We start from the raw sequence: 55,781 nt of genomic DNA on the forward strand, positions 1-55,781 counted from the left end.
ACCGCCACCACCGCCGAGGAGGCCCGCGCGGTGGAACGGGCCGGGGCGGACGCGGTGATCGCGCAGGGCGTGGAGGCCGGCGGCCACCAGGGAACGCATCGGGACATCCGGGAGAACGACGGCTCCGGCATCGGACTGCTGTCGCTGATCGCGCAGATCCGCGAGGCCGTGAGCATCCCGATCGTCGCCGCCGGCGGCATCATGCGCGGCGCCCAGATCGCCGCCGTCCTCGCGGCGGGCGCGAGCGCGGCCCAGCTGGGCACCGCCTTCCTCGCCACCCCCGAGTCCGGCGCCCACGCCGTGCACAAGCAGGCGCTGACCAACCCCCTGTTCGCGCGCACCGAGTTGACCCGTGCCTTCTCCGGCCGCCCGGCGCGCGGACTGGTCAACCGCTTCCTGCGCGAGCACGGCCCGTACGCCCCCGCCGCCTACCCGGAGATCCACCACCTCACCGCCCCGCTGCGCAAGGCCGCCGCCAAGGCCGGGGACGCGCAGGCCATGGCGCTGTGGGCGGGCCAGGGCCACCGGCTGGCCCGGGAGCTGCCGGCCGGTCGGCTGGTGGAGGTGCTGGCGGCCGAACTCGCCGCGGCCCGGACAGCGTTGTCGGAACTCCCCGGGCCCGGAGGTGAGCGGCGATGACCGCGCCCGTCTTCGTCGTGGACCGACTCGACGCCGCCGGACCGGAGTTCGTGCTGGACGGCCCCGAGGGGCGGCACGCCGTGTCCGTGAAGCGGCTGCGGCCGGGCGAGGACGTGGTCCTCACCGACGGGCGCGGCCGCTGGGCCGAGGGCGTCGTCAAGGCGGCCGAGGGCAAGGACCGGCTGGTGATCACGGGCCTGGAGCCCGTCCACGAGGAGCCCCGGGCCACCCCGCGGATCACCGTCGTCCAGGCCCTGCCCAAGGGCGACCGCGGTGAACTGGCCGTGGAGACGATGACCGAGGTCGGCGTCGACGCCATCGTGCCCTGGCAGGCGTCCCGCTGTATCACCCAGTGGAAGGGCGACCGCGGGCTGAAGGCCCTCGGCAAGTGGCGGGCCACCGCCCGCGAGGCCGGCAAGCAGTCCCGCCGTGTCCGCTTCCCGGAGGTCGCGGACGCGGCCACGACCAAACAGGTCGGCGCACTTCTCGCCAAGGCGGACTTCGCCGCCGTCCTCCACGAGAGCGGCGAGGAGCGGCTCGCCACCGCCGCGCTGCCCGCCCACGGCGAGATCGTGCTGGTCGTCGGCCCCGAAGGCGGCGTCTCCCCGCAGGAGCTGGCGCTCTTCGCGGAGGCGGGTGCGAGGCCGTACGTCCTCGGGCCTACCGTGTTGCGCACATCCACCGCCGGCACCGCCGCCGCTGCGCTCCTGCTGGGCCGCACCGGCCGCTGGTCCTGACACCGCCTGGGGGACACCATGGAACTCGCCCAAGTACGGCTCCTGGTCACCGACTTCGCCGCCTGCTACCGCTTCTACGCCGACGTCCTCGGACTCAAGCCGCAGTCCGGCGCGACCGAGGGCCCGTACGAGAAGTTCAGCCCGCACGCGGGCTCCGCCGGGATCGCGCTGCAGGACCGCGTGATGATGGCCGAGGTCCTGGACGAGCTGGGTGAGACCGCCACCGGCCACCGCTCCCTGGTCGTGCTGCGCGTGGACGACCTCGACGCCTACTGCGCACAGATCACCTCCCGGGGCGCCACCCTGCTGCACGGACCGGACCTCATGACCGACCGCATGCGCGTGGCCCACCTCAAGGACCCCGAGGGCAACCTGGTCGAACTCCAGGAGTGGCTGCTGCTGCGCGGCTGACGGCACCGTCCGGCTGACGGCACCCCGGGAACCGGGGCCCACGTACGGGTGAGTGGCCGTATGCGGCCTTCCGCCCCGGCCGTGCCGGTGGCACGCTGCCCTTCATGGGGGCATCGAAACGGATGCGGCGCGGGCCGCACGGGACGCGGGCGGTGGCCGTCGCCGGCCTGGTCGTGCTGGCCGGCGGTGTCATGACGGCGTGCCGGCCGGGCGACCTCAGCACCGCGACCGCGGCCTACACCACCGACACGACCGCGACCGCCCGGCTCGAACGGCAGCACGTGGACGTCAGTTGGCTCACCTGCACCGGCAGCTACGGCAACGGCGGCGGAACGGCGGCCAGGACCCCCTCGCCGACCGAGTCCACCGTCGTCACCGTCGACTGCCGGGGCGAGACGAAGGACCGGCGGAAGATCACCGTCACCGGCAAGGTGACCAAGGCCGTCGACGGCGCCTGCGTGCGTGGGGACCTGACCGCCGAGGTCGGCGGCAGACAGGTGTTCCACGTGGCCGGGCTCGGCGACTGCGACGCCACGCCCGGGCCGACGTACCGGCCGCCCACCGGAGGGCAGCCGCGGCCGACCGTGACGGTCACCGTCACCCGGACCCTCTGGTGCAAGGGCGATCCCACCTGCTGGCCCGTCGAGGGCAAGTGATCGGAACCGGGAGCGGGGCACACCGGCCGCTGCGTACAGTGACGGGGTGACTCAGGGTGCTTCGACGGGAACCACGGAATCCTCCGCCTACCTCCGATTTCCGCATCTGCACGGCGACTTGGTGACGTTCGTCGCCGAGGACGACGTCTGGCTCGCGCCGCTCGACGGCGGCCGTGCCTGGCGGGTCAGCGCCGACAACATGCCGGTGACCCTGCCCCGGATCTCGCCGGACGGGCGGCATCTCGCCTGGACCTCCACCCGGGACGGCGCGCCCGAGGTGCATGTCGCCCCCGTCGACGGGGGCCCCGCCGAGCGGTTGACGTACTGGGGCAACAGCCGTACCGAGGTGCGTGGCTGGACCGCGGACGGGCGGGTGCTCGCGCTCGGCGCGCAGGGCCGGCCCAGCTTCCGCCACACCTGGGCGCACGCCGTCCCGCTGGACGGCGGACCGGCCGAGACCCTGCCGTACGGGCCGGTCGGCAATGTGGCGTCCGGGCCGGCCACCGTGCTGTTGTCCGCGCCGATGGGCCGCGAGGCCGCCTACTGGAAGCGCTACCGGGGCGGCACGGCGGGCAAGCTGTGGATCGACCGCGACGGCAGCGGCGAGTTCGTACGGCTGCACGAGGACATCGACGGGAACATCGAGTGCCCGGTGTGGGTGGGGGACCGGATCGCGTTCCTCTCCGACCACGAGGGCACGGGTGCCCTGTACTCCTCCCTCGCCGACGGCTCCGAGCTGCGCCGGCACACCCCGCTCGACCGGTTCTACGCCCGGCACGCCGCCGGAGACGGCAACCGGGTCGTCTACAGCTCCGCCGGTGAACTCTGGCTGCTGGACGACCTGGAGGGCGCCGAGCCGCGCCGGCTGGAGGTACGGCTCGGCGGCCCCCGCGTGGACCTGCGGCCGTATCCGGTGCACGCCTCCCACTGGTTCGGGAAAGGCTCCCCCGACCACACCGCCCGGGGCAGCGCCGTCTGCGTGCGCGGCGGCGTCCACTGGGTCACCCATCGCTCCGGTCCCGCCCGCGCCCTCGCCGCCACCCCCGGCGTCCGCGCCCGGATGCCCCGCACCTTCCGCGCCGACGGCGAGGAGTGGGTGGTGTGGGTGACGGACGCCGAGGGTGACGACGCCCTGGAGTTCGCCCCCGCGACCGGCACGGTGCCCGGCGCCCCGCCCCGCCGGCTCGCCGCCGGGCAGCTGGGCCGGGTCCTGGAGCTGGCCGTGTCCCCCGACGGCAGCCGGGCCGCCGTCGCCGCGCACGACGGGCGGCTGCTCCTCGTCGAGCGGGAGACCGGCGAGGTCCGAGAGGTGGACCGCAGCGACGACGGCGAGGTCTCCGGGCTCGCCTTCTCACCCGACTCCGCCTGGCTGGCCTGGGCCCACCCCGGCCCCCGCCCGCTGTCCCAGCTGCGGATCGCCCACACCACCGACCTGTCGGTCACCGAGGCCACCCCGCTGCGCTTCCAGGACTACGCGCCCGTCTTCACCCTCGACGGCAAACACCTCGCCTTCCTCTCCAACCGTGCCTTCGACCCGGTCTACGACGAGCACGTCTTCGACCTCGCCTTCGTGGTCGGCGCCCGACCGCACCTGATCACGCTGGCCGCCGTCACCCCGTCCCCGTTCGGCCCGCAGCGGCACGGCCGCCCCTTCGAGACCCCCGACAAGGACGAGACCCCCGACAGCGAGGGCACCCCCGCCACCCGCATCGACCTCGAAGGCCTCGCCGACCGGATCGTGCCCTTCCCGGTCGAGGCCGGCCGCTACTCCACCCTGCGCGCCGCCAAGGACGGCGTCCTCTGGCTGCGCCACCCCGTGCGGGGCGTCCTCGGCGCCTCCCGCGCCCACCCCGAGGACCCCGACCCGCACACCGAGCTGGAGCGCTACGACCTCGCCCAGCGCCGCCTGGAGCACCTGGCCTCCGACGCCGACCACTTCGAGGTCAGCGGCGACGGCAAACGCGTCCTGCTGTGGAGCGACGGCCGGCTCCGGGTCGTCCCCAGCGACCGCCGCACCGGCACCGACGACGACGGCGACACCAGCGTCACCGTCGACCTCGCCCGGGTCCGGCAGACCGTCGACCCGGCCGCCGAGTGGCGGCAGATGTACGACGAGACCGGCCGCCTCATGCGCGACCACTTCTGGCGGCCCGACCTCGGCGGCATCGACTGGGACGGCGTCCTCGACCGCTACCGGCCGCTGCTGGCCCGGCTCGCCACCCACAGCGACCTGGTCGACCTGCTGTGGGAGGTGCAGGGCGAACTCGGCACCTCGCACGCCTACGTCAGCCCGCGCGGCGGCCACGGCGGCGGCTCCCGGCACGGTCTGCTCGGCGCCGACATCTCCCGCCACGCGGACGGCAGTTGGCGCATCGACCGCATCCTGCCCGCGGAGACCTCCGACCCGGACGCCCGCTCCCCGCTCGCCGCACCCGGCGTCGCCGTACGCCCCGGCGACGCGATCATCGCCGTCGCCGGGCACCCCGTGGACCCGGTGACCGGGCCCGGCCCGCTCCTCGTCGGCACGGCCGGCCACCCTGTCGAGCTGACCGTCTCCCCGGCGGCCGGCGGCGAGCCCCGCCACCCGGTCGTCGTCCCCGTCGCCGACGAGGAACCACTGCGCTACCACGCCTGGGTCGCCGACCGCCGCGCCCATGTCCACGCGGCCTCCGAGGGCCGGCTCGGTTACCTCCACGTCCCCGACATGCAGGCTCCCGGCTGGGCGCAGATCCACCGCGACCTGCGGGTGGAAGTCACCCGGGAGGGGCTCGTGGTCGACGTCCGCGAGAACCGCGGCGGCCACACCTCCCAGCTCGTGGTCGAGAAGCTGGCCCGCCGGATCATCGGCTGGGACCTCGCACGCGGCATGCGCGCCACCAGCTACCCGCTCGACGCGCCCCGCGGACCCGTCGTCGCCGTCGCCAACGAGTTCTCCGGCTCCGACGGCGACATCGTCAACGCGGCCATCAAGGCCCTCGGTATCGGACCGGTCGTCGGCACCCGCACCTGGGGCGGTGTGGTCGGCATCGACAGCCGCTACCACCTGGTCGACGGCACGCTGGTCACCCAGCCCAAGTACGCGATCTGGCTGGACGGCCAGGGCTGGGACGTCGAGAACCACGGCGTGGACCCGGACGTCGAGGTCGTCCAGCGGCCACAGGACTGGGCGGAGGGCAGGGACGCCCAGCTGGACACGGCGATCAGGCTCGCACTGGAGGCACTGGAGAGCAGTCCGGCGAAAACACCGCCGGGCCTGCCGACCTGACGGAGCGCGGGGCCGCGTCGCCATGCGGCTCCGCCGCGGGGGTACGACCAGCCACCGTGCACCCGCACCCGACCGACTACGATGCCCACGGTATTGATCACCAGCGTGAGGAGCACACGCATGGCCGGCGAACCGCAGGACGACTGCCTGTTCTGCAAGATCGTCGCGGGCGAGATCCCGGCGACGATCGTCCGCGAGACCGACACGACTGTAGCCTTCCGGGACATAAACCCCCAGGCGCCCACCCACATCCTGGTGATCCCCAAGGCGCACTACGAGAACGCCGCCGCCCTGGCGGCCGGCGCACCGGACATCACCGCCGACGTCCTGCGGGAGACCGCCGAGGTTGCCGCGGGCGAGGGACTGGAGAGCTACCGCATCGTCTTCAACACCGGCAGCGGCGCCGGCCAGACCGTCTGGCACGCCCACGCGCACGTCCTCGGTGGCCGTGGCCTGGAATGGCCCCCCGGGTAAGTCGCCATGTCCGTCCGTGAACTGGTGGTCCTCGGCACCGCCAGCCAGGTCCCGACCCGGCACCGCAACCACAACGGCTACCTGCTGAGGTGGGACGGCGAAGGCATCCTGTTCGACCCCGGCGAGGGCACGCAGCGGCAGATGCTGCGCGCCGGGGTCGCCGCGCACGACCTGAACCGGCTCTGCGTCACGCACTTCCACGGCGACCACTCCCTCGGCCTCGCCGGGGTCATCCAGCGGATCAACCTCGACCAGGTCCCGCACGAGGTCACCGCGCACTACCCGCGCTCCGGGCAGCGCTTCTTCGACCGCCTGCGCTACGCCACGGCCTACCGGGAGACGGTCCCGCTCACCGAGGCCCCGGTCGCCGCCGACGGCCCACTCGCGGTGACCCCGTCGTACACCCTGGAAGCCCGCAAGCTGTCCCACCCGGTCGAGTCCTACGGCTACCGCCTGATCGAACCCGACGGTCGCCGTATGCTGCCCGGCCGCCTCGCCGCGCACGGGATCAAGGGCCCGGACGTGGGCCTGCTCCAGCGCGAGGGCCGGTTCGGGGACGTGACGCTGGAGGACGTCAGCGAGGTGCGGCGCGGGCAGCGGTTCGCGTTCGTCATGGACACCCGGCTGTGCGACGGGGTGCACGCGCTGGCCGAGGGCTGCGACCTGCTCGTCATCGAGTCGACCTTCCTCGACGAGGATATCGAACTGGCCGTCGACCACGGCCATCTGACGGCAGGCCAGGCTGCGGCCGTGGCACGGGACGCGGGGGTGCGGCACCTCGTCCTGACCCACTTCAGCCAGCGTTACCCCGACCCCGAGGAGTTCGAGCGGCAGGCGAGGGCGGCCGGGTTCGAGGGAGAGCTGACCGTGGCGTACGACCTGCTGCGGGTACCGGTTCCGAAACGTCGGTAAAACACCCGTACGATGCTTTGATGCCCCTCCCGAAAGCAGAACTGCACCTCCACATCGAAGGCACCCTGGAGCCGGAGCTGGCGTTCGAGCTGGCCGCCCGCAACGGCGTCGAGCTGCCCTACGCCGACACGGACGAGCTGCGCGAGGCGTACCGGTTCGAGGACCTCCAGTCCTTCCTGAACCTGTACTACGAGCTGATGGCCGTCCTGCGCACCGAGCAGGACTTCACGGACCTGGCCGACGCCTACCTCGCCCGGGCCGCCGCGCAGGGTGTCCGGCACGCGGAGATCTTCTTCGACCCGCAGGCCCACCTCGCCCGGGGCGTGTCCATGGGCACGGTCGTGGAGGGGCTGTGGCGGGCGCTCGGCCGCAGCGAGGAGAACCACGGGATCTCCACCAGGCTCATCCTCTGCTTTCTGCGCGACGAGTCCGCCGAGTCGGCCCTGGCGACCCTCGAGGCCGCCGGGCCGTACCTGGACCGGATCACCGGGGTGGGCCTGGACTCCGCCGAGGTCGGGCATCCGCCGGCGAAGTTCCGGGAGGTGTACGAGGCCGCCGCCGCGCTCGGGCTGCGCCGCGTCGCGCACGCCGGTGAGGAGGGGCCGCCGGAGTACATCACCGAGGCCCTGGACGTGCTCGGCATCGAGCGTGTCGACCACGGCCTGCGCTGCATGGAGGACCCGGCGCTGGTCGAGCGGCTGGTCCGGGACCGCGTCCCGCTCACCCTGTGTCCGCTGTCCAACGTCCGCCTGCGCACCGTGGACACCCTGGCCGACCACCCGCTGCCGGCCATGCTGGACGCCGGCCTGCTGTGCACGGTCAACTCCGACGACCCGGCGTACTTCGGCGGGTACGCCGGTGACAACTTCGCGGCCGTGCGGCAGTCTCTCGGGCTCACCGAGGACCGGCTGCGCGAGCTGGCCCGCAACTCCTTCCTCGCCTCCTTCCTGGAGGACGACGAGGAGCGCAGGGCGCGTTACCTCGCCGAGGTGGCGGCGTACGAGTTCGGGGACGCGGTGTCGTAGGCCCGTTGGGCCGGCACGGCGGGCGTCTCCAGCGGGAGTTCCACGACCGGCAGCGCCCGCCTGCCGGTCCGCAGCGCCACCGCCGTCATCGGTACGGCGACCACGAGCAGCCCGGCGCCGAGGACCAGGCCCATCGCCGGGAACCCGGCCCACGCCGCCAGCACGCTCCCGGTCAGCGGGCCCGCCGCCGTGCCCAGGGACGACGCCGAGCCGACCAGGACCGCCCAGCGGCCCCGCGGGTCCAGGGAGGCGGCCAGGCCGATGACGTACGACAGCACGACCGGGTAGAGCAGGTTCCAGGAGATCTCGCCCGCGGCGAACGCCGGCAGGTCCCGCGCCGACGCGCTGAGCGCGACGCAGCCGGCGATGAGCGCGGTACCGGCGCCGATGGGCACCGCCCGGCCCAGCCGCGGGCCGAGGGTGCCCGCGCCCAGCACCCCGAGCAGTCCGGCACCGAGCGCGACCGCGAAGACCGCGCCGACGGTGACCTCGCCGAGATGGGCCTGGGCGAGGCCGATGCGGCCGCTGACGCCCCAGAGGGAGTTCTGGGCGAGGGACCAGCAGGGCATGGCGGCGGCCAGCAGCAGACCGGCGCGCGGATGCGGCAGGCGGCCGCGTCCGGCGGACGCGCGGACCGCTGCCGTGCGGGGCGACAGGCGGTCGGTGAGGGGCCAGACGGCGAGCGCGGTCAGCGCGATGGCGGCCAGGGGGACGCCGTGGCCCGGGCCGAGGCGGGGGATCGTCAGGTAGAGGGCGCCGGCGAGGGCGGAGACGCCGAGCAGGCCCAGCGTGGTGACGCGGTGCGGGTCCCTCCCCCACGCTCCGGACTCCGTTCGAGCGGGGGATACCCCCAGGGCGGCGATGCCGCTCGCGGCGACCGCCGTGACCGTCCCGGATCCGAACCCGCCGACGAGGGCGCCCGCGACGACGGCCGGTACGCACCCGGTGAGGGCGGCACCGCCGTAGCCGAGGAAGGCGAGCGCGAGCCCCGCGCGGGCGAGCGTACGGGAGCCGATCCGGTCCACCCGGGACGCCAGCAGGAAGCCCGCCGTCGCCGAACTCAGCAGCAGGGCACTGCCGATGGCCCCGGCCTGGGTGGCGGTGAGCGGGAGCCCGCTGTCGAGTCGGCCGACGGTGGTGGGCAGCAGGTAGGGGGCGAGATACCCGGCCGTGAAAAGGGCGACGAGGGGCCAGGACAGGGTGCGGGGGGCGGACACGGGCGTTCCCAGGGCAGGCGGAAGGAGCCGAGCGGCTCGGAAGAGGGGGAGGGGCGACGGCCGTCGACGGACAGGGACGCGCGAGCAAGTTGTATCAAGCACGCGGTTCCAGAAGAAGATCGGGGACCGTGATCCGGATCACCTTCGGTTTACGGGTGACCGGCGGGGGTAGAAGCCGCCGCTCTCGCCTGCTGTCGGAGGGGGGCGCCCGGATGGGCTATGGTTGATCACGTCCTGGTCGCCGGAACTTCCGGTACCCGGCCGTGCGTTGGTGGTCCAAGGAAAGACGCCCCGCTTCCTGCGGGGAAATGCAGGTGCAAGGCCTGCCCGGCGCTCCGAGTGAGCCCCATTCCGCTGTGTGCGGGGTGGGGCTCTTCTGCGTGCCCCGCTCCCGCCCGGAGACGCTGCCCGAATGCCGGGATCCCATTGACGCCTCCGTGTCCCTGTATCTAGCCTCAATTCTCATACATGGACGACATTCACAAGAGGAGATGGTCAGGGTGGGCGGCGACCCGGCTCCGCGGAACGTGGCGCGGCGACTGCGGGAGGGGATGGCGCGGGGCGTGCTGTCCTTCCCGCTCACCGCCTTCCATGACGACGGCCCGCTCGATCCCGACGGCTTCCGCGCCCATGTGGCCGACCGGCTCGCCGCCGGTCCCGGTGCCGTCTTCCCGGCGTGCGGCACCGGCGAGTTCTTCTCCCTGGACGAGGACGAGTACCGGACGGTCGTCGGCATCACCGTCGAGGAGGCGGCCGGCCGGGTGCCCGTCGTGGCCGGTACCGGGTACGGCTGGGCGCAGGCCGCCCGCTTCGCGCGGATCGCCGAGGAGGCCGGCGCCGACGCCCTGCTGGTACTGCCGCACTACCTCGTCGACGCCCCGCAGGACGGCCTCGCCGCCCAGCTGGAGCAGCTCGCGGCCCGCACCCGGCTGCCGCTGATCGCCTACCAGCGCGGCCAAGTCGCCTACGGCGTGGATTCGTTGCGGCGCGTCGCACGCATCCCGAACGTCATCGGCCTCAAGGACGGCCACAGTGACCTCGACCGGCTCCAGCGCCTCACCCTCGCCGCCCCCGACGGCTTCCTCTTCTTCAACGGCGCCGCCACCGCCGAGATCCAGGCCCGCGCCTACGCCACCGTCGGCGTCCCCGCCTACTCCTCCGCCGTGCACGCCTTCGCCCCGGAGATCGCCGGCGCCTTCTTCACCGCGCTCCGGGACGACGACCACGGGACCCGCGACAAGCTGCTGCGCGCGTTCTACGTCCCCTTCGTCGAACTCCGGGACCGTGCGCCCGGCTACGCCGTGTCCCTGGTGAAGGCGGCGGCCTGGCTGCGGGGACAGCGGGTCGGCCCGGTACGCGCCCCGCTCACCGAGCCCTCGCCCGCCGACCTCGCCGATCTCAAGGCCCTCCTCACCGCCGGACTCGACCTCGTAGGAGCCTCCCTGTGACCCGTGACCTGACCGTCACCGAGGTGCGGCTGACGCCGATCCTGATCGCCGACCCGCCGCTGCTCAACACCCAGGGCGTGCACCAGCCGTACACCCCCCGGCTGATCGTGGAGATCGTCACGGCCGACGGCATCACCGGGCTCGGTGAGACGTACGGCGACACCAAGTACCTGGAGCTGGCCCGCCCGCTGGCCGCGCGACTCCCGGGCCGGTCGGTCATGGATGTGAACCCGCTGTTCGCGATCGATCTCGACGTGGACGAGTCGAGGGTCCGGGGCGCCGTGGACGCCGGCGGGCTGCGCGGGGTGCAGAGCGCCGACAAACTCCGGCTGTCCGTGCTGTCCGCCTTCGAGGTCGCCTGTCTGGACGCCCAGGGCAAGGCGCTCGGGCTGCCGGTGCACGCGCTGCTCGGCGGCAAGGTCCGCGACGCCGTCGAGTACAGCGCCTACCTCTTCTACAAGTGGGCGCGGCACCCGTCGGGCGTTCCGGCCGAGCCGGACGAATGGGGCGCCGCCCTCGACCCGGCGGGAGTGGTCGCGCAGGCGCGGGAGTTGCGGCGGCGGCACGGGTTCGGCTCTTTCAAGCTCAAGGGCGGTGTCTTCCCGCCCGACGAGGAGATCGCCGCCGTACGCGCCCTCGCCGAGGCCTTCCCCGGGCACCCGCTGCGGCTCGACCCCAACGGCGCCTGGTCCGTCCCGACCTCCCTGAAGGTCGCGAAGGAACTCGGGGACGTCCTGGAGTACCTGGAGGACCCGGCGCTGGGCACCCCCTCGATGGCCGCGGTGTCGGCGGGCACGGACGTCCCCCTCGCGACCAACATGTGCGTGACCACCTTCGGGGAGATCAGCGAGGCGTTCACGACGCACGCCGTCCAGGTGGTGCTCTCCGACCACCACTACTGGGGCGGGCTGCGCAACACCCAGCAGCTCGCCGCGATCTGCGCCGCCTTCGGCGTCGGGATCTCCATGCACTCCAACACCCACCTCGGCATCAGCCTCGCCGCCATGACCCACGTGGCGTCGACCGTGCCGAACCTCCACCACGCCTGCGACTCCCACTACCCCTGGCAGTCGGAGGACGTCCTCACCGAGCGGCTCACCTTCACCGAGGGCCGGGTCGCGGTGTCCGACAGTCCCGGCCTCGGCGTGGAACTCGACCGGGACGCACTGGCCCGGCTGCACCGGCGGTGGGCCGAGGACGACGGCTCACTGCGGGACCGGGACGACGCGGCCGCGATGCGGGCCGGCGAACCGGGGTGGCGGACACCGGTGATGCCCCGCTGGTGACGGGCGCCACGCGCGATTCCGGTGGGTGACCTGGTGCACACTGGCCAGAACCGCACCACGTCAGGGAGCGCACGTGACCCCGTCGCACACCATCGCCGGAGAGGAACCGGAACACCTCACACAGGCCGCGCGCTGTCAGGCCCAGGTCGACCCGCTCGCCGGGCTGCGCGCGCCCGGCGACCCGCCCTGGGACGTCTACCTCACCGGCCCGGTCTTCCTCGACATCATCTTCACCGGCCTGGACTCGGCGCCCGTACGCGGCACCGAGTCCTGGGCCCGGGGGATGGGCTCCAGCCCCGGCGGCGTCGCGAACATGGCCGCCGCCCTCGCCCGGCTCGGCCTGAGGACCTCGCTCGCCGCGGCCTTCGGCGACGACCACTACGGCGAGTACTGCTGGGACGCGCTCGCCCGGGGCGAGGGCATCGACCTGTCGCCCTCGCGGACCGTGCCCGGCTGGCACTCCCCGGTGACCGTCTCCATGGCGTACGAGGGCGAGCGCACGATGGTGTCCCACGGGCACGAGCCGCCCCCGGAGGAGCCGGCACCGGACTTCCCGCGCCGGGCGCGTGCCGCCGTCGCCTCCCTCACACCGGGGCGCAGGGCGCCGTGGATCGCGCAGGCCGCCCGCGCGGGCACCCGGATCTTCGCCGACGTCGGCTGGGACGAGACCGGCGCGTGGGATCTGTCCGGCCTCACCGACCTGCGGCACTGCGAGGCGTTCCTGCCCAACGCGGAGGAGGCCAAGCACTACACCGGCACCGACTGCCCGCGGGCGGCCGCGCACGCGTTGACCGAGCATGTGCCGGTGGCCGTGGTGACCCTGGGGGCGGAGGGGGCGTACGCGGTGGACCGGCGCACGGGTGAGACGGCGGAGGTGCCGGCGATCGCCGTGGAGGCGCTGGATCCGACGGGGGCGGGGGACGTGTTCGTCGCCGGGTTCGTGACCGGGTCGCTGGCGGGGTGGCCGCTCGCCGACCGGCTGGCCTTCGCCGGGCTCACGGCCGCTCTGTCGGTGCAGGAGTTCGGGGGGTCCCTGTCTGCGCCGGGCTGGTCGGAGATCGGGGCGTGGTGGCGTCGTGTGCAGTCCGTGCCGGGGCAGGAGCCGGCGGCGCTGCGGCGGTACGCGTTCCTGGAGCGGCTGGTCCCGGCGGAGCTGGACCGGCCGTGGCCGTTGCGGCGGGCCGTGCCGACCATCGGGTTCCGCAGGTCCGGCTGAACGACCGGGGCCCGGGAGAGGCGACCCGGCGAAAAGTCCTACAGGCTTGTCAGCCCCCCGTCGTACTCTGGAACCGCGAGGCCGCCCTCAGCTACGCGGCCGTGACGAGGAGGAAGCGCAGGCCTTAAGAGCCGGCCCATGACAGAGACACCCACAGCTCACACCGCCGCGCAGGAGCAGGCGAGAGCACAGTTCACCGTCCCCGCCCAGCACCCCATGGTGACCGTGCTGGGTTCCGGCGACACCCTCCTGCGCGTGATCGAGAGGGCCTTCCCGGCGGCCGACATCCATGTCCGGGGCAATGAGATCAGCGCGGTCGGCGACGCCATCGACGTCGCCCTCATCGCGCGCGTGTTCGACGAGATGATGCTGGTGCTCCGCACCGGACAGCCGATGACGGAGGACGCAGTGGAACGCTCGATCGCCATGCTGAAGGCGAGCGAGAACGGGACGAGCGACGGCCCGGAGACCCCGGCCGAGGTACTGACGCAGAACATCCTGTCCTCGCGTGGCCGCACGATCCGCCCCAAGACCCTCAACCAGAAGCGGTACGTCGACGCGATCGACCGGCACACGATCGTCTTCGGCATCGGCCCCGCCGGTACCGGCAAGACCTACCTGGCCATGGCCAAGGCCGTGCAGGCCCTGCAGTCCAAGCAGGTCAACCGGATCATCCTGACCCGTCCGGCGGTCGAGGCCGGCGAGCGGCTCGGCTTCCTGCCCGGCACGCTCTACGAGAAGATCGACCCCTATCTGCGCCCGCTGTACGACGCGCTGCACGACATGCTCGACCCGGACTCCATTCCGCGGCTGATGGCCGCCGGGACGATCGAGGTCGCGCCGCTCGCCTACATGCGTGGCCGTACCCTCAACGACGCCTTCATCATCCTGGACGAGGCCCAGAACACCAGCCCGGAACAGATGAAGATGTTCCTCACCCGCCTCGGCTTCGACTCGAAGATCGTGATCACGGGTGACGTGACCCAGGTCGACCTGCCGAACGGGACCAAGAGCGGTCTGCGGCAGGTGCAGGAGATCCTGGAGGGCGTCGAGGACGTCCACTTCTCCCGGCTGTCGTCCCAGGATGTCGTACGGCACAAGCTGGTGGGCCGTATCGTCGACGCGTACGAGAAGTACGACAGCCAGTACGGCACCGAGAACGGCGCTCCCAAGGGCGGCCGTGGCACGTCCGGCGCCAAGCGCATCAAGGGGAAGTAGAACAGCGCGACCATGTCGATCGACGTCAACAACGAGTCAGGCACCGAGGTGGACGAGCAGGCGATCCTCGACATCGCCCGCTACGCGCTCGCCCGGATGCGTATCCACCCGCTCTCCGAGCTCTCGGTGATCGTCGTGGACGCCGACGCCATGGAGCAGTTGCACATCCAGTGGATGGACCTGCCCGGGCCGACCGATGTCATGTCGTTCCCTATGGACGAGCTGCGGCCGCCCACGAAGGACGACGACGAGCCGCCACAGGGGCTGCTCGGTGACATCGTGCTGTGCCCGGAGGTCGCCGCCAAGCAGGGGACCGAGGCGCCCACGCAGCACTCCATGGACGAGGAGCTCCAGCTGCTCACCGTCCACGGGGTGCTGCACCTGCTCGGGTACGACCACGAGGAGCCCGACGAGAAGGCCGAGATGTTCGGGCTTCAGGCCGCCATCGTGGACGGATGGCGGGCCGAGCGCGGCCTGACCGGGCCGTCCCCGGCGCCGACCGTCTCGTAAGCGGGCCGAATGTCTCCGCAGATCGTGGTCGGCGCGATCGCGCTGGTCGTCGTCGCCTGGCTCGCCGCCTGCGCGGAGGCGGGCCTGGCCCGGGTCTCCAGCTTCCGCGCCGAGGAGGCGGTCAAGTCCGGCCGGCGTGGCGGGAGCAAGCTCGCCCAGGTCGCCGCCGACCCCACCCGGTACCTCAACGTGGCCCTGCTGGTCCGTGTCGCCTGCGAGATGGCGGCGGCGGCCCTGGTGACGTACGCCTGCCTGCAGGAGTTCGACACGACCTGGCAGGCCCTGCTCGTCGCCATCGGCGTGATGGTCCTGGTGTCGTACGTCGCCGTCGGCGTCTCCCCGCGCACCATCGGCCGCCAGCACCCGCTGAACACCGCGACCGCGGCGGCGTACGTGCTGCTGCCGCTGGCCCGGATCATGGGTCCCATCCCCTCCCTGCTGATCCTCATCGGCAACGCCCTGACGCCCGGCAAGGGCTTCCGGCGCGGCCCCTTCGCCTCCGAGGCGGAGCTGCGCGCGCTGGTCGACCTAGCCGAGAAGGAGTCGCTGATCGAGGACGACGAGCGCCGGATGGTGCACTCGGTCTTCGAGCTGGGCGACACCCTCGTACGCGAGGTCATGGTCCCGCGCACCGACCTGGTGGTGATCGAGCGGTACAAGACCATCCGGCAGGCCCTCACCCTCGCGCTGCGCTCCGGGTTCTCCCGGATCCCGGTCACCGGTGAGAGCGAGGACGACATCGTCGGGATCGTGTATCTGAAGGACCTGGTCCGCAAGACGCACATCAGCCGGGACGCCGAGGGCGACCTGGTCTCCACGGCCATGCGCCCGGCCGCCTTCGTACCCGACACCAAGAACGCCGGCGACCTGCTGCGCGAGATGCAGAAGGACCGCAACCACGTCGCCGTCGTCATCGACGAGTACGGCGGCACCGCCGGGATCGTCACCATCGAGGACATCCTGGAGGAGATCGTCGGCGAGATCACCGACGAGTACGACCGGGAACTCCCGCCCGTCGAGGACCTCGGCGACGACCGTCACCGGGTCACCGCCCGCCTGGACATCACCGACCTCGGCGAGCTGTACGGGTTGGAGGAGTTCGACGACGAGGACGTGGAGACCGTCGGCGGGCTGCTCGCCAAGGCCCTCGGCCGGGTCCCCATCGCCGGCGCGTCCGCCGAGGTCGAACTGCCCGACGGGCGCAGCCTGAAGCTGACGGCGGAGGCCGCGGCCGGACGCCGGAACAAGATCGTCACAGTCCTGGTGGAACCGGCACCCGAGGAGAAACCCGAGTGACCCCCAAGGAGTTGCGCGCCCTCTGCCTGTCGTTCGACGCGGTCGTGGAGGACTTTCCGTTCAATCCGGAGACCTCGGTCTTCAAGGTGCTGGGCAGGATGTTCGCTCTGACGAACCTGGGTGCGCGGCCCCTGACGGTGAACCTCAAGTGCGACCCGGAGGACGCGCTCCGGCTGCGCGGTGAGCACGAGGGACTGATCGTCCCAGGCTGGCACATGAACAAGCGGCACTGGAACACCGTGACGGTGGACGGCCGTCTCCCGGACCGGCTGATCCGCGAGCTGATCGAGGACTCGTACGACCTCGTCGTCGCGGGGCTGCCGAGGGCGGAGCGGCTGCGGCTGGACCGGCCGTAGTGAACGGCGCGCGCGGCCGTGTGGTGCACACGGCCGCGCGGAGCGAGATCGTTCAGACCCTCGACCGACCCCGGCGCAGGCCCAGGCCGACCAGGACCGCGGCGGCCAGGACGATCGCCGCGTCCAGGGCGAGGACCGTGTGGACGCCCGCCAGCAGATCGCCGGAGGTGGTGGCGAGCACGCCCAGCAGCGGGATGCCGACCGTGAGGCCGACCTGCTGGGTCGAGGTCACCAGACCGGTCGCCAGGCCCTGCTCCTCGTCCGGGACGCCGGAGGTGACGGTGAGGCCGTACGAGATGATCGCGCCCAGGTGGCACATGCTCGCCAGCGACACCGCGGCCGTGGCGAGCCAGACCGACCAGGTGTGGGCGTTCAGCGGGAGCAGGGCCGCCACCAGCGCGCCCTGACCGGCCAGCGAGCCGACCAGGGTGCGGCGGGCGCCGAAGCGGCCGATCACCTTCGGGGCGACGGTGCCGGCGACGGCCGACAGCGCGCCCTGGAAGCCGAAGACCAGACCGGTCTCGAAGGCCGACAGGTGCAGGATCTCCTGGAGGTACAGGGTCAGGACGAAGACGACCGTCGACATCATCGAGAAGGTGACCAGACCGCCCACGTTGCCCCACGCCACCGTGCGGCGGCGCAGCATGGGCAGGGAGACCAGGGGCGCCGCCGAGCGGGCCTCCACCACCGTGAACGCGGTGAGCAGGAGGAGGCCGGCGGCCAGCGCCGTGATGACGTCGGTGCGGCCGAACCCGTGGTCGGCGGCCGTGGACAGGGCGTAGATCAGCGACAGCAGACCGGCGGTGACGGTGACCGCGCCGGGCACGTCCAGGCGCGGGCGGTCCGGGGTGCGGGACTCCGGCAGCAGTCCCGGGGCCAGCGGCAGCACGATCAGCGCGAACACCGAGAGCAGGGCCATCGTCGAGCGCCAGCCGAGCGCGTCGGTCAGCACCCCGCCCGCGACCATGCCGACGGTGAAGCCCAGCGACAGCAGCGTGCCGGAGATGCCGAGGGCGCGGTCGCGGGCCGGGCCCTCCGGGAAGGTGGTGGTCAGCAGCGACATGCCGGTCGGTACGATCGCCGCCGCGCCGAGCCCCTGCAGGGCGCGCCCGGCGAGGAAGGACGCCGGGTCCCAGGCCAGGGTCGCCAGCAGCGAGGCCGCGCCGAACAGGCTCAGACCGGCCAGGAACAGCTTGCGGCGGCCGTACAGGTCGCCCATGCGGCCGAAGAGGAGCAGGAAGCCTCCGGAGGGCAGCGCGAACGCGGTGACCGCCCACTGCAGGGCGGACCGGCTCATACCGAGGTCGGTACCGAGTTCGGGCAGGGCCACGTTCAGGACGGAGAAGTCCAGCGCGACCATGAACTGGGCCGCGCACAGGACGAAGAGGACGAGCCTGTCACGCGTCGACAGCCGGGGGTTGTCGAGCGGTTGGCCCGTAGGGGCGGTGGATCGGGTGGTGGTGTCGATCGCCATGGCAAGAGCTTCGTGCGGCCGGGACAATGCTGGGGAGTCGGAACTTATGGTGGTGGTGGCACCACCAGACACGACGGGGGAGGAGCGGTACGTGCCTGCTGCGGAGGCGATGAGGAGTCATCGGCGAACCGAGTTGCGCGAGTTCCTGATGAGCCGGCGGGCCCGGGTCAGTCCCGAGGAGGCCGGGCTGCCGGGCGGCGGCGGCCGGCGCCGGACGCCCGGACTGCGCCGGGAGGAGGTCGCCGTACTCGCCGGTGTGGGCGCCTCGTGGTACCAGTGGCTGGAGCAGGGGCGGGACATCTCCGTCTCCCCGCAGGTCCTCGACGCCGTCGCCCGGGTGCTCAGGCTCAGCGACGCCGAACGCCGGCACCTGTACCTGCTGGCCGGGCTGAACCCGCCCGCGCCCCAAGTTGCGCCGGACCAGCGGGACATGTGCGACGGGCTGCAGCGGCTGATCGACACCTGGATGCCGTACCCGGCCCACATCATGGACCTGTACTACAACTGCGTGCTGTACAACGACGCGGCGGCGCTGGTCCTCGGCATGCGGCCGGACATCACCCAGAACTGCCTCATCGACTTCTTCACCGATCCGCTGTACCGGTCGCGCAGCAACAGCTGGGAGCGGAACGCACGAACGGTCGTGGCGCAGTTCCGGGCCGCGTGCGCGGCCCGCCCGGACGACGAGGGGTTCCAGGCCGTGGTCGCCGAGGTCTCGGAGCGCAGCCCCGAGTTCGTGGCGCTGTGGGCCGAGCGGGACATCGAGGACCAGGGGCAGGTCCGCAAGGAGCTGGACCATCCGGTGGTCGGGCTGCTGGTGGTGGAGTCGACGGTGATGAAGGTGCCGGCCCGGCCCGATCTGATGATCGTGCTGCACACTCCGCTGGACGAGGCGAACACCGCGGCGAAGCTGGAGTGGCTGGCGTCTCCCGAGGGGCGGCGGGGTGCCATGTACCCCGTGGCGGGGTGAGCCTGTCGCGGCTTCGTATGCTCTGCGCATGACCGAGACCAACGCGCTTGATCCAGAGGACCGCAAGATCGTCACCCTGGCCCGTTCCGCGCGGGCCCGCAACGGTGTGCCGGAGGGGGCGGCCGTACGCGACGAGACCGGACGCACCTATGTCGCCGGGTCGGTGGAGCTGGCTTCGCTGAAGCTGAGCGCTCTGCGGACCGCGGTCGCGATGGCCGTGGCTTCGGGGGCGCGGTCCCTGGAGGCGGCGGCGGTGGTGAGCGAGGTGGAGTCGGTCGCCGCTGAGGACCTGGCCGCCGTCGCCGATCTCGGAGGTGCGTCGACGCCTGTGCTGCTCGCCGCTCCGGACGGCACTGTGCGGCTGACGGTCTCCGCCGGCTGAGGTACCAGGGGGCTCCGCCCGGGTGGCCGGGGACTCGATCACCGCCACGCTCACCATGGCCAGGGCGGGCGGCGGCAGCGTCGTGTTCGCCGAGCGATCTGTTCCCGATGCCGTGGAAACTGATGAACCGTCAGGTTTCTGCGGCATCTCCATTGACTTCTCACCCCCGCTCCACATCAATGCCCCCTGTCGGCGCAGATGAGCCGCTGCGCCCGCAACCCTCAGGAGGGGGCCCCATGGGTTCGACACCCCCAAGATCCCGGCGGTGGCGCTGGGCGTCACTGCTCGGGGCGACCGCCCTCGCGGTCACCGCGGGCGGCGCGCTGGCCTGTCCGGCCGGTGCCGCCGGTGCCGCCGGTACGGACGTGGACTTCGCCACGCACTGCATCCCGCCCGCCGTCTCGGGTCTTCCGCCGATCGACGGCACCACCACCGCGAGCGTGTCGGTGGACAACACCAGCCCGAAGGCCGGCGACACGGTCACCGTCACCTACACGGTGGCCAAGGCCGCCGCGAGCAATCCCACCGACCTGGCCCTGCCGGCCGACATCATGACCCCGACCGGCAAGGTCACCCTCGGTGGCGCCCAGACCGGTGACGTCACCGTCGCCGGACCGAAGAAGAATCCGCCGGTGCCCGGGAAGGCCGCCTTCCCGTCCTTCTCCATGACCGGGACGTTCACCGTCACCAAGGCCGGGCGGATCACCCTCTCGCCCGGCGACTACAACATCCACACCAGCTACATCCTCGAGCTGGACACCCCGTGCACGGTCACCAGCCCGCCCGCCCCGGTCTCCCAGACCGTCGAGGCGACCGATGGCACGCCGGCCCACACCCGGGCCATCTCGCTGAGTTCGGCCTCCGGTCATCCCGGTGCCGGTGTCACCGTCAGCGGCAGCGACTTCACGCCGGGCGCGACGGTCACCCTGGCCGGGCGGGCCGGGGACACCCAGACCACGGACACCGCCACCGTGACCGCGAACGCCCAGGGAGCCTTCAGCGGCTCCCTCGTCGTCAACGACAGGACGACAACCGGGATCGTGGCCTACGAGGGCGGCTCCTGGAACGCGGACAAGGGCGCGGGCCCCGCGGCCTACGTCGTCCACGACACCACGCCCCTCCCGGCCGGCAGCCAGAAGCTGACGACCACCGTCACGGCGGGCACGCTGTCCATGTCCCAGTCCGGGGACCTTGTCGCGCTGTCGGCGGTCGACTTCGGCAAGGGCGGGGCCTCGACCGGCGGCCTGCGGACGGTGACCGTCAAGGACTTCCGCGGCGGGCCCGCGGGCTGGTCCCTGACCGGCAAGGTCACCGACTTCACCGGTCCCGGCGCCAAGATCGACGCGGGCAGGCTCAGCTGGACGCCCGCCTGCGCGACCAAGCCGGGCAGCCCCAGCACCTGCAGGGCCGGTTCGGCGGGCACCGTGGGCACCTCGGGAGCGACCCTCGCGTCGACCCCCGACGGCACGGTCACCGGCGGTGAGTTCACCGTCGACGCCGGACTCTCCCTCGACGTACCGGCGTTCACGCCTCCCGGCGCGTACTCCGGCGTCCTGACCCTCACCCTCACCTGAGGGCCGACCCGCACCCCGGCACCGGTGGCCGGGCGCCCTCGTCGTACGGACAGGGTCCGCACCCGCCCGACCCCACCACCGCCCGAGCCCATGGGGGGCCCGCACCCATGCGCAAGCCGCACGTCCTCCTCCTGAGCCTCCTCTGTCTCGTCCTCGGCGGGACGGCCACCCCCGCGCACGCCGCCGACAACGGCAGCTGGTCCGTCTACCCGGTCGCCTCGAAGATCGCCGCGCGCCCCTACTTCTACCTCTCCGCCGACCCGGGGCAGACCCTCGCCGACAAGGTCGCCGTCCGGAACAGGACCGGCCGGCCGCTCACCTTCCGGCTGTACGCGGCCGACGCCTACAACACCGCCCGCGACGGCGGGTTCGCCGTGCGGACGGCCGAGGAGAAGATGCGCGGGGTGGGCGCCTGGACGAAGCCCGCGAAGTCGCGGATCACCGTGCCCGGCCACCAGACGGTCACCGTGCCGTTCACCCTGCACGTCCCCGACGGTGCCGAGCCCGGCGACCATCCCGGCGCCATCGTGGCCCTGGACGAACGGATCGATCCCGGCAGCGGCAAGCTGGCGCTCGGTGTGCAGCGGGCCGTCGGCGCCCGCGTCTACCTCCGGGTCGGCGGCCCCACGCTCCCTGCCCTCTCCGTCGAGCACGTGCGGATCAGCCACCACCAGTCGCTGCTGCCCGGGCTCGGCGACAGCACGGCGACCATCTCCTACACCCTGCGCAACACCGGGAACGTCACCCTCGGCCCCGAGGTCGAGCTGAAGGCGCGCGGACTGTTCGGGCGGACGCTGCTCGATCGCGAGCCGGCCCGGGTGCCCTCCGAGCTGCTACCCGGACAGCGGGTGCGGCTCACCGAAGCCTGGCAGGGAGCGCCCCGGCTCGACCGGGGTGACGTGACGGTGACCGCGCGGGCGCCGGGCATCCGGGAGACGGCGAGCGCCTCGTTCCTCGCACTGCCCCGGCTGCTCGTGGCGCTGGTGTTCGCCGCGGGCCTGGTGACCGGGGTGCTGCTGGTCAGAGCGCGTCGGGGCCGCGCTCGCCGGTCCGCACCCGCACGACCGTCTCCACGGCAACGGCCCACACCTTCCCGTCCCCGATCTTCCCCGTCTGCGCGGCCCTGACGATCGCGTCGATCACGTCCTCCGCCACCGCGTCCTCCACCACGACCTCGATGCGCACCTTCGGCACCAGGTCGACCCGGTACTCGGCGCCCCGGTAGACCTCGGTGTGGCCGCGCTGCCGGCCGTAGCCGCTCGCCTCGGTCACGGTCAGACCGTGCACCCCCAGCTCCTGCAGGGCGGTCTTGACCTCGTCCAGACGGTACGGCTTGACGATCGCGGTGATGAGCTTCATGCCTGGGACTTGACCTTCTGAGCGGTGGGGAGGACGGAGTGCGAGACCGGGGCACCATGGCCCAGGACTCCGTGATCGTAGGCCGTCTCGGCGTGCACCGTAAGGTCCAGACCGGTGTGCTCCTGCTCCTCGCTCGCCCGAAAGCCCATCGCCTTGTCGAGCAGCTTGCCGAGGCCGTAGGTCACCGCGAAGGCGTACACCGCCACGACCACCACGGCGAGGAACTGCTTGCCCAGCGGGGCGAGCCCGCCGCCGTAGAAGAGCCCCCGCGCGCCGCCGGTCATCGCCTTCTGCGCGAACAGGCCGATCAGCAGGGTGCCGATCACGCCGCCGACCAGGTGGACGCCGACGACGTCCAGGGAGTCGTCGTAGTTCAGCCTGAACTTCCAGCTCACCGCGTAGGAGCAGACGACACCGGCGGCGAGGCCCACGACCAGGGCGCCGAGCAGGGAGACCGTGCCGCAGGACGGGGTGATCGCGACCAGGCCGGCCACGGCGCCGGAGGCCGCGCCCAGGGTCGTGGGGTGGCCGTCGCGCCGCTGCTCGACGAAGAGCCAGCCGAGCAGGCCGGTGCAGCCGGCGGTGAGGGTGTTGAGGAAGGCGGCCGCGGCGAGGCCGTTCGCGCCGAGCGCGCTGCCCGCGTTGAAGCCGAACCAGCCGAACCAGAGCAGACCGGCGCCGAGGATCACCATGGGCAGGTTGTGCGGCCGCATGGCGTCCTTCTTGAAGCCGAGCCGCGGCCCGAGGACCAGGCACAGGGCGAGGCCGGAGGCACCGGAGGTGATCTCGACCGGCAGACCGCCCGCGAAGTCGAGGGCGCCGAGCCGGTCCAGGATCCAGCCGCCCGGCCCCCACACCCAGTGCGTCACGGGAACGTATACGAGGAGCGTCCAGACCGGTACGAAGATCAGCCAGGCCGAGAATCTCGTCCGGTCGGCCACGGCACCGCTGATCAGCGCGGCCGTGATGATCGCGAAGGTCAGCTGGAAGGTCGCGAAGAGGAGGGCCGGCACCGAGCCGTGGACGCTGTCCGGGCCGAGGCCGCTCATGCCGACGTGACGCAGGTTGCCGATGAGCCCGCCGAAGGCGTCGTTCCCGAAGGCCAGTGAGTAGCCGGCGGCCAGCCAGACCACCGTGACCAGGGCGATCGACACGAAGCTCATCATCAGCATGTTGAGGACGCTCTTCGTGCGGACCATGCCGCCGTAGAACAGGGCCAGACCCGGGGTCATCAGCAGGACGAGAGCGGTCGCGGCGAGCAGCCAGGCGGTGTCACCGGTGTTCACATGGGGAGCGGCGAGGGTCACGGGCGTCTCCAACGGTGCGGGGGCTCGTCAGAGGGTCACCGGTGTGCGTTTCCGGTCGCGTACGGGTGTGTTTCCGTGACGTTTCGTTGCGTGCGGGTTTCCGAAAGCTCACGCGGAGAAGCGGTGGCCGCCGCTGGTACGGCACGGCTTCGTGGATCAGGGAGAATGGTCGCCATGAGCGTTCGTACCCAGTCATCCGAACAGCCGGCCGAGTCCGTCCACCGCGCCGGCTTCGCCTGCTTCGTGGGCCGTCCCAACGCGGGCAAGTCCACCCTCACGAACGCTCTGGTCGGGCAGAAGGTGGCAATCACCGCCAACCAGCCGCAGACGACGCGGCACACGGTGCGCGGCATCGTGCACCGGCCCGACGCCCAGCTGATCCTGGTGGACACCCCGGGGCTCCACAAACCGCGCACACTGCTCGGCGAGCGGCTCAACGACGTCGTACGGACGACGTGGGCCGAGGTCGACGTGATCGGGTTCTGCCTGCCGGCGAACGAGAAGCTCGGTCCGGGCGACCGCTTCATCGCGAAGGAACTGGCGTCCATCAAGAAGACGCCGAAGATCGCGATCGTCACGAAGACCGACCTCGTCGACGGGAAGACGCTCGCCGAGCAGCTCATCGCGATCGACCAGCTCGGCCAGGAGCTGGGCTTCGAGTGGGCGGAGATCGTGCCGGTGTCGGCGGTCGGTGACCAGCAGGTGAGCCTGCTGGCCGACCTGATCGTTCCGCTGCTGCCGGAGGGCCCGGCCCTCTACCCCGAGGGTGACCTCACCGACGAACCCGAGCAGGTCATGATCGCGGAACTCATCCGCGAGGCCGCGCTGGAGGGCGTCCGCGACGAGCTGCCGCACTCCATCGCCGTCGTGGTGGAGGAGATGCTGCCCCGCGAGGACCGGCCCGCCGACAAGCCCCTCCTCGACATCCACGCCTTCGTCTACATCGAGCGCCCCAGCCAGAAGGGCATCATCATCGGGCCCAAGGGCAAGCGCCTGAAGGAGGTCGGCATCAAGTCCCGCAAGCAGATCGAGGCGCTGCTCGGCACGCCGGTCTTCCTCGACCTGCACGTCAAGGTGGCGAAGGACTGGCAGCGGGACCCGAAGCAGCTGCGGAAGCTGGGGTTCTGAGGGCTCGGTTCCGAGGGGAGACGGAGGACGGCGGCTCCCCGTCGTGGCCGCCTTCTTCAGCCGGCGGCCACGGACGCGTCCGGCGGCCGGTCAGTCCACCCCGCGTATCCGCCCGACCAGCAGCGCCCCCGCCAGCCCGATCACCGCCGCCACCAGATACAGCACCCAGTAGCCGCCGAGATACGTCACGATCGGCGCGGCCAGCGCCGGAGCCGCCACCTGCGGCAGGGCGTTCGCCACGTTGATCACACCGAGATCCTTGCCCCGGTCCAGCGCCTTCGGCAGGACGTCCGTCATCAGCGCGAAGTCGACCGAGGTGAACACGCCGAAGCCGATCCCCAGGACCGCCGCCGCCACGATCGCGCCCGGCCAGGTCTGCCAGCCGGACAGGGCCGCCGTCGCCACCGCCATCAGCACGCCCGACCAGACGACGAACGGCTTGCGCCGGCCCACCCGGTCCGACCAGACCCCGCCCACCACCACCGTCGCCACCAACGTCAGGCTGTTGACGGCCGTCAGGATCAGCACACCCCGGCCGGGGTCCCAGTAGTGCAGGCGGTCCCGGAGGTAGTAGAGCAGGTACAGCAGCACCAGTGAGTTGCTGAGGTTGATCAGGAAGCGGGTCAGCCACGCCCAGCCCAGGTCCGGATGGCGGCGCGGGCTCAACCAGAAGCCCGCCAGGAACGTCCGCCCGGACCACCGTGGACGGTCCTCCTTCGCGAGCCGCGGATCCTCGTACCGCAGCACGTACGGCACCACGCCCACCAGCGTGAACACCGCGCAGGCCGCGTATCCGGCGCCGATCCCGCCCGCCGCCGTGGCGAGGCCCGTCCCGCCGACCACGCCCAGGATCTGCGCCGCACCCAGCCAGCCGCCCACCGACCCCCGCTGGCGCCGCGGCACCCGGTCCGGCACGGCCGCGGTCACCGCCGCGAAGGCCGCGTTCAGCGTGAGCTGCACCAGACACCAGCCCAGCGTCATCGTCCAGGGCCCACCCGCGCCCGCGAGCACCAGCAGCGACAGCGCGCCGCCCCCCGCCCCGGCCGCGATCCACGGCGTACGGCGGCCCCGGCGGGCGGTCGTACGGTCCGACACGGCGCCGAAGAAGGGGTTGGCGACCAGGGAGACCATCGCACCCGCACCCGTCACCCACGCCAGCATCGTCTCCTTCGACATCCCGGAACCGGGCGCGAAGTCCCTCGCCTGGGAGGCGAGCAGAATCTGCAGCGGGCCGAACCAGCCCACCCAGATCGCCCCGTTGGCCAGCGACAGCGCGGCCGTCCAGCCCCGGCCGACCCGGTCCGTGGGCTCGGTCAGGGCGGCCGAGGCGCGGGCGGTGGTCATCTCTGCGCCCGCAGCACATCCCGGAACCAACGGTAGGACGCCTTCGGGGTGCGCTTCTGGGTGGCGTAGTCGATGTGGACCAGGCCGAAGCGCCGCGCGTAGCCCTCCGCCCACTCGAAGTTGTCCATCAGGGACCACACGAAGTAGCCGCGCACGTCCACCCCGGCTTCCAGCGCCGTGTGCAGGGCGCGCAGATGGGCGGCCAGGTAGGCGATGCGGTCCTGGTCGTCCAGGCCCTCGTAGGAGCAGCCGTTCTCGGTGATGACGACCGGCGGGAGCCGCTCGCCGTAGCGCTCGCGGAAACCGCACAGCAGCTCCGTGAGGCCTTCCGGGACGAGCGGCCAGCCGAAGTCGGTCTTCGGGCGGTCCTCTATCTCCCGTACCGAGAAGGGCAGTTCGGCGGGCAGCGTCAGGCCGCCGTAATCGGCGTCACCGGCACCGGGGGCCCCGACCCTCGTCGGCGCGTAGTAGTTGACGCCGTACCAGTCGAGCGGCTCGGCGATGACCTCGAGGTCGGACGCCACGTCCCCGGGCATCAGCTCGGCCATGCCGTCGGGGTACCGCCCCAGGATGACCGGCTCGGCGAACAGGCGGTTGAGCAGGAGGTCGTAGAAGCCCGCCGCCGCCACGTCGGCCGGCTCCGCCGAGGCGGCCCAGGTCGGGCCGTGGGAGTTGGCGATGCCGATGTCGGCCGCCCCGGCGGCGCGCAGGGCCCGTACCGCGAGCCCGTGGGCGAGGAGCTGGTGGTGGGCGGCGGGGAGGGCGCCGAAGAGCAGCCGCCTGCCGGGAGCGTGGGCGCCGAGCGCGTGACCGAGGAGGGTGTGTTCGGCGGGCTCGTTGAGGGTGATCCACTTCGTGACCCGGTCGCCGAGGCGTTCGGCCACCACGGTCACGTGGTCGGCGAACCGGGCCGCCGTGTCCCGCTGGAGCCAGTCCAGCGACGCCGGCAGGTCCCAGTGGAAGAGGGTGGGCACGGGCCGCACGCCCGCCGCGCACAGCTCGTCCACCAGGCGGTCGTAGAAGTCCAGGCCGCCGGGGGAGTTCACCCGGGGCCAGGAGACCGAGAAGCGGTACGCGTCCACGCCGAGGCCGGCGAGGAGGGCCACGTCCTCCGGGTAGCGGTGGTAGTGGTCGCAGGCCACGGCCGCCGTCGAACCGTCCTTCACCCGCCCCGGCTCGGCCGTGAACACGTCCCACACGGAAGGTTCGCGCTCGTCGGCCGCCCCTTCGATCTGATGGGCGGAGGTCGAGACCCCCCACAGGAAGCCGTCCGGGAAACGGGGTATCGGATCGCCTGCGTCAGTCGCCATGGCGGGATCATCCTTACCACCGGTAACGCAAGTCAACGCCCCAGCCGGGATCGGCAGTTGCCAGGGTGTTCACGATCACCGGATGATCTGCGGGCTCGACCCGTTCGCCGGGCGGGCTTGGGAGAGGCCTAGGCGCCTTCCTTCAGCACCCGGGACACCAACTCCCGTTCGTCCTCGGTGAGCCGGGGGTCGGCCGCGTACACCGTGCGGCCGTCGACCGTGATCTCGTAGTGGAAGCCGTCCGGGACGCCGGTGGGGGCGGTGCTCCGGCCGGACGCGAGGACGCGTTCGGCCAGGGTCTGCAACTCATGGGCGTCGGGCCGGGTCGAGGTGTCCACCTCGGCCCGGCGCTCGATGCCCGCGAAACCGCCCGTGCGCCGTACTCGAATACGCATGGGTTCCTGTGTAGTACGGAACTACAGCGTCCGCACCCCCACCTGTTCCCACGCCTTCTGCACGGCCCGCAGTTCGTCCCCGGCGCCGTACCGCTCCCGCGCCGCCTTCACTGTCAGCGTGGCGAAGTCGGTGAACAGGGCGTCCTCCTTCAGCTCGCCGCCGGTCAGCACGTCGTACCAGAGCTGGCCCGCCTTCTCCCAGGAGTGGCCGCCGAGGGCCGTGGCCACCAGGTAGAAGGCGTGGTTCGGGATGCCGGAGTTGATGTGCACACCGCCGTTGTCGCGGCCGGTGTGGACGTAGTCCTCCATCCGGGCCGGCTGCGGGTCCTTGCCGAGGGCGTCGTCGTCGTACGCCGTGCCCGGGGCCTTCATCGAACGCAGCGCGGTGCCGGTGACGCGCGGGGCGAGGAGCCCCGCGCCGATCAGCCAGTCGGCCTCGGCGGCGGTCTGGCCGAGTGCGTACTGCTTGATCAGCGAGCCGAAGACATCGGAGACCGACTCGTTGAGCGCGCCCGACTGGCCGAAGTACGCCAGATTGGCGGTGTACTGGGTGACGCCGTGGGTCAGCTCGTGGCCGATGACGTCGACCGGGATGGTGAAGTCGAGGAAGATCTCGTTGTCACCGTCGCCGAACACCATCTGCTCGCCGTTCCAGAAGGCGTTGTCGTAGCCCTCGCCGAAGTGCACGGTCGCGTCCAGCGGGAGGCCGTTGTCGTCGATGGAGTGCCGGCCGTACGCCTTCAGGTACAGCTCGAAGGTGGCGCCGAGGCCCGCGTAGGCACGGTCGACGGTGGCGTCGGAGCGGGGGGCGGAACCCTCCGCGCGGACCTCGGTGCCGGGCAGGTCCTGGGTGTGCTCGGCGTCGTAGACGGTGCGGTGCGGCTGGTCGGCGGCGGCACCGGCGGGCGGGGCGACGGCGGGCGCGCCGATCACCGTGGTCAGGCGGCGCTTGGTGCGCTGGAAGGCGTCGTGCTCCAGGGACCGGCGGGCCGGTCCGGAGAGTGCGGGGTCCTCGGCCCGGGCGAGCTTGTCGAGGACGTGGGGCGGCACGATCGTGCAGAAGACGGGCACAGAGTCCCCGGTGGTCGTCATACTCGCACCATCGCACTGCGTGACGGTGATGTCACTACTCGCAACCATGATTGGTGAAATACCGGGACAGTTGGCGCAACGCTGCGTGACGATGTGGTAAGGCGCACTTTTTGTCCAGTTTGCGGCGGCGGTCCCGCATACTGGAACAGGCCCCCTCGCCCGTGACGGCTCGGCTAGGCTGCTGAGCATCATGCGTTACGGGCTGCTTCTTCTTAGCTGCCGCGGCGAGGGCCTGTAGTCGAGGCCGACTCCCTCCCCGCGGAGCTTGGCGTTGCGTCGTCGGCCGTCCTTCCGGTCATCCTGAGGAGCCTTACGCATCATGGCCAACCGCCAGCAGCCCAGTTCCATGCCGATCCACAAGTACGGCCGCTACGAGCAGGTCGACATCCCGGACCGCACCTGGCCAGAGAAGCGGATCACCGCCGCTCCCCGCTGGCTCTCCACCGACCTGCGCGACGGCAACCAGGCCCTGATCGACCCCATGTCGCCCGAGCGCAAGCGGCGCATGTTCGACCAGCTGGTCAAGATGGGCTACAAGGAGATCGAGGTCGGCTTCCCCGCTTCCGGCCAGACCGACTTCGACTTCGTGCGCTCGATCATCGAGGAAGAGGGCGCGATCCCCGAGGACGTGACGATCTCCGTCCTGACCCAGGCCCGCGAGGACCTGATCGAGCGGACCGTGGAGTCCCTCAAGGGCGCCCGTCGGGCCACCGTCCACCTGTACAACGCCACCGCCCCGGTCTTCCGCCGGGTCGTCTTCCGCGGCTCCCAGGACGACATCAAGCAGATCGCCGTCGACGGCACCCGCCTGGTGATGGAGTACGCCGAGAAGCTGCTGGGCCCGGAGACCGACTTCGGCTACCAGTACAGCCCGGAGATCTTCACCGACACCGAGCTGGACTTCGCGCTGGAGGTCTGCGAGGCGGTCATGGACGTCTACCAGCCGGGCCCGGGCCGCGAGATCATCCTGAACCTGCCCGCCACCGTGGAGCGTTCGACCCCGTCCACGCACGCGGACCGCTTCGAGTGGATGCACCGCAACCTCTCCCGCCGCGAGTACGTCTGCCTGTCCGTCCACCCGCACAACGACCGCGGTACGGCCGTGGCGGCGGCCGAGCTGGCGCTGATGGCCGGCGCCGACCGCGTCGAGGGCTGCCTGTTCGGGCAGGGCGAGCGCACCGGCAACGTCGACCTGGTCACCCTGGGCATGAACCTGTTCTCCCAGGGCGTCGACCCGCAGATCGACTTCTCCGACATCGACGAGATCCGTCGTACGTGGGAGTACTGCAACCAGATGGAGGTCCACCCGCGCCACCCGTACGTGGGCGACCTGGTCTACACGTCCTTCTCCGGCTCCCACCAGGACGCCATCAAGAAGGGCTTCGACGCCATGGAGGCCGACGCCAAGGCCCAGGGCGTCACCGTCGACGACATCGAGTGGGCGGTGCCGTACCTGCCCATCGACCCCAAGGACGTCGGCCGCTCCTACGAGGCCGTCATCCGCGTCAACTCCCAGTCCGGCAAGGGCGGTATCTCCTACGTCCTGAAGAACGACCACAAGCTGGAACTGCCGCGCCGGATGCAGATCGAGTTCTCCAAGCTCATCCAGGCCAAGACGGACGCCGAGGGCGGCGAGATCACGCCGAAGGACATCTGGGCGGTCTTCCAGGACGAGTACCTGCCGAACCCCGGCAACCCGTGGGGCCGCATCCAGCTGAGGACCGGCCAGTCCACCACGGACACGGACGGGGTGGACGCCCTGACCGTCGAGGCCACCGTCGACGGCGAGGACCGGATCCTGTCCGGCTCCGGCAACGGTCCGATCTCGGCCTTCTTCGACGCCCTGCAGTCCATCGGCATCGACGTACGCCTGCTGGACTACCAGGAGCACACGATGAGCGAGGGCGCCTCCGCGCAGGCCGCCTCCTACATCGAATGCGCGATCGACGGCAAGGTTCTCTGGGGTATCGGCATCGACGCGAACACGACGCGTGCGTCGCTGAAGGCGGTCGTCTCCGCGGTGAACCGCGCCGCCCGCTGACGCCTCTGACCGGCGGTTTCCAGGCCCTGACCGTGCTGTACGACGGTCGGGGCCCCGTCGTTTATCGGCCATCGCGCCACCGAGGTCACGGAAAGGTCTCGTACGGGGTACTGACTCAGCGTCCAGGATGTGGCTAACATCACGCCAGCGCGGCGATGTTGCCGCGTGGTTACGGAGGTGCGACGTGCTGCCAGTACGGGGACGAGACGGCCGTGCCGCCAGGGCTGCGCGCATCCTGGGCACCCGCACCGCGTGGACACCCGTGGGAGACGGCGAGTTCTTCTGCCCCGGCTGCGGAGGCGACCGCAACTACCAGCGGCTCACCGGGCGCCGCCGCCTCACCCTGCTCGGCGTGCCCCTGCTGCCGCGCGGGGTGACCGGACCCGTCGTGGAGTGCGCGTCCTGCCGCGTCCACTTCGGCACCGAGGCCCTCGACCACCCCACCACCCGCCGCTTCTCGGGGATGCTCCGCGACGCCGTGCACACCGTCGCCCTCGCCGTGCTCGCCGCGGGCGGCACCTGCGCCCGTACGGCCCTGGAGACGGCCGCCGGCGCGGTCCGCGGGGCCGGCTTCGACGACTGCACCGAGGATCAGCTGGCCGCCCTGGTCGAGGCCCTCGTCGCCGACACCGGCCGGGTCTTCGAGCAGCCGTGCGGCGCGAGCCTGACCATAGAGCTGCACGAGGCCCTGGACCCGCTCGCCCCGCACCTGGCCCCGGCCGGCCGCGAGTCCCTCTTCCTCCAGGGCGCCCGCATCGCCCTCGCCGACGGCCCCTACACCCCCGCCGAACGCGACGCCCTCACCACGATCGGCGCGGCCCTGACCATCTGCGCCGACGACGTGACCCGCCTGCTGGCCGCCGCACGCACACCGTCCTGACCCGCGCCCTCCCGCGACCCGCCCGCCCGTTACTCCCCGGGGAGTAACGGCGCCCTCCGGGCACCCGCGGCAGTACCCGGGAACTCGCCCCCACGCCCGACGTTCGCATCCCTTTCCGGCGGAAGTCTGGAAGCCGTACGCTCGTCATCGTCGGTCACGAGTCGGGGCTGGTGATTCCGGGGAACATGGGGGCGTGACACCACTGAGCCGCTCCCTCCTCACCGCCCTCGTTCTCCTCGCCCCGCTCACCGTCCGGCTGCCCGCGCACGCCACGGCCGGCTGCGTCTCCTCCGTGCCGTACGTGTCCGGGCGGGACGGCTACGGCACCTACCGCATCCCCGCCACCGTCAGAACCCGGCAGGGCACCGTCCTCGCCTTCGCCGAGGGCCGGCACGGCGGCGCGGGCGACAGCGGTGACATCGATGTCGTACTGCGCCGCTCCACGGACGGCGGCTGCACCTGGGGCCCGCTGCGCGTGGTGGCCGCCGGGCAGGGCGACACCCGGGGCAACCCGGCGCCGGTCGTCGACCCGCGCACCGGCGCCGTCGTCCTCGTGACCTGCGCCAACAGCGGAGACGTGACGGAGGCGCAGATCATGCGCGGCGAAGTCCCGTCCGAGCGGGGCCGCCGGGTGTTCGTGCAGCGCAGCTGGGACGACGGCCGCCACTTCACGCCCCCGCGGAACATCACGGGCGAGGCGAAGCGGCCGGACTGGCGCTGGTACGCGACCGGCCCCGGCCACGCCGTCGCCCTCACCCGGGGCCCGCACGCCGGCCGCCTGCTCGTCCCCGCCAACCACTCCGCCGCCCCGCCGGCTGCCTCCCGGGACACCGGCCGGGAACCCAAGTACTACGGCGGCCACGCCGTCTACAGCGACGACGGCGGCCGCACCTGGCACCTCGGCTTCGTGGACGCCGAGTACGACGGCGTGACCGACGCCAACGAGTCCAGTGCCGCCCAACTCCCCGACGGTCGTCTGTACTTCACCGCCCGCGACCAGAGCGGGCGGACTCCGGGGAACCGCCTCGACACCTACTCCAGCGACGGCGGCCACACCCTCGACCGCCCCTACACCGTCCAGCCCACCCTGAACGACGTCCCGGTGGTCCAAGCCGCCGTCCTCCAACTGCACGGCGCGAACCGGCCATTGCTCCTCTCCGCCCCGTCCGTGCCGACCGCCCGCCGCGCCCTGGCGATCTGGTCCAGCACGGACACCGGCCGCACCTTCACCAAGCTGCTCACCCTCTCGAACGAGCGAGCCGCCTACTCCGACCTCGTCCAGCTCGGCACCGACACGATCGGCATCCTCTACGAGACCGGTGCCTACGACACCCTGGAGTTCCGCAGACTGCGCCTGCCTCACAGCAGCCCGGCCGCCGCCAGGAGCTTGGCGACCTTCTCGACCTCCTCGCCGGACAGCGGGACCTGAGGCTCGGCTGTCACCGGACAGGCGATGACGCCGCGCAGATGCAGTGCCGCCTTGAACGCGCCCAGCGCCGACGAACTGCCGCCCATCCGGGCCGGGTCGCCGACGCCGGTGATGCCGAACAGCCCGCACAGCCGCTCCTGCTCGGCCCGGGCGCCCTCCCAGTCACCCGCTCGGCACTGGCGGTAGAGGCGGACATAACCGTGCGGGTCCACGTTGGCCAGGCCCGGCACGGCCCCGTCGGCGCCCAGCGCCAGGGCGGAGTCGGTGATCAGCTCGGAGCCGGTCAGGACACTGAAGCCGGGGTGTGCGCGGGCGCCCGTGACGACCTCCCGGAAGGCCGCCAGGTCACCGCTGGAGTCCTTGATCCCGGCCAGTACGCCGTCCCCGGCGAGCCCCAGCACCAGGTCGGCGGGGAGCTTGCTGTGCACGGCCACGGGAATGTCGTAGGCGATGACCGGGACCGGGCTGGCGGCCGCGGTCCGGCGGTAGTGGTGGACGATCTCCGCGCGATGGGTGCGGGCGTAGAAGGGGGCGGTGACGACGACGGCCTGCGCGCCGGCCGCGGTGACCGCCGAGACATGGTCGAGTACGCGCGGGGTGGTCATGTCGATGGCGCCGGCCAGGACGGGCAGTTGTCCCCCCAGGTGGACCGTGACGGCCTCCACGACCTGCCTGCGCTGCCGGTCGGTCAGGAAGGCCGCCTCCGAGGTCGAGCCGAGCAGGAACAGCCCGTGCACCCCGGCCTCCACCAGATGATCGACCAGCCGGAGCAGCGAGCGCACATCCACCTCGCGCTCCGGTGTCAGGGGCGTGCAGACGGGCGGGACGACACCGGTGAACTGCCGTGCCTCGTGCGCCTCCGGGGCGCTGCGAGCCTCCGGCTCACGGGATGCGGGGAAGGTCATTCAGGGCTCCTGGCGGGCTGGGTCGCGGGTCGGCTGGTCCTCCTCCACAGGATGGTGACAGCGGTAGCGGTGTCCGGACCGCGACGCGGCCGAGAAGTCCGGCATCACCTCGGCGCACACCCCGTCGGCCTTCCAGCACCGGGTGCGGAACGGGCAGCCGCTCGGCGGCCGGGTCGCCGAGGGCACCGGACCGGTCAGCGGGATCGGGGTGACGGGGTCCAGCAGGCCGGGCGTGGCCGAGAACAGGGCGCGGGTGTACGGGTGCCGGGCGCGGTTGGGGACCCGGTCCGCCGGGGTCTCCTCCACGATCCGGCCGAGGTACATGGTGACCACCCGGTCGCTCATCCGCCGGACCGTCTGGATGTCGTGCGAGACGAACACCAGGGCGAGGCCGAGGCGTTCCCTCAGGTCGAGGAGGAGGTTGAGGATCTGGGCGCGGACCGAGACGTCCAGGGCGCTGGTCGGCTCGTCGGCGACGACCAGGGCGGGGTCGAGGGCGAGCGCGCGGGCGATGGCGACGCGCTGCCGCTGCCCGCCCGACAGCTGTCCGGGGAGGGCGTCGGCGAGAGCGCGGGGCAGACCCACCAGGGCCATCAACTCCCGTACGCGATCCTCCCGTTCGGGTCGCGTGCCGCGCTGGTGGACGTCCAGCGGGTCGCGCAGGATGCGCCGTACCGGCAGTCGGCGGTTCAGGGCCGTCGACGGGTCCTGGAAGATCATCCCGACGCCCGCGCCGACCGTGGTCCGGCGCTCGGCGGGCGGCATCGCCCACAGGTCCCTGCCCTGGAACGACACCGTCCCGGCGGTCGGCCGCTGGACGCCGACCAGCACCTTCGCCAAGGTCGACTTGCCGCAGCCCGACTCGCCGACCACCCCGACCGTCTCACCGGGGGCGACGCGGAGAGCGGCGCCGGTGAGGGCGTACACCCGGTCGCGGGTGAACAGGCCGCCGCTGCGTGCCCGGTGGACGACGTGGGCGTCCCGTACCTCGACGACAGCGGTCACTGCAGGGCCTCCTCGCTCTCGGCCGACGTCAGCTCCACCGCCGGGTGATGACAGGCGGCCGTATGTGTGGGGGTGCCCGCGAGGACGGGGGCGTGCGCATGGCACACCTCGGTGGCCAGTGGGCAGCGGTCCGCGAAGCGGCAGCCCGCCGGGAAGCCGGCGGGGGACGGTACGACCCCCTTGATCTGTGTCATCCGCTCCTCGGCCGACTCCAGCGAGAGCACGCTGCCGAGCAGACCCCGCGTGTAGTGGTGGGCCGGCGCCGCCACCAGGGCGGCGGTCACCCCGGTCTCCACGATCTGCCCGCCGTACATCACCACCACCCGGTCGGTGACGTCGGCGACCAGCGCCAGATCGTGCGAGACCAGGATCAGCGCGAACCCCAGCTCCGCACGCAACCGGAGCAGCAGCTCCACGACCTGCGCCTGCACGGTGACGTCCAGGGCGGTCGTCGGCTCGTCGGCGACGATCAGCCTCGGGTCGCGGGAGAGAGCCATGGCGATGAGCACGCGCTGACGCTGACCGCCGGAGAGTTCGTGCGGATAGCTGCGCAGGGTGCGTTCGGGGTCGAGGCCGACCATCTCCAGCAGCTCCCGCGGGCTGCGCCGGCCGCCGCGCCGGACCAGCTGTCCCAGCTGGGCGCGGATGGTCATCGCCGGGTTCAGCGAGGACAGGGCGTCCTGGTAGACCATCGCCATCTCGCGGCCCAGCAGCCGGCGCCGTACCCGCATCGGCTCGGCGAGCAGGTCCCGCTGCCGGAAGCGCACCTGTCCGCGGATCCGGGCGTCCTTCGGCTGGAGCCCCATGACGGTCAGCGCGGTCAGTGACTTCCCGCAGCCCGACTCGCCCACCAGCCCCAGCACCTCACCGGGGTGCACCTCGAAGCTGACACCGTCGACGATGTCCACGCCCCGGTGCCGTTCCGGGAAGCCGATGGCGAGGTTCTCCACGGCGAGCACCGGCTGACCGCTCCGGTCGGGCAGCGGCCGGGCCCGGGAGCGCAGCCGCCGGGCGGCCTCGGCCAGGCCGGGGAGCGAAAGCACCTCACCGGTGCCGGGCTCCGGGGTCTCCAGGTGGTCGTCCGGCGCCTCGACGTCCCGCGGCGCCGGTGCCGCCCAGGCGTCGGACACACCCTCGGAGAGGATGTTCAGCGACAGCACGGTGAGCAGGATCAGCAGCCCGGGAAAGACGGTCGCCCACCAGCCGCCGGTCAGCACCATGTTCTTGCCGTCGGCGATGACACTGCCCCAGGACGGGTCCGGGGGCCGGACGCCCGCGCCGATGAAGGACAGCGACGCCTCGAACACGATGGCCTCGGCGACCTGCACCGTGCAGAACACCAGCACCGGAGCGGCACAGTTGACGGCCACGTGCCGCAGCACGATGTGCGGGGTACGGGCGCCGATGACCCGTTCCGCCGTGACGTAGTCCTCGCCGTACTGGTCGAGCACGTTGGCCCGCACCACCCGGGCCACCGGCGGGGTGAACAGGAAGGCGATCGCGCAGATCAGCACCCCGATCCCGCCGCCGAACACGGCGACCAGCACGGCCGCCAGCGCGATGCCGGGAAACGCCATCACCACGTCCAGGCAGCGCATCAGCGTCTCGTCCACGGCCTTGCGGGAGGTGGCGGCGAGGGCCCCGACGAGCGCCCCGACGACCAGGGCCAGCCCGGTCGCGCCCAGCCCGATCGCCAGCGACCAGCGGGCACCGTGCATCAGCCGGCTGAGGATGTCCCGGCCGAGACTGTCCTGCCCCATCCAGTGCCCGGCGGACGGGTGCCCGGTGCCGCCGACCGGGTCCTGCTGGTCGAGCGGGTCGTCCGGGGCGAGCAGCGGGGCGAGTACGGCGACCAGGACCACCAGGACCAGAAAACAGACGGCGGCCTTCGGCAGCGGCGGCAGCCGGCGCCACCCCCGCAGCCGGACGCCGGGCCGGGAGAGCCGCTCGGTGAGGCTCGCGCGCGTGACCATCAGGCCGCCCTCAGACGTGGATTGACGAGCAGATAGAGGATGTCGATGACGAGGTTGACGACGACGAACCCGGTGGCCGTGGTCAGGACGACCCCCTGCACCACCGCCGGGTCACCGTTCTGCACGGCGTCGATCATCAGCTTGCCCATGCCGGGCAGCGAGAAGATCGTCTCGATGACGACGGCACCGCCGAGGAGGTAGCCGACCCGCAGACCGAGCACGGTCAGGGGATTGACCAGGGCGTTCCTGAGGACGTTCCGGCCGACCACCACCCGGGGCGGCAGCCCGCTCCCGACCGCCGTACGGACGTAGTCCTTGTCCAGTTCCTCCACCACCGACGTCCGCACGATCCGGGTCAGCTGTGCGGCCACCGGCAGCGAGAGGGCGAAAGCGGGCAGGGCCATGGTCTTCAGCCAGCCGGTGACGGAGTCGGCCGGATTGATGTATCCGCCGGTCGGGAACCAGCCACGGTCCACCGCCAGGTACTGGATCATCAGCAGCGCCAGCCAGAACCCGGGCGCGGCGACCCCGACCAGCGAGACCACCCGGATGACCTGGTCCGGCAGCCGGTCCCGGTACACGGCCGCCGTAACCCCGCCGAGCAGCGCCAGCACCACCGCGATGCCGAGGCCCAGGAAGGTCAGCTGAAGGGTGAGCGGCAGCGCGGTGGTGACCTGGTCGACGACCGGGGCGCGGGTCAGGACGCTGGTGCCCAGGTCACCGTGGAGCAGGTCACCGACGAAGTGGGCGTACCGCACGGGCAGCGGATCCAGCAGTCCGTTGCGCTCCCGGAAGTCGTGCAGCTGCCGGGGCGTCGGATTGGCACCCTGGAAGAACGCGGACGCCGGGTCCACGTCCGAGAACCGCATCACCAGGAACACGAACAGCACGATCCCCAGCAGCAGCGGCACGAGCAGGGCGATACGGCGGAGCAGGATCCGTACGACGACGGTCATGCCGTCAGGCCCACTGCGCCTGGAGGAGGTTGACGCCCGGGTAGGGCTGCGCCCTTATGCCGGTGAGCCGACGCGGGTCCCAGGCGGTCATCAGCTCGTTGTGCACCACCGGATACAGCACGGCCTGCTCGGCGACGACGTCGATGTAGTCCTGCACCATCGCCTTCTTCTTCGCCGGATCCGGCTCCCGGGTCGCCCGGTCCATGTCCTTGAAGAGCCGCTCGGCGACCGGATGGCCCGCCCACCGGGTGTACCGCATCCACAGGTTCTGGGGCCCGTAGTTGTAGTGCATGATCAGATCGGCGTCCAGCCCGAACTGATTCGGGTTGGAGGCCGCCGCCACCACCTGGTAGTCCTGCTTCTGGTCCATTTTGGTGAACACGGCCGTGGTCTCCTGCGGCGCCAGGGTCGTCTCCACGCCGATCGCGTCCCAGGAGGACTTGATGGTCGGCAGGCAGTCCACGATCCAGCTGACGTTCACGGCGAGGATCTCGACCTTGAGGTCCCTGACCCCGGCGGCCCGCAGCAGCGCCTTCGCCTTGGCGGGGTCGTAGCCGTACACGGTCCTGGCCCGCCGGTGGCTGGGATTGCCCTCGTCGAGGAACGATGTCGCGGGCTTCCCGTGCCCCTTGAGCGCGACCCGCACCATTTTCCCGGTGTCGATGGCGTAGTGCAGGGCCTGGCGGACCCGCACGTCGTCGAAGGGCTTGTGCCGGGTGTTGAACATCAGGAAGAGGTTGTTCATCCCGGCGCCGCCCACGACCTTCAGACCGCCCTGTTCCAGACGGGGGATGTTGGCGTAGGGGATGTTGTCGGCGATCTGGGCGCCCGCGCCGGTCCCCGAGATCTTGGCGACGCGCGGAGCGGCGTCCACGATCGTCAGCCAGTTCATCCGCTTGAAGGCGGGCCTGCGCGGGCCGTTGTAGGCGGCGAAGGCCTCGAAGGTGGTGTTGGACTTCGGGTGGTGCGCGGTCTGCCGGTACGGCCCCGAGCCCACCGCCAGTCCCTTGATCGCGTCGTCCCAGGCGCCGGGCCGGGAGAACACGTGCTTCGGCATGATCTTGGCCAGGGTGAGCCGTGAAAGCCCGTCCGGGAACGGGAACCCGAGTACCAGCTCGACCGTGCGTGCGTCGACCTTCCTGACGCCCTCCAGCCAGCTCGCGAAGAAACCCTTGGCGAGGGTCTGGGTGTGCGGATCCAGTATCCGGTCGAAGACGAACACGACGTCGTCGGCGGTGACGGGCTCGCCGTCGTGGAAGGTCGCGCCCGAGCGCAGGGTGAACCGCCAGGTGGTGGCGTTCGGGTCCTTCGGCACCTGTGTGCCGAGCGCCGGGTACGGCACCCGGGAGATCGGATCGGTGTCCAGCAGCCCCTCGTAGACGTGGTTGTTGGCAGCCATCGCGAACGCCGACGCCGTCTGCGTCGGGTCCCAGCTGCCGTCGTTGCCGTACCCGATCACCGCGGTCAGCGTGCGGTCCTTGCCGCTGCCCCCGTGCCCGGTGTCGTTCGTGGACTCCGGCCCGGCGGAACAGCCGGCCAGCGCGGGCGGCAGGAGGGCGGCCGCGCCGAGTGCGCCGGTGTACTTGAGGAGCTGCCGGCGGCGCGGCGCCGGCAGGTCGGGGGTCACGTCGTCGCGCACGGGGTCCTCCTGGGGTGGGAGAAGGGAGGAGGGAGGGGGCGGGAGGAAGAAGGGGCGGAGGTACGACGTCCCACGTCCTACGTCTGATCGGTAGCGCGACCATAGGAGGGCCCCTGGGGACGGTCAAGAGAGCACACACGAATGGCGCAGCCTCAACCGGACGGTGAAGGCGACCAACGGGAATGCCTCGCTGAAGACCTCACCGCCGAGCCGAAAGGGCGAAAAGCGCAGTTGCCCGAGGCCTCCACCCGCTCCTTCGCCCGGTCGCGCACCCACCTTCAGGCATCGAGGGCAGGCCCGCAGACGGGCCTTTGTGCCGACTGCGGGGTGGAACGGAACTGCCGAACGTCATGCTCCTGGGCCGCCGGCCGCGAATCGCTGACCAAAGCCAATCCCGGTGGCCTGTTTGGTACTTGTAGGGCGCAGACTCCTGCCGAGTGTAGAGGTGGACCGTCACTCCGGGTGTGTGAAGCGTGAAACTCGAAAAGGAAGGGGAGCACGGTGAGGGCGCTACGGACCACACACTCGGCGTTGGGTGTCGAGGAGGCGGAGGAGACGTTGGAGGAATTGCGGCCGGCTCTCGAAAGGAGCGGAGTCATTCTGCCGTCACTCGTGGAATCGGGGCGATGTTCCGCGGCGGCCCCGGCGGGGGTGTCGCGATGAAGCCACCCATCGGCAGTCACGTCGTGGACACCCGTACGGGGCGGGTCGGGATCGTGATGGGGCACGAGGGCCCCTACGTCCAGCTGAGACCGTACGGCGGAGGCAGGGAGTGGGACGCCGAGCCCGGTGCCGTGCGCCAGGCGACCCCCGCCGAGCGGCTCAGCGCGGAGACGGCGCACGCCGACGCCCGCAGTCGCGGTGAGGTGCCTTGAGACTGACGCCTCCGCCGCTTCCGGCATGGGCGAGAATGGGGCCATGAGTCTGTTCCGCGACGACGGCATCGTGCTGCGCACCCAGAAGCTGGGTGAGGCGGACCGGATCATCACGTTGCTCACCCGCGGTCACGGGCGGGTGCGGGCCGTTGCCCGGGGCGTGCGGCGGACCAAGTCGAAGTTCGGGGCCCGGCTGGAGCCCTTCTCCCACGTGGACGTGCAGTTCTTCGCGCGGGGCAGCGAGCTGGTCGGGCGCGGGCTGCCGCTGTGCACGCAGAGCGAGACCATCGCCCCGTACGGCGGCGGGATCGTCACCGACTACGCCCGCTACACCGCCGGCACGGCCATGCTGGAGACCGCCGAGCGGTTCACCGATCATGAGGGCGAGCCCGCGGTGCAGCAGTACCTGCTGCTGGTGGGGGCGCTGCGGACGCTCGCCCGGGGTGAGCACGCGCCGCACCTCGTCCTCGACGCCTTCCTGCTGCGCTCCCTCGCCGTCAACGGCTACGCCCCCACCTTCACCGACTGCGCGAAGTGCGGCATGCCCGGCCCGAACCGCTTCTTCTCGGTCGCCTCGGGCGGCTCCGTCTGCGTCGACTGCCGGGTGCCCGGCAGTGTCGTACCGTCCCCGCAGACCCTGGTACTGCTCGGGGCGCTGCTTACGGGAGACTGGGAGACGGCGGACGCGTGCGAGCCGCGGTACGTCCGGGAGGGCAGCGGGCTGGTGTCCGCCTACCTGCACTGGCATCTGGAGCGCGGACTGCGCTCGCTCCGGTACGTCGAGAAGTCGTAGCGAAACCCGTAGATCGCAGAGGGAGACGAGAAGCACATGGTGGTACGCGGGATCCTCGGGCGCCAGCGGCGCGAGAACAAGGCGCCGGAGCCGCACCCGTCGGGTGCCCGTGCGCCGAAGCTCCCCGGCGAGCTGGTCCCGAACCACGTGGCGATCGTGATGGACGGCAACGGCCGCTGGGCCAAGGAGCGCGGGCTGCCCCGGACCGAGGGGCACAAGGTGGGTGCCGAGCGGGTGCTCGACGTCCTCCAGGGTTCCATCGAGATCGGCGTGCGCAACATCTCGCTGTACGCCTTCTCCACCGAGAACTGGAAGCGTTCGCCCGACGAGGTCCGCTTCCTGATGAACTTCAACCGCGACTTCATCCGCAAGACCCGCGACCAGCTCGACGAACTCGGCATCCGGGTGCGCTGGGTGGGCCGCATGCCCAAGCTGTGGAAGTCGGTCGCCAAGGAGCTGCAGATCGCCCAGGAGCAGACCAAGGGCAACGATCTGCTCACGCTCTACTTCTGCATGAACTACGGCGGCCGCGCCGAGATCGCCGACGCCGCCAAGGCCCTCGCCGAGGATGTGAAGGCGGGCCGTCTCGACCCGTCGAAGGTCAACGAGAAGACCCTCGCGAAGTACCTGTACTACCCGGACATGCCGGACGTCGACCTGTTCCTGCGCCCCAGTGGTGAGCAGCGCACCTCCAACTACCTGCTCTGGCAGAGCGCGTACGCCGAGATGGTCTTCCAGGACGTGCTGTGGCCCGACTTCGACCGGCGCGACCTGTGGCGGGCCTGCATCGAATTCGCCTCCCGCGACCGGCGGTTCGGCGGGGCGATCCCGAACGAGGAGCTGCTGGCCATGAGGGGCGAGTCGGACACCTGAGCCGATCGCCCGAGCCGGTCACCTGCCGGTCACCGGTGGTTCACGCGGGCCGCCGAGGATGCGGAACTCATGAGACGTCTCACCCCGGTCCTCGCCCTCGGCGCCCTGCTGCTCACCGCGCTGCCCGCCCACGCGGGCGACGGCTCCGCCCACCGCGAGAGCTACGGCACGAAGGCGCCGTACGCGCCCCGGCAGAACCCGCGCGAGTACCAGAAGGCCCCGGCCGGCTTCGTCCCCGTCTTCACGGAGAACGTCTCACGGCACGGCTCCCGCGCGGCCACCGACAGCGAGGACGGCGACCTGATCCTCGCGCTGTGGGACAAGGCCGAGGCCGATGATCAACTGACCGGCACGGGCGAGGAGTTCGGGCCGAAGGTCCGCGCCCTGCGGGCCGCCATGGCGAACGTCGGCTACGGCAGCCTCAGCGGGCGCGGCAAGCAGGAGCTGGCGGACACGGCCGTGCGCATGGAGCGGCGGCTGCCGTCGCTGTTCGCGGAGATCGCCGACCAGGGCGAGAAGATCGACGTGGTCAGCTCCGGGCAGGGGCGGGCCGTGGACAGCGGCAACGTGTTCGCGGGCGCCCTCGCCGACGCCGACCCGGCGCTCGAGCCGTCGATCGGGCCGGCCCGCACCGACAAGGACCTGCTGTACTTCCACAAGGCGGCGGGCGGCGCCGCCTACCGCGACTACATCGCGAACGACCAGCGCCTCAAGGACACCCTGAGCGGCATCACCGACCAGCCCAGGACGCGGCAGGCCGCTCGCGGTGTCCTGCGCGGGATCTTCAAGGACTCCTTCGTCGAGCAGATCCCCGACCAGGCCGGCGCCGCCCAGGCCGTCTACAACCTGTACGCCATCGCCCCCGCGATGCGCGAGGAGAGCCCGGGCGGTGCGGGCTGGGGCATGGAGCGCTACATCTTCCGTACGGACGCGGCCTGGTTCGGCTATCTCGGGGACGCCGAGGACTTCTACGAGAAGGGCCCCGGCTTCGCCGACAGCGACATCACCTACAAGATGGCGGGCGTTCTTCTCGACGAGCTCTTCAAGCAGGTGGAGGCCAAGCGTGCCGGCACCAGCGACCTCGGTGCCGAGCTGCGCTTCACCCACGCCGAAGAGATCATCCCGCTGGCCGCGCTGATGGGCCTGCCCGGCAGCACCGAGCCGGCCGACCCGGACGAGCCGTACACGTACACGGACAACCCGTGGCGCGGCGCCGCCGTCTCCCCGCTGGGCGCGAACATCCAGTGGGACGTCTTCAAGAACGGCAACCGCTACCTGGTCCGCATGCTCCACGACGAGCGGGAGACCCCGTTCAAGGCGGGCTGCCGACCGATCGCCAAGGGCAGCGCCTTCTACGACCTGGACGAGCTGGAGCGCTGCTTCGGGCGAAGCTGAGGCTGGGGCGCGGGGAGCTGCGCGAGCGGCCACGACGGGCCCGCAGACGGTGACTGGCCGTGCCCCGATGGCGGGCAACGGCTCAACCCGCGGCGCACTCCGCGCAGGTGCCGAAGATCTCCACCGTGTGAGCCACGTTCACATAGCCGTGTTCGGAGGCGATCGCCTCCGCCCACTTCTCCACCGCCGGGCCCTCCACCTCCACCGCCTTGCCGCAGGCGCGGCAGACCAGGTGGTGGTGGTGTTCGCCGGACGAGCAGCGGCGGTAGACCGACTCGCCGTCGGACGTGCGCAGGACGTCGACCTCGCCGGCCTCGGCGAGGGACTGGAGGGTGCGGTAGACGGTGGTGAGCCCGACCGAGTCGCCCTTGTGCTTGAGCATGTCGTGCAGTTCCTGCGCGCTGCGGAACTCGTCGACCTCGTCCAGGGCCGCCGCCACGGCTGCACGCTGCCGCGTCGCGCGGCCCTTCACGGGCGGTCCAGCGGTCGTCACCGGTTGCCTCCTTCGGTGGCTCGTTCGCCCTGCGGAGCGCTTCTCGGGGCTCACGTCTGGGGTCTGCCCGGGCCATTGTGCCAGTCCGGGCTGTGCGCGGTCAGACGCCGGCCTCGTCCCCGGCTCCCCGCGTGGCCGGAATAGAGCACTCCGCAGGGTCCCCGGCGGGCTGTGCGGCGGCTGCCGCGCGGGCGCGTCGGCGGGCCAGCGGGGTGGCCAGGGCCGTCAGCGCGACGAACGCGGCGATGGTCAGCAGGACGATCGTCGCACCGGGCGGAACGTCCTGGTAGTACGACGTGATCGTACCGCTGACGGTCACGGCCACGCCGATCGCGACGGCGATCACGAACGTCGCCGTGAAACTCCGGCTGAGCTGCTGGGCCGCCGCCACCGGCACGACCATCAGCGCGGACACCAGCAGCAGGCCGACCACCCGCATCGCGACGGTCACCGTCACCGCGGCGGTCACCGCCGTGAGCAGGTTCAGCGCGCGCACCGGCAGGCCCGTGACCCGCGCGAACTCCTCGTCCTGGCTGACCGCGAACAACTGGCGGCGCAGGCCCAGCGTGACCAGCAGCACGAACGCGGCGAGCACGCAGATCGCGGTCACATCAGACTGCGCCACCGTCGACAGGGAGCCGAACAGGTACGACGTCAGGTTGGCGTTGGAGCCGCCCGGCGCCAGGTTGATCAGCATCACACCGCCGGCCATGCCGCCGTAGAAGAGCATGGCGAGGGCGATGTCGCCGCGCGTCCTGCCGTACCAGCGGATCAGTTCCATCAGGACCGCGCCGAGCACCGAGACGGCCGTCGCCATCCACACGGGGGACGTGGACAGCAGGAAGCCGAGGCCGACGCCCGTCATGGCCACGTGCCCGATGCCGTCGCCCATCAGGGCCTGGCGGCGCTGGACCAGGTAGATGCCGACCGCGGGCGCGGTGATGCCGACCAGCACGGCCGCGAGCAGCGCCCGCTGCATGAAGGCGTAGTTCAGGAAGTCCATCAGCTCAGCAGTCCCGTGCGGATCGGTTCGGTGCCCGCCGGTGCGTGCGGGTGTACGTGGTCGTGGCCGGGCAGGGCGTGCTGGCCGACCGCCCGCGGGGGCGGGCCGTCGTGCAGGACGCAGCCGTCGCGCAGGACGACCGCCCGGTCGATCAGGGGCTCCAGCGGGCCCAGCTCGTGCAGCACGAGAAGGACGGTCGCGCCGGTTTCCACCTGCTGCTTCAGGGTCCGCGCGAGCACCTCCTGGCTGGCCAGGTCGACGCCCGCCATCGGCTCGTCCATGATCAGCAGTTCGGGCTCGGCGACCAGCGCGCGGGCGATCAGCACCCGTTGGTGCTGGCCGCCGGAGAGGGCGCTCGCCGAGTCCTTGGCGCGGTCCGCCATGCCGACCAGCTCCAGGGCCCGGTGCACGGCCTCCCGGTCGCTCTTGCGGAACACGCCGAAGCGGGTGCGGGAGAGCCGGCCGGAGGAGACGATCTCGGTCACCGTCGACGGGACCCCGCCCGCGGCGGTGGTGCGCTGCGGTACGTAGCCCACCCGCGCCCAGTCGCGGAAGGACCGGCGCGGGGTGCCGAACAGTTCGACGGTGCCGGAACTGACGGGCACCTGGCCGATGACGCTCCGTACGGCCGTCGACTTGCCGGAGCCGTTGGCGCCGAGCAGCGCGACGACCTCGCCGCGGCCGACGGTGAGATCGATGCCGCGGAGCACGGGACGCGCGCCGAGTTCGGCGCTCACTCCGCGCAAGGCTATGACGGGTTCGCCCATGGTCCTGCCCTCCCTGCCGGTCATTTGGCACCCAGCGCCTGCTGGAGCGCCTTGAGGTTGGCTTCCTGGACCGAGAAGTAGTCCTTGCCGCGGGACTTGCCGGTGATGCCCTCGATCGGGTCGAGGACGTCCGTCCTGAGGCCCGCGTCGCCCGCGATGGTCCTCGCGGTCTTGTCGCTGACGAGCGTCTCGTAGAAGACGGTGGTCACACCGTCGGCCCCGGCCGTCTTCTCCAGGTCCTTCACGCGCGCGGCGCTGGGTTCCGACTCGGGGTCGAGGCCGCTGATGGCCTCCTCGGTGAGGCCGTAGCGCTCGGCGAGGTAGCCGAAGGCGGCGTGCGTGGTGATGAAGACCTTGTTCCTGCTGCCGGCGAGGCCGGCCCTGAACCGCTTGTCCAGGTCGTTCAGCTTGCTGACCAGGTCCGCGGTGTTCTTCCGGTAGTCGGCCGCGTGCTCCGGGTCCGCCTTCTCGAAGGCCTTGCCGACGCCCTCGGCGACCTGGGCGTAGCGCACCGGGTCGAGCCAGATGTGCGGGTCCTTGCCCGTGGAGCCCTCGTTGTCGTGGGCGTCGTGCGCGGCCGCGTGCCCACCGACCTCGTTGCCGTGGTTCTCCAGCGTGGTGAGGGAGGCGGCGTCGATCTTCGTCCTGAGCGGGGACTGGGCCACCGCCTTGTCGACGGAGGGCTGGAGGTTCTTCAGGTACAGGACCGCGTCGGAGTCCTCGAGCGCGGCGATCTGCCTGGGGCTGAGCTCCAGGTCGTGCGGTTCCTGGCCGGGGGAGGTGAGAGTGGTGACGTGGACGTGGCCGCCGCCGATCCGCTCGGCGAGGAAGGCCATCGGGTAGAAGGACGCGACGACGTCGAACCGGCCGGTGTTTCCGGCTGCCGCGCCGGCACCGGAGCAGGCGGAGAGGGTGCCGATCCCGAGAGCGGTGACCGCGGTGACCGCGGCGGCGGGTATGAGACGTCGTCGTTCGTTCATGACAGTCATTTTCAACAAATATGGAAACCGTTGTCAACAACCGCCGGTGAGGGCCGTAGGCAGGGGCCGATTTGGCCGTCGGGGAGCCTGCGCCGGTAACCTGAATCATTCGCTGGAAGCATCTCGCTTCAACGCCCGTCGTCGTAATGAAGAGAGCACCGTGGCCGCCGACAAGATCGACACCATCGTCAGCCTGAGCAAGCGCCGTGGCTTCGTTTTCCCGTGCAGTGAGATCTACGGCGGTCAGCGTGCCGCCTGGGACTACGGACCGCTGGGTGTCGAGCTCAAGGAGAACATCAAGCGTCAGTGGTGGCGCTACATGGTGACGTCGCGCGAGGACGTGGTCGGTATCGACTCGTCCGTCATCCTGGCCTCCGAGGTCTGGGTCGCCTCCGGCCACGTCGCCACGTTCACGGACCCGCTGACCGAGTGCACCTCGTGTCACAAGCGGTTCCGCGCCGACCACCTCGAGGAGGCGTACGAGGACAAGAAGGGCCACGCCCCGGCGAACGGCCTGGCCGACATCAACTGCCCGAACTGCGGCAACAAGGGCCAGTTCACCGAGCCCAAGCAGTTCTCCGGTCTGCTGTCGACGCACCTCGGCCCGACCCAGGACTCCGGCTCCGTCGCCTACCTGCGCCCGGAGACCGCCCAGGGCATCTTCACCAACTTCGCCCAGGTGCAGACCACCTCGCGCCGCAAGCCGCCGTTCGGCATCGCGCAGATGGGCAAGTCCTTCCGCAACGAGATCACGCCCGGCAACTTCATCTTCCGCACCCGCGAGTTCGAGCAGATGGAGATGGAGTTCTTCGTCAAGCCGGGCGAGGACGAGAAGTGGCAGGAGTACTGGATGGAGCAGCGCTGGAACTGGTACACCGGCCTGGGTCTCCGTGAGGAGAACATGCGCTGGTTCGAGCACCCGAAGGAGAAGCTCTCCCACTACTCCAAGCGCACCGCCGACATCGAGTACCGCTTCCAGTTCGGCGGCAGCGAGTGGGGCGAGCTGGAGGGTGTCGCCAACCGCACCGACTACGACCTCGGCGCCCACTCCAAGGCCTCCGGCCAGGACCTCTCCTACTTCGACCAGGAGGCCGGCGAGCGCTGGACGCCGTACGTCATCGAGCCGGCGGCGGGTGTCGGCCGCACCATGCTGGCCTTCCTCCTCGACGCCTACGTCGAGGACGAGGCGCCGAACGCCAAGGGCAAGATGGAGAAGCGCACGGTGCTGCGCCTCGACCACCGCCTCGCCCCGGTGAAGGTCGCGGTGCTCCCGTTGTCCCGCAACCCCGAGCTGTCGCCCAAGGCCAAGGGTCTCGCCCAGGCGCTGCGGCAGAACTGGAACATCGACTTCGACGACGCCGGCGCCATCGGCCGCCGTTACCGTCGTCAGGACGAGATCGGTACGCCGTACTGCGTGACCGTCGACTTCGACACGCTCGAGGACAACGCCGTCACCGTGCGCGAGCGGGACTCCATGAAGCAGGAGCGCGTGTCCCTGGACCAGATCGAGGGTTACCTGGCCAGCCGCCTGCTGGGCTGCTGACGCCGGTCAGCTCTTTTCCGCCCACCCACCGGACCGAAGCTCGGGCCGGTGGGTGGGCCTTTTGGTGTTCATGCCCTCGCCGCGGCGACGCCCGAGCCGTCCATGTAGTCGCGGACCCGGGTGAGCAGCCCACCCCGGACGTGGAGGATCAGGAGGCCGGGGACGGTGAAGGTGGTCTGCCCGCCGGGCATCGTCCCCACCACGACATGTTCCGCGACGAGCACGCCCGGATCCTCGGTCCCGTAGGCCGCGATCCGCTTGATCTCCCGCACCTCGGCGGGGCTCGCGTCCCAGGCCGCCCGGTATCCCGCCCGCACCGCCTCGCGCCCCTCGAAGCGTGGGGGAAAGCCGGGAGAGATGAACGGGAACTCGTGCACCGCGTCCACCGCATACAGGTCGGCGAGATCGTCCGCGGACTTGTCGAGCATGGCTCGGTAATAGCGGGCCAGCACCTCGCGAGGGGTGCGGACGGCAGGTGTGTCCAGGTCCGGCACGACGGATCACTCCATTCACTCAACAGATGTTGACCCAGTCACCGTAGGGGCCGTCCGGAGCGTCGGTCAACGGCTGTAGAGTGAATTCGTGTCCACCCCTCACCAGTCCCGCGCCGACCGCCGCCGAGCCACCGAGGCGCGCATCCTGGAGCGCGCCCGGGAGCTGTTCGCCGAGAAGGGCTTCGATCGCACCACCATCCGGGCCGTGGCGACGGCGGCGAGCGTCGACCCCGCACTGGTCATGCAGTACTTCGGCTCCAAGCGCGAGCTGTTCACCCGGGCCGTGCAGACGTTCCCCGCGCTGCCGACGGCCACCGACACGGACGCGCTCGTCGAGCAACTGCTGGGCACGCTCGGCCTCAAGCTGGGCGGCCTTCCCGAGGGCGCGCTGGCGATGATGCGCTCCATGCTCACCGATCCGGCGGCGGCCGATCAGGTCCGGGACACCCTGGGCCGGCAGATCGCCGGCATCGGCGGCGCGCTGCCCGTGCCCGAGGACCCCGAGCTGCGCGCCGCGCTGGTCGTCACCGCCTTGCTGGGCGTCACCATCGGCCACCAGCTCCTCGGCCTGACCCCGCTTCGTGACGCCCCGGTCGACCGCATCGCCGCCCTGCTCCGGCCGGCCATCAGGGCCCTGGTCGAACCGCCGGCCTGAGACGGCCGCCGGTGCCCACCGCGCCGACCCGGTCGCGGCCCGGGGCCGGCTCAACGGCCCTGCAGTGCCTTGACGTTGTCGCCGAAGGTCCAGTTCTTCGAGCCGTCCCAGTTGAGCGACCAGGTCATCAGGCCCTTGAGCGAGGTGCCGTAGTGCCTCCAGGCCTGGGAGACCAGCGAGGGTGACAGGTAGCCGCCGCCCGCGCCCGGCTGGGCGGGCAGGCCCGGAACCTGCTTGTCATAGGGCACCCTGATCGTCGTGCCCTGCACCACCAGGCCCTTGTCCAGGCAGTCGGTCTGGGCGGTGAAGCCCTGCACCGTGCCCGCCGCGTAGGAGTCGCCGGAGCAGCCGTACATGCTGCCGTTGTAGTACTGCATGTTCAGCCACCACAGCCGGCCGTTGTCCGCGTACTTCTTGACGACCGGCAGGTACGCGCCCCAGATCGAGCCGTAGGTGATGCTGCCGCCGGTGACGTACGCGGTCTCCGGGGCCATCGTCAGGCCGAAGTTCGACGGCATCCGGGCGAGGATCCCGTCGATGATCCGGATCAGGTTGGCCTGGGAGGTGGAGAGTTGGCCGATGTTCCCGCTGCCCACCAGGCCCGTCTCGATGTCTATGTCGATGCCGTCGAAGTTGTACTTCTTCAGGATCGGCACGATGGTCGCCACGAAGCGGTCGGCGACGGCCGAGGACGACAGGTCGATGCCGGCCGCCGCGCCGCCGATGGAGAGAAGGATCGTCTGTCCGGATGCCTTGGCCTGGCACATCTCGGCGGGCGTGGCCACCTTGACGCCGGAATCCATGCCGTCCTCCCACAGGGCCGTGCCGTCCGAACGGATCACCGGGAAGGCGGCGTCGACCACGTTGTAGCCGTGGGCGGAGATGTGGGAGTCGGTGATCGGGGTCCAGCCGAAGGGTGGGTGGACCCCGTTGGCGGAGCCGTCCCAGTTCTCCCAGTAGCCCTGGAGCACCTTGCCGGCCGGCCGTGACTTCACCGCGCAGGTGTCGGCGGCGGAGGCGGTGGGCGCGGTGGCGATCGCGAGCGGGGCGAGGACGGCCGTGGTGACGGCGGCGGTGAGCAGTCGCAGGGTGCGGCGGAGCACGCGGGCCTCCCGGTGGGGGTGCGGTGAGGTGTCGTAGGCATGACAGTTCGCACCCACGACAGTGCGCGTGGTCCAGACCTTTAGTCAATAGGTCTGGACCAGATCCGCTTCGGGTGCGGGTTACAGAGATGGAATGACAGATATTGAAATCTGTCAGCTGTCATGGCAGGGTGGAGGCATGACGATGCGAACCCGAACCCTCGGAACCACCGGCCCCCAGGTCTCCGCCCTCGGCCTCGGCTGCATGGGCATGTCCGCCCTCTACGGCGACGTCGACCGCGCCGAGTCCATCGCGACCGTCCACGCCGCCCTGGAGGCGGGGGTGACCCTGCTGGACACGGGTGACTTCTACGCCATGGGTCACAACGAGATGCTCATCGGCGAGGCCCTGCGCGGTGCCCCGGCCGCCCGGCGCGAGCAGGCGCTGGTCAGCGTGAAGTTCGGCGCCCTGCGCGACCCCGACGGCAACTGGAGCGGGTACGACGGCCGCCCCGCCGCCGTGAAGAACTTCGCCGCCTACTCCCTGCAGCGCCTCGGCGTCGACCACATCGACGTCTACCGGATCGCCCGCCTCGACCCGGACGTGCCGATCGAGGAGACCGTCGGCGCGATCACCGAACTCATCGAGAAGGGGTACGTGCGCCACGTCGGCCTCAGCGAGGTCGGCGCCGAGACCATCCGCCGGGCCGCCGCCACCGCCCCGATCGCCGACCTGCAGATCGAGTACTCGCTCATCTCGCGCGGCATCGAGCAGGAGATCCTGCCCACCACCCGCGAGCTGGGCATCGGCGTCACCGCCTACGGCGTGCTCTCCCGGGGCTTGATCTCCGGCCACTTCTCCCGCGACCGGCAGCTGGCCGCGAGCGACTTCCGCGCCCACTCGCCCCGCTTCCAGGGCGACAACCTCCAGCACAACCTGAACCTCGTCGACGCCCTGCGCAAGATCGCCGAGCAGAAGGGCGTGACGGTGGCGCAGACCGCCATCGCCTGGGTGCTCTCCCGTGGCGAGGACATCGTGCCGCTGGTCGGCGCCCGCACCCGCGAGCGGCTGGCCGAGTCGCTGGGCGCGCTGGACGTGACCCTGGACGCGGCCGACCTGGCGGCGATCGAGGAGGCCGTCCCGGCGGACGCGGCGGCCGGCGACCGCTACCCGAGCGCGCAGATGGCACACCTCGACAGCGAGCACTGACGCCACCGCCCGGTACGGTCTAGAACATGGCACCGACCAGCGAGATCCTGACCGCCGAGCGCATCCTCGAAGCGACCGAGGAAGTGCTGCGCCGCCATGGCCCGGCCAAGGCAACGGTGGTCGACGTGGCCCGTGCGCTCGGCGTCAGCCACGGCAGTGTCTACCGGCACTTCCGGACCAAGGCGGCGCTGCGGGAGGCCGTCACCAAGCGCTGGCTGGACCGCACGTCGCAGAAGCTCGCCGGGATCGCCGCCGCCGACGGCAGCCCCGAGGAGCGGCTGCGGGCGTGGCTGGCCGCCCTGTTCGAGGCCAAGCGGCACAAGGCCGGCGACGACCCCGAACTGTTCGCCACCTATACGGTGCTGACCGACGAGAACGGCACGGTCGTCGGCGAGCACATCACCGACCTGACCGCACAGCTCACCCGGATCATCGCCGCCGGGACCGAGTCGGGTGCCTTCCGCGTACCCGACCCGGCCCCGGCCGCCCGGGCCGTCTTCCAGGCCACCGGCCGCTTCCACGACCCGTGCTACGCCCGGGAGTGGACCGCCCCCGGCATCGACGAGGAGTTCCGGGTCGTGGTGGAGCTGCTGATACGCGGGCTCGGCTCACCTGCACGGTGACGGCGGCGGGGGAGACCCCGTAGGGGCGGGGCCTCCCGGCTCCGGGCCCTCACGCCGTGACCCGCCAGAAGTCCCGCATCAGCGGGGTCGGGGTGGGATCGGCCATCGCGACCTGGGTGAGCAGGACCGCGACCGCCCCGGTGGCCGGGACGAGGTGGGCGGTGGTGCCGGTACCGCCGACCCAGCCGTAACGGCCGGGCACGTTCCAGGGCTCGTCCGGGGTGACGTCGACCTGGCCGCCGTAGCCCCAGCCCTGCCCCTCCAGGAAGAGCCGGCCGATCTCCCGCTGGCGGGCGCTGAGGTGATTGCTCGTCATCCGGCCCACCGACGCCGGGGAGAGCAACCGGCGGCCGTGCGCCTGGCCGCCGGCCAGCAGCATGCGGGCGAAGCGCAGCCAGTCGCCGGCCGTCGAGGCGAGCCCGCCCCCGCCGGAGGGAAACGCGGGGACCCGGCTCCAGTCGCCGTCCGGGGCGTCCGCGAGCTCCAGCGTGCGGTCGGCACCCCGGCGGTAGTACGAGGTGAACCGGTCCCGCTTCGCCGCCGGCACCTCGAACGCCGTGTCCCGCATCCCCAGCGGCTCGAAGACCCGCTCGGCCAGGAACTCCGGCAACGTACGGCCCGACACGCGCGCGATCAGCACGCCCTGGAGGTCGGACGAGGTGCCGTAGAGCCAGGCCTCGCCCGGCTGGTACAGCAGCGGCACGCGGGCCAGGTCGGCCAGCCAGACGTCCGGGGCGGGGTAGGCCCGCGGGGCGCGGCCGTCCTTCTGCACCTCGAACAGCGCCTCGACCGCCGGCAGCGAGAAGTCCGACGGGAAGCCCCAGCCGGTGCGTGAACCGAGCAGGTCCTCCACCGTGATCGGCCGGTCCGCGGGGACCACGTCGGCCACGGGAGCGGACGGGGTCCGCACGACCACCGGCTTCGCCAGCTCCGGCAGCCACCGCTCCACCGGATCGTCCAGGGCGACCCGGCCGTCGTCCACGAGCATCAGCAGCCCTGCCGCCGTCACCGGCTTGGTGAGCGAGGCGATCCGAAAGAGCGAGTCCCGGCTCATCGGCGCCGAACCGGCCGCGTCCCGGTGACCGACGGCCACCGTCGCCACCTCGTCCCCGCGGGCCACCAGGGCCACCGCCCCGGGCACGGCCCCGTCCTCGACGTACCGGCGCAGGGTCTCGTGCAGTGCCGTCGTGGTCATCGTCCTCGGCCTTCCGGTCGGCGGTCGCGGTCGTGCCGCCCTGCTGCTTACGACTCCTGCCGCCACCGGAAGTCATCGGCCGGCCCGCCCCTCAGCGGGACGGCCGCCGGGCCGCTCTCGGATCGACCGTGGCCTGGTGGGCCTCGGCCAGATGCTCCTCGGCCTTGAGCCACGGCAGGAACGGAGCCCCCCGCCGCCGGCCGCAGGTGTCACAGCTGATCGTGCGCCGCACACCCGTGCGCTGCACCCGGACTACGTGCTCCCGGCCGTGCTGGTCCCAGCGGCTGACCTTGCTCGTGCTGCTGCCTCGCGGCATGACGCCTCCGGTTCCCCCCGCCCTGCGACCCGATGGCAAGGAGTGTCCAGCAGGACCGACCTCGACGGGGGCGGATTCACCGTGCGTCGACCGAGCCCTGCCCGCGGCTCAGCCGACCTCGCGGGGCAGGCGCAGGCTGAGCAGGCCGGTCACCACGATCCCGGCCAGCTGCACCAGCAGCGTGGTGACCAGCGCGTCCCGCATGCCCAGACGCGGCACGAGGGTGAGGAAGAGCGTGCCGAGCGTGGCCACGCCCAGGGCGAGCGCGGACTGCTGGGTGGTGACCATCACACCGCTGCCGACACCGGCCCGTGCGGTAGGCACCTCGGACATCACGATCCTCAGCACGTTGGGCAGTTGCAGCGCCTGTCCCGCACCGGCCACGGCCGCACCCGGCAGCAGCGCCCCGAAGCCCAGCTGCGGCCAGTCCCGCCAGACGGCCAGCATGAGCAGCAGCACGCCCACGCCCTGCACGACGGCCCCGGCGGCGACCACCCGGGTGCCGTACCGTGCGATCAGCCATGGTCCGGCGAGGGAGACGAACAGGAACACCACGGCCATCGGCGCGAGCGCGAGCCCGGCCGACACCGGACCCAGCCCGGCACCCTGCTGCAGGGCCAGCGCGATCACGAACATGAACCCGCTGAAACCGATGGCGAACGGCACCATCAGTACCAGCCCGCGCCGCAGCGAGGCCAGCGCCAGCAGGCTCGGTGGCACCAGCGGTGTCCGTCCCGTCCGGTCCGCCCGCCGCTCCACGGCCCAGAACGCGCCCGCGACGAACGGGAACGCCGCCAGCGACAGCCACGTCCACAGCGGCCAGCCCGCCGCCCGGCCCTCGGTGAGCGGGGCGAGCAGCGTCAGCAGGGACAGGGCGAGCAGGACCGTGCCGGGCCCGTCGATGGGTTCCGGATGCCGCGACCGGGTCTCGGGCACGAGCCGTACGGCGAGCACCAGCCCGACGACGACCACGGGCACGTTGACGAGAAAGACCGCCCGCCACCCGGTCCCGGCGACATCGGCGGCCACGAGCACTCCGCCGAGGATCTGCCCGGCCACCATGGCCAGCCCGGCCGTGGCGCCGTACAGGCTCATGGCCTTCGCCCGGCGCGGCCCGCTGGTGGCCGCCTGGATGGTGGCGAGCACCTGCGGCAGCATCGCGGCGGCCGAGGCGCCCTGGGCGACCCTGGCCGCCACGAGGCTCCAGGCGCCGGGCGCGAGCCCGCAGGCCAGCGAGGTGAGCCCGAAGGCCGCCATCCCGCCGAGGAACAGCCGCCGCCGCCCGAACAGGTCCCCGAGCCGCCCACCGAGCACGAGCAGCACGGCGTAGGCGACCCCGTACCCGGCGACGACCAGCTCCAGCACGGCCTCACCGGCGGCGAGTTCGGCGCCGATGGTCGGCAGGGCGACGTTGACGATGAAGAAGTCGACCAACGGCAGCGCCGCGGCCAGCAGAACGGTGAACAGTCCGAGCCCGCCGAGCGCGGGCGGCGCGGCAGCCGGGCGGACGGCCGTGGTCGTGAGGGTTTCACTCATGCCCCCGAGCCTGCGCCCCCGCCCAGACCGGTACCAGAGTCTTCTGCTCCTGGTAGAAGAACTACCCGGTAACAGGGTCGGACACCTGGGTGGTGGCCGGCGCGCCACCCCCCCGCGTC

At 71.8% G+C, this 55,781-nt stretch carries 54 protein-coding genes (2 of these 54 cut by a window edge); 31 read left to right on the plus strand and 23 right to left on the minus strand.

All coding sequences use genetic code 11. The annotated features are described in order from the left end of the window. The 8 genes from AC07C1_RS06410 to AC07C1_RS06445 form a co-directional block, all read left to right on the plus strand. Positions 1-639: the 3' portion of a nitronate monooxygenase gene (locus AC07C1_RS06410; protein WP_478937299.1), read on the plus strand. 450 nt of this gene lie to the left of the window's left edge; the window shows 639 of its 1,089 coding nt (coding positions 451-1,089); its start codon lies off the left edge, out of view; the stop codon is at positions 637-639. Next, the gene (locus tag AC07C1_RS06415; RefSeq protein ID WP_478937300.1) at positions 636-1,376 is read left to right on the plus strand and encodes a 16S rRNA (uracil(1498)-N(3))-methyltransferase; all 741 of its coding nucleotides are present in this window, start codon (positions 636-638) and stop codon (positions 1,374-1,376) included. The genes AC07C1_RS06410 and AC07C1_RS06415 overlap by 4 nt, the downstream gene beginning before the upstream one ends. An 18-nt stretch (positions 1,377-1,394) precedes the next feature. Next, positions 1,395-1,787, plus strand: a complete 393-nt coding sequence (locus AC07C1_RS06420) for a VOC family protein (RefSeq protein WP_478937301.1) — start codon at positions 1,395-1,397, stop codon at positions 1,785-1,787. A 104-nt stretch (positions 1,788-1,891) separates the two neighbouring features. Beyond that, entirely contained in the window at positions 1,892-2,443 is a 552-nt protein-coding gene (locus AC07C1_RS06425) for a hypothetical protein (protein WP_478937302.1), read from the plus strand. A gap of 46 nt (positions 2,444-2,489) precedes the next feature. Next, positions 2,490-5,708, plus strand: a complete 3,219-nt coding sequence (locus AC07C1_RS06430; RefSeq protein WP_478937303.1) for a S41 family peptidase — start codon at positions 2,490-2,492, stop codon at positions 5,706-5,708. Positions 5,709-5,828: 120 nt separating this feature from the next. Then, positions 5,829-6,182 (plus strand): histidine triad nucleotide-binding protein, encoded by a 354-nt coding sequence (locus tag AC07C1_RS06435; RefSeq protein WP_478937304.1) that lies wholly within the window; start codon positions 5,829-5,831, stop codon positions 6,180-6,182. A 6-nt stretch (positions 6,183-6,188) separates the two neighbouring features. Further along, a complete protein-coding gene (locus AC07C1_RS06440) occupies positions 6,189-7,094 on the plus strand; it encodes a ribonuclease Z (protein WP_478937306.1) in 906 nt (301 codons plus the stop codon). Positions 7,095-7,114: 20 nt separating this feature from the next. Continuing rightward, a complete protein-coding gene (locus AC07C1_RS06445; RefSeq protein WP_478937307.1) occupies positions 7,115-8,119 on the plus strand; it encodes an adenosine deaminase in 1,005 nt (334 codons plus the stop codon). Here the strand turns inward: AC07C1_RS06445 and AC07C1_RS06450 are convergent. Continuing rightward, positions 8,071-9,336: an MFS transporter gene (locus tag AC07C1_RS06450; protein WP_478937309.1), complete on the minus strand. Its 1,266-nt coding sequence runs from the start codon at positions 9,334-9,336 to the stop codon at positions 8,071-8,073. The two genes, AC07C1_RS06445 and AC07C1_RS06450, sit on opposite strands and share 49 nt — an antisense overlap. Positions 9,337-9,827: 491 nt before the next feature. Here AC07C1_RS06450 and AC07C1_RS06455 point away from each other — a divergent pair, with 491 nt between their 5' ends. The 7 genes from AC07C1_RS06455 (at position 9,828) to AC07C1_RS06485 (ending at position 16,666) form a co-directional block, all read left to right on the plus strand. After that, complete coding sequence (locus tag AC07C1_RS06455) at positions 9,828-10,784, plus strand: 5-dehydro-4-deoxyglucarate dehydratase (protein ID WP_478937310.1); 957 nt, start codon at positions 9,828-9,830, stop codon at positions 10,782-10,784. Continuing rightward, positions 10,781-12,070, plus strand: a complete 1,290-nt coding sequence (locus AC07C1_RS06460; protein ID WP_478937311.1) for a glucarate dehydratase family protein — start codon at positions 10,781-10,783, stop codon at positions 12,068-12,070. Before AC07C1_RS06455 ends, AC07C1_RS06460 begins: the two co-directional genes overlap by 4 nt. Positions 12,071-12,161: 91 nt before the next feature. After that, on the plus strand, positions 12,162-13,286 hold the full coding sequence (locus AC07C1_RS06465; protein ID WP_478937820.1) for a carbohydrate kinase family protein: 1,125 nt from the start codon (positions 12,162-12,164) through the stop codon (positions 13,284-13,286). Between the two features lie 138 nt (positions 13,287-13,424). Continuing rightward, a complete protein-coding gene (locus AC07C1_RS06470; protein ID WP_478937312.1) occupies positions 13,425-14,504 on the plus strand; it encodes a PhoH family protein in 1,080 nt (359 codons plus the stop codon). Between the two features lie 12 nt (positions 14,505-14,516). After that, positions 14,517-15,014 carry an rRNA maturation RNase YbeY gene (gene ybeY, locus AC07C1_RS06475; RefSeq protein ID WP_478937313.1) on the plus strand — a complete coding sequence of 166 codons (498 nt, stop codon included), beginning with the start codon at positions 14,517-14,519 and terminating at the stop codon, positions 15,012-15,014. A gap of 9 nt (positions 15,015-15,023) precedes the next feature. Continuing rightward, a complete protein-coding gene (locus tag AC07C1_RS06480; protein WP_478937314.1) occupies positions 15,024-16,310 on the plus strand; it encodes a hemolysin family protein in 1,287 nt (428 codons plus the stop codon). After that, positions 16,307-16,666, plus strand: a complete 360-nt coding sequence (locus tag AC07C1_RS06485; protein ID WP_478937315.1) for an MmcQ/YjbR family DNA-binding protein — start codon at positions 16,307-16,309, stop codon at positions 16,664-16,666. The genes AC07C1_RS06480 and AC07C1_RS06485 overlap by 4 nt, the downstream gene beginning before the upstream one ends. Before the next feature lie 52 nt (positions 16,667-16,718). Here the strand turns inward: AC07C1_RS06485 and AC07C1_RS06490 are convergent, their stop codons facing one another. Beyond that, a complete protein-coding gene (locus AC07C1_RS06490) occupies positions 16,719-18,140 on the minus strand; it encodes an MFS transporter (RefSeq protein WP_478937316.1) in 1,422 nt (473 codons plus the stop codon). Between the two features lie 109 nt (positions 18,141-18,249). On the opposite strand from AC07C1_RS06490, the gene AC07C1_RS06495 reads away from it, so the two are divergent. From AC07C1_RS06495 to AC07C1_RS06510, 4 genes are all read left to right on the plus strand, one after another. After that, positions 18,250-19,110 (plus strand): helix-turn-helix transcriptional regulator, encoded by an 861-nt coding sequence (locus tag AC07C1_RS06495; protein WP_478937821.1) that lies wholly within the window; start codon positions 18,250-18,252, stop codon positions 19,108-19,110. A gap of 28 nt (positions 19,111-19,138) precedes the next feature. Then, positions 19,139-19,492 (plus strand): cytidine deaminase, encoded by a 354-nt coding sequence (locus AC07C1_RS06500; RefSeq protein WP_478937317.1) that lies wholly within the window; start codon positions 19,139-19,141, stop codon positions 19,490-19,492. Positions 19,493-19,728: 236 nt separating this feature from the next. Next, entirely contained in the window at positions 19,729-21,066 is a 1,338-nt protein-coding gene (locus AC07C1_RS06505; RefSeq protein WP_478937318.1) for a beta-xylosidase, read from the plus strand. Between the two features lie 107 nt (positions 21,067-21,173). Beyond that, entirely contained in the window at positions 21,174-22,193 is a 1,020-nt protein-coding gene (locus AC07C1_RS06510; RefSeq protein WP_478937319.1) for a DUF916 domain-containing protein, read from the plus strand. On the opposite strand, the gene AC07C1_RS06515 is transcribed toward AC07C1_RS06510, so the two are convergent. Both AC07C1_RS06515 and AC07C1_RS06520 read right to left on the minus strand, forming a co-directional pair. After that, positions 22,087-22,425, minus strand: coding sequence for a P-II family nitrogen regulator (locus AC07C1_RS06515; RefSeq protein WP_478937320.1), 339 nt, complete (start codon positions 22,423-22,425; stop codon positions 22,087-22,089). The genes AC07C1_RS06510 and AC07C1_RS06515 overlap by 107 nt on opposite strands. After that, positions 22,422-23,732, minus strand: coding sequence for an ammonium transporter (locus AC07C1_RS06520; protein ID WP_478937321.1), 1,311 nt, complete (start codon positions 23,730-23,732; stop codon positions 22,422-22,424). Before AC07C1_RS06520 ends, AC07C1_RS06515 begins: the two co-directional genes overlap by 4 nt. 165 nt (positions 23,733-23,897) lie before the next feature. Here AC07C1_RS06520 and era point away from each other — a divergent pair, with 165 nt between their 5' ends. Next, positions 23,898-24,860 carry a GTPase Era gene (gene era / locus AC07C1_RS06525; protein WP_478937322.1) on the plus strand — a complete coding sequence of 321 codons (963 nt, stop codon included), beginning with the start codon at positions 23,898-23,900 and terminating at the stop codon, positions 24,858-24,860. Positions 24,861-24,950: 90 nt separating this feature from the next. Here era and AC07C1_RS06530 read toward each other — a convergent pair whose 3' ends face one another. The 4 genes from AC07C1_RS06530 to AC07C1_RS06545 form a co-directional block, all read right to left on the minus strand. After that, complete coding sequence (locus AC07C1_RS06530) at positions 24,951-26,204, minus strand: MFS transporter (RefSeq protein ID WP_478937323.1); 1,254 nt, start codon at positions 26,202-26,204, stop codon at positions 24,951-24,953. Continuing rightward, positions 26,201-27,514: a GH1 family beta-glucosidase gene (locus tag AC07C1_RS06535; RefSeq protein WP_478937325.1), complete on the minus strand. Its 1,314-nt coding sequence runs from the start codon at positions 27,512-27,514 to the stop codon at positions 26,201-26,203. Before AC07C1_RS06535 ends, AC07C1_RS06530 begins: the two co-directional genes overlap by 4 nt. 128 nt (positions 27,515-27,642) lie before the next feature. Further along, positions 27,643-27,909: a protealysin inhibitor emfourin gene (locus AC07C1_RS06540; RefSeq protein ID WP_478937326.1), complete on the minus strand. Its 267-nt coding sequence runs from the start codon at positions 27,907-27,909 to the stop codon at positions 27,643-27,645. Between the two features lie 21 nt (positions 27,910-27,930). Further along, entirely contained in the window at positions 27,931-29,001 is a 1,071-nt protein-coding gene (locus AC07C1_RS06545) for a M4 family metallopeptidase (protein ID WP_478937328.1), read from the minus strand. A gap of 319 nt (positions 29,002-29,320) precedes the next feature. Here AC07C1_RS06545 and leuA point away from each other — a divergent pair, with 319 nt between their 5' ends. From leuA to AC07C1_RS06560, 3 genes are all read left to right on the plus strand, one after another. Then, positions 29,321-31,042 (plus strand): 2-isopropylmalate synthase, encoded by a 1,722-nt coding sequence (leuA, locus tag AC07C1_RS06550; RefSeq protein ID WP_478937329.1) that lies wholly within the window; start codon positions 29,321-29,323, stop codon positions 31,040-31,042. 184 nt (positions 31,043-31,226) lie between these two features. Next, positions 31,227-31,922 carry a TerB family tellurite resistance protein gene (locus AC07C1_RS06555; protein ID WP_478937331.1) on the plus strand — a complete coding sequence of 232 codons (696 nt, stop codon included), beginning with the start codon at positions 31,227-31,229 and terminating at the stop codon, positions 31,920-31,922. A gap of 193 nt (positions 31,923-32,115) precedes the next feature. Then, the gene (locus AC07C1_RS06560) at positions 32,116-33,351 is read left to right on the plus strand and encodes a sialidase family protein (protein WP_478937332.1); all 1,236 of its coding nucleotides are present in this window, start codon (positions 32,116-32,118) and stop codon (positions 33,349-33,351) included. On the opposite strand, the gene AC07C1_RS06565 is transcribed toward AC07C1_RS06560, so the two are convergent. The 5 genes from AC07C1_RS06565 to AC07C1_RS06585 are packed head-to-tail and all read right to left on the minus strand — an operon-like array spanning position 33,282 to position 39,829. Continuing rightward, on the minus strand, positions 33,282-34,256 hold the full coding sequence (locus AC07C1_RS06565) for a dihydrodipicolinate synthase family protein (RefSeq protein ID WP_478937334.1): 975 nt from the start codon (positions 34,254-34,256) through the stop codon (positions 33,282-33,284). The two genes, AC07C1_RS06560 and AC07C1_RS06565, sit on opposite strands and share 70 nt — an antisense overlap. Beyond that, positions 34,257-35,261 (minus strand): oligopeptide/dipeptide ABC transporter ATP-binding protein, encoded by a 1,005-nt coding sequence (locus tag AC07C1_RS06570; protein ID WP_478937335.1) that lies wholly within the window; start codon positions 35,259-35,261, stop codon positions 34,257-34,259. It lies immediately after the preceding gene. Continuing rightward, positions 35,258-37,234 (minus strand): dipeptide/oligopeptide/nickel ABC transporter permease/ATP-binding protein, encoded by a 1,977-nt coding sequence (locus AC07C1_RS06575; protein ID WP_478937337.1) that lies wholly within the window; start codon positions 37,232-37,234, stop codon positions 35,258-35,260. The genes AC07C1_RS06570 and AC07C1_RS06575 overlap by 4 nt, the downstream gene beginning before the upstream one ends. Next, a complete protein-coding gene (locus AC07C1_RS06580) occupies positions 37,234-38,190 on the minus strand; it encodes an ABC transporter permease (protein WP_478937338.1) in 957 nt (318 codons plus the stop codon). The genes AC07C1_RS06575 and AC07C1_RS06580 overlap by 1 nt, the downstream gene beginning before the upstream one ends. 4 nt (positions 38,191-38,194) lie before the next feature. Next, the gene (locus AC07C1_RS06585) at positions 38,195-39,829 is read right to left on the minus strand and encodes an ABC transporter substrate-binding protein (RefSeq protein WP_478937340.1); all 1,635 of its coding nucleotides are present in this window, start codon (positions 39,827-39,829) and stop codon (positions 38,195-38,197) included. Positions 39,830-40,488: 659 nt separating this feature from the next. On the opposite strand from AC07C1_RS06585, the gene AC07C1_RS06590 reads away from it, so the two are divergent. From AC07C1_RS06590 to AC07C1_RS06605, 4 genes are all read left to right on the plus strand, one after another. Next, positions 40,489-40,704, plus strand: a complete 216-nt coding sequence (locus AC07C1_RS06590; protein ID WP_478937341.1) for a hypothetical protein — start codon at positions 40,489-40,491, stop codon at positions 40,702-40,704. 43 nt (positions 40,705-40,747) lie between these two features. After that, positions 40,748-41,497, plus strand: a complete 750-nt coding sequence (gene recO / locus AC07C1_RS06595; protein WP_478937342.1) for a DNA repair protein RecO — start codon at positions 40,748-40,750, stop codon at positions 41,495-41,497. Between the two features lie 36 nt (positions 41,498-41,533). Next, on the plus strand, positions 41,534-42,370 hold the full coding sequence (locus AC07C1_RS06600) for an isoprenyl transferase (protein ID WP_478937343.1): 837 nt from the start codon (positions 41,534-41,536) through the stop codon (positions 42,368-42,370). Positions 42,371-42,439: 69 nt separating this feature from the next. Further along, complete coding sequence (locus tag AC07C1_RS06605) at positions 42,440-43,765, plus strand: histidine-type phosphatase (protein ID WP_478937344.1); 1,326 nt, start codon at positions 42,440-42,442, stop codon at positions 43,763-43,765. 82 nt (positions 43,766-43,847) lie between these two features. On the opposite strand, the gene AC07C1_RS06610 is transcribed toward AC07C1_RS06605, so the two are convergent. The 4 genes from AC07C1_RS06610 to AC07C1_RS06625 all read right to left on the minus strand — a co-directional run bounded on the left by AC07C1_RS06610 (position 43,848) and on the right by AC07C1_RS06625 (position 47,008). Then, positions 43,848-44,258 (minus strand): Fur family transcriptional regulator, encoded by a 411-nt coding sequence (locus tag AC07C1_RS06610; RefSeq protein ID WP_478937345.1) that lies wholly within the window; start codon positions 44,256-44,258, stop codon positions 43,848-43,850. Between the two features lie 100 nt (positions 44,259-44,358). Further along, entirely contained in the window at positions 44,359-45,261 is a 903-nt protein-coding gene (locus AC07C1_RS06615; RefSeq protein ID WP_478937346.1) for a metal ABC transporter permease, read from the minus strand. Then, positions 45,261-46,028: a metal ABC transporter ATP-binding protein gene (locus AC07C1_RS06620; protein WP_478937347.1), complete on the minus strand. Its 768-nt coding sequence runs from the start codon at positions 46,026-46,028 to the stop codon at positions 45,261-45,263. Before AC07C1_RS06620 ends, AC07C1_RS06615 begins: the two co-directional genes overlap by 1 nt. Positions 46,029-46,048: 20 nt before the next feature. After that, the gene (locus AC07C1_RS06625; RefSeq protein WP_478937348.1) at positions 46,049-47,008 is read right to left on the minus strand and encodes a metal ABC transporter substrate-binding protein; all 960 of its coding nucleotides are present in this window, start codon (positions 47,006-47,008) and stop codon (positions 46,049-46,051) included. A gap of 160 nt (positions 47,009-47,168) precedes the next feature. On the opposite strand from AC07C1_RS06625, the gene AC07C1_RS06630 reads away from it, so the two are divergent. Beyond that, complete coding sequence (locus AC07C1_RS06630) at positions 47,169-48,551, plus strand: glycine--tRNA ligase (protein ID WP_478937349.1); 1,383 nt, start codon at positions 47,169-47,171, stop codon at positions 48,549-48,551. Between the two features lie 68 nt (positions 48,552-48,619). Here the strand turns inward: AC07C1_RS06630 and AC07C1_RS06635 are convergent, their stop codons facing one another. After that, the gene (locus AC07C1_RS06635) at positions 48,620-49,045 is read right to left on the minus strand and encodes a nuclear transport factor 2 family protein (protein WP_478937351.1); all 426 of its coding nucleotides are present in this window, start codon (positions 49,043-49,045) and stop codon (positions 48,620-48,622) included. Between the two features lie 88 nt (positions 49,046-49,133). Here AC07C1_RS06635 and AC07C1_RS06640 point away from each other — a divergent pair, with 88 nt between their 5' ends. Further along, on the plus strand, positions 49,134-49,700 hold the full coding sequence (locus tag AC07C1_RS06640) for a TetR/AcrR family transcriptional regulator (protein WP_478937352.1): 567 nt from the start codon (positions 49,134-49,136) through the stop codon (positions 49,698-49,700). A gap of 50 nt (positions 49,701-49,750) precedes the next feature. On the opposite strand, the gene AC07C1_RS06645 is transcribed toward AC07C1_RS06640, so the two are convergent. Continuing rightward, the gene (locus tag AC07C1_RS06645; protein WP_478937353.1) at positions 49,751-50,803 is read right to left on the minus strand and encodes a chitinase; all 1,053 of its coding nucleotides are present in this window, start codon (positions 50,801-50,803) and stop codon (positions 49,751-49,753) included. Between the two features lie 178 nt (positions 50,804-50,981). Here AC07C1_RS06645 and AC07C1_RS06650 point away from each other — a divergent pair, with 178 nt between their 5' ends. Continuing rightward, positions 50,982-51,992, plus strand: a complete 1,011-nt coding sequence (locus AC07C1_RS06650; RefSeq protein WP_478937355.1) for an aldo/keto reductase — start codon at positions 50,982-50,984, stop codon at positions 51,990-51,992. A 26-nt stretch (positions 51,993-52,018) separates the two neighbouring features. Further along, positions 52,019-52,615: a TetR family transcriptional regulator gene (locus tag AC07C1_RS06655; protein WP_478937357.1), complete on the plus strand. Its 597-nt coding sequence runs from the start codon at positions 52,019-52,021 to the stop codon at positions 52,613-52,615. A 49-nt stretch (positions 52,616-52,664) separates the two neighbouring features. On the opposite strand, the gene AC07C1_RS06660 is transcribed toward AC07C1_RS06655, so the two are convergent. From AC07C1_RS06660 to AC07C1_RS06675, 4 genes are all read right to left on the minus strand, one after another. After that, on the minus strand, positions 52,665-53,810 hold the full coding sequence (locus AC07C1_RS06660; RefSeq protein WP_478937358.1) for a serine hydrolase domain-containing protein: 1,146 nt from the start codon (positions 53,808-53,810) through the stop codon (positions 52,665-52,667). 91 nt (positions 53,811-53,901) lie between these two features. After that, positions 53,902-54,126 (minus strand): hypothetical protein, encoded by a 225-nt coding sequence (locus AC07C1_RS06665; protein ID WP_478937359.1) that lies wholly within the window; start codon positions 54,124-54,126, stop codon positions 53,902-53,904. A gap of 108 nt (positions 54,127-54,234) precedes the next feature. Then, complete coding sequence (locus AC07C1_RS06670; RefSeq protein WP_478937360.1) at positions 54,235-55,662, minus strand: MFS transporter; 1,428 nt, start codon at positions 55,660-55,662, stop codon at positions 54,235-54,237. Then, positions 55,659-55,781 carry the end of a hypothetical protein gene (locus tag AC07C1_RS06675; RefSeq protein ID WP_478937362.1) on the minus strand. The gene runs 495 nt beyond the window's last position, so the window shows 123 of its 618 coding nt (coding positions 496-618); its start codon lies beyond the right edge, outside the window; it ends in the stop codon at positions 55,659-55,661. Before AC07C1_RS06675 ends, AC07C1_RS06670 begins: the two co-directional genes overlap by 4 nt.

Source organism: Streptomyces sp. NPDC045022 (assembly GCF_056432605.1).

Excerpts from the sequence above, each read along its gene's own strand:
- AC07C1_RS06500 (WP_478937317.1), top strand. The coding sequence starts at position 19,139 with ATGACCGAGACCAACGCGCTTGATCCAGAGGACCGCAAGATCGTCACC.
- AC07C1_RS06600 (WP_478937343.1), top strand. The coding sequence starts at position 41,534 with ATGGTGGTACGCGGGATCCTCGGGCGCCAGCGGCGCGAGAACAAGGCG.
- AC07C1_RS06615 (WP_478937346.1), bottom strand. The coding sequence starts at position 45,261 with ATGGACTTCCTGAACTACGCCTTCATGCAGCGGGCGCTGCTCGCGGCC.
- AC07C1_RS06425 (WP_478937302.1), top strand. The coding sequence starts at position 1,892 with ATGGGGGCATCGAAACGGATGCGGCGCGGGCCGCACGGGACGCGGGCG.
- AC07C1_RS06530 (WP_478937323.1), bottom strand. The coding sequence starts at position 26,204 with ATGACCACCGCCCGCGCCTCGGCCGCCCTGACCGAGCCCACGGACCGG.
- AC07C1_RS06665 (WP_478937359.1), bottom strand. The coding sequence starts at position 54,126 with ATGCCGCGAGGCAGCAGCACGAGCAAGGTCAGCCGCTGGGACCAGCAC.
- AC07C1_RS06575 (WP_478937337.1), bottom strand. The coding sequence starts at position 37,234 with ATGGTCACGCGCGCGAGCCTCACCGAGCGGCTCTCCCGGCCCGGCGTC.
- AC07C1_RS06415 (WP_478937300.1), top strand. The coding sequence starts at position 636 with ATGACCGCGCCCGTCTTCGTCGTGGACCGACTCGACGCCGCCGGACCG.
- AC07C1_RS06445 (WP_478937307.1), top strand. The coding sequence starts at position 7,115 with ATGCCCCTCCCGAAAGCAGAACTGCACCTCCACATCGAAGGCACCCTG.
- AC07C1_RS06440 (WP_478937306.1), top strand. The coding sequence starts at position 6,189 with ATGTCCGTCCGTGAACTGGTGGTCCTCGGCACCGCCAGCCAGGTCCCG.
- AC07C1_RS06420 (WP_478937301.1), top strand. The coding sequence starts at position 1,395 with ATGGAACTCGCCCAAGTACGGCTCCTGGTCACCGACTTCGCCGCCTGC.
- leuA (WP_478937329.1), top strand. The coding sequence starts at position 29,321 with ATGGCCAACCGCCAGCAGCCCAGTTCCATGCCGATCCACAAGTACGGC.
- AC07C1_RS06620 (WP_478937347.1), bottom strand. The coding sequence starts at position 46,028 with ATGGGCGAACCCGTCATAGCCTTGCGCGGAGTGAGCGCCGAACTCGGC.
- AC07C1_RS06625 (WP_478937348.1), bottom strand. The coding sequence starts at position 47,008 with ATGAACGAACGACGACGTCTCATACCCGCCGCCGCGGTCACCGCGGTC.
- AC07C1_RS06495 (WP_478937821.1), top strand. The coding sequence starts at position 18,250 with ATGAGGAGTCATCGGCGAACCGAGTTGCGCGAGTTCCTGATGAGCCGG.
- AC07C1_RS06590 (WP_478937341.1), top strand. The coding sequence starts at position 40,489 with ATGAAGCCACCCATCGGCAGTCACGTCGTGGACACCCGTACGGGGCGG.
- AC07C1_RS06480 (WP_478937314.1), top strand. The coding sequence starts at position 15,024 with ATGTCTCCGCAGATCGTGGTCGGCGCGATCGCGCTGGTCGTCGTCGCC.
- AC07C1_RS06660 (WP_478937358.1), bottom strand. The coding sequence starts at position 53,810 with ATGACCACGACGGCACTGCACGAGACCCTGCGCCGGTACGTCGAGGAC.
- AC07C1_RS06515 (WP_478937320.1), bottom strand. The coding sequence starts at position 22,425 with ATGAAGCTCATCACCGCGATCGTCAAGCCGTACCGTCTGGACGAGGTC.
- era (WP_478937322.1), top strand. The coding sequence starts at position 23,898 with ATGGTCGCCATGAGCGTTCGTACCCAGTCATCCGAACAGCCGGCCGAG.
- AC07C1_RS06490 (WP_478937316.1), bottom strand. The coding sequence starts at position 18,140 with ATGGCGATCGACACCACCACCCGATCCACCGCCCCTACGGGCCAACCG.
- AC07C1_RS06435 (WP_478937304.1), top strand. The coding sequence starts at position 5,829 with ATGGCCGGCGAACCGCAGGACGACTGCCTGTTCTGCAAGATCGTCGCG.
- ybeY (WP_478937313.1), top strand. The coding sequence starts at position 14,517 with ATGTCGATCGACGTCAACAACGAGTCAGGCACCGAGGTGGACGAGCAG.
- AC07C1_RS06510 (WP_478937319.1), top strand. The coding sequence starts at position 21,174 with ATGCGCAAGCCGCACGTCCTCCTCCTGAGCCTCCTCTGTCTCGTCCTC.
- AC07C1_RS06505 (WP_478937318.1), top strand. The coding sequence starts at position 19,729 with ATGGGTTCGACACCCCCAAGATCCCGGCGGTGGCGCTGGGCGTCACTG.
- AC07C1_RS06605 (WP_478937344.1), top strand. The coding sequence starts at position 42,440 with ATGAGACGTCTCACCCCGGTCCTCGCCCTCGGCGCCCTGCTGCTCACC.
- AC07C1_RS06540 (WP_478937326.1), bottom strand. The coding sequence starts at position 27,909 with ATGCGTATTCGAGTACGGCGCACGGGCGGTTTCGCGGGCATCGAGCGC.
- AC07C1_RS06545 (WP_478937328.1), bottom strand. The coding sequence starts at position 29,001 with ATGACGACCACCGGGGACTCTGTGCCCGTCTTCTGCACGATCGTGCCG.
- AC07C1_RS06650 (WP_478937355.1), top strand. The coding sequence starts at position 50,982 with ATGACGATGCGAACCCGAACCCTCGGAACCACCGGCCCCCAGGTCTCC.
- AC07C1_RS06655 (WP_478937357.1), top strand. The coding sequence starts at position 52,019 with ATGGCACCGACCAGCGAGATCCTGACCGCCGAGCGCATCCTCGAAGCG.
- AC07C1_RS06535 (WP_478937325.1), bottom strand. The coding sequence starts at position 27,514 with ATGGCGACTGACGCAGGCGATCCGATACCCCGTTTCCCGGACGGCTTC.
- AC07C1_RS06580 (WP_478937338.1), bottom strand. The coding sequence starts at position 38,190 with ATGACCGTCGTCGTACGGATCCTGCTCCGCCGTATCGCCCTGCTCGTG.
- AC07C1_RS06470 (WP_478937312.1), top strand. The coding sequence starts at position 13,425 with ATGACAGAGACACCCACAGCTCACACCGCCGCGCAGGAGCAGGCGAGA.
- AC07C1_RS06670 (WP_478937360.1), bottom strand. The coding sequence starts at position 55,662 with ATGAGTGAAACCCTCACGACCACGGCCGTCCGCCCGGCTGCCGCGCCG.
- recO (WP_478937342.1), top strand. The coding sequence starts at position 40,748 with ATGAGTCTGTTCCGCGACGACGGCATCGTGCTGCGCACCCAGAAGCTG.
- AC07C1_RS06455 (WP_478937310.1), top strand. The coding sequence starts at position 9,828 with ATGGTCAGGGTGGGCGGCGACCCGGCTCCGCGGAACGTGGCGCGGCGA.
- AC07C1_RS06565 (WP_478937334.1), bottom strand. The coding sequence starts at position 34,256 with ATGACCTTCCCCGCATCCCGTGAGCCGGAGGCTCGCAGCGCCCCGGAG.